Origin of the sequence: Planomonospora corallina, from assembly GCF_042650625.1 — a bacterium.
GTDB lineage: Bacteria > Actinomycetota > Actinomycetes > Streptosporangiales > Streptosporangiaceae > Planomonospora_B > Planomonospora_B corallina.
In genome coordinates this window covers 315,119-355,652 of the sequence record NZ_JBHSBM010000025.1, presented here as the reverse complement: position 1 = coordinate 355,652, position 40,534 = coordinate 315,119, and the positions used below count along the sequence as shown (strand labels likewise).

The 40,534-nt window shown below is 72.8% G+C and carries 36 protein-coding genes, 1 other RNA gene and 1 pseudogene; 19 read left to right on the top strand and 19 right to left on the bottom strand.

The window, feature by feature from the left end; translation table 11 throughout:
• Positions 1–250: 250 nt before the first annotated feature.
• On the bottom strand, positions 251–820 hold the full coding sequence (locus ACFOWE_RS23625; protein ID WP_377291335.1) for an ABATE domain-containing protein: 570 nt from the start codon (positions 818–820) through the stop codon (positions 251–253).
• A gap of 104 nt (positions 821–924) precedes the next feature.
• On the opposite strand from ACFOWE_RS23625, the gene ACFOWE_RS23620 reads away from it, so the two are divergent.
• Positions 925–1,218 carry a hypothetical protein gene (locus tag ACFOWE_RS23620; protein ID WP_377291333.1) on the top strand — a complete coding sequence of 98 codons (294 nt, stop codon included), beginning with the start codon at positions 925–927 and terminating at the stop codon, positions 1,216–1,218.
• 63 nt (positions 1,219–1,281) lie between these two features.
• Here the strand turns inward: ACFOWE_RS23620 and ACFOWE_RS23615 are convergent, their stop codons facing one another.
• A complete protein-coding gene (locus ACFOWE_RS23615; RefSeq protein WP_377291331.1) occupies positions 1,282–1,677 on the bottom strand; it encodes a nuclear transport factor 2 family protein in 396 nt (131 codons plus the stop codon).
• A gap of 148 nt (positions 1,678–1,825) precedes the next feature.
• Here ACFOWE_RS23615 and ACFOWE_RS23610 point away from each other — a divergent pair, with 148 nt between their 5' ends.
• Together ACFOWE_RS23610 and ACFOWE_RS23605 are read left to right on the top strand one after the other, a co-directional pair.
• Positions 1,826–3,763, top strand: a complete 1,938-nt coding sequence (locus ACFOWE_RS23610; RefSeq protein ID WP_377291329.1) for a cellulase family glycosylhydrolase — start codon at positions 1,826–1,828, stop codon at positions 3,761–3,763.
• A gap of 60 nt (positions 3,764–3,823) precedes the next feature.
• On the top strand, positions 3,824–4,291 hold the full coding sequence (locus ACFOWE_RS23605) for a flavodoxin family protein (RefSeq protein ID WP_377291327.1): 468 nt from the start codon (positions 3,824–3,826) through the stop codon (positions 4,289–4,291).
• A gap of 117 nt (positions 4,292–4,408) precedes the next feature.
• On the opposite strand, the gene ACFOWE_RS23600 is transcribed toward ACFOWE_RS23605, so the two are convergent.
• Positions 4,409–4,882 (bottom strand): MarR family winged helix-turn-helix transcriptional regulator, encoded by a 474-nt coding sequence (locus ACFOWE_RS23600; protein WP_377291325.1) that lies wholly within the window; start codon positions 4,880–4,882, stop codon positions 4,409–4,411.
• 112 nt (positions 4,883–4,994) lie between these two features.
• Between ACFOWE_RS23600 and ACFOWE_RS23595 the strand changes: the two genes are divergently transcribed.
• On the top strand, positions 4,995–6,077 hold the full coding sequence (locus ACFOWE_RS23595) for an epoxide hydrolase family protein (protein ID WP_377291323.1): 1,083 nt from the start codon (positions 4,995–4,997) through the stop codon (positions 6,075–6,077).
• A gap of 79 nt (positions 6,078–6,156) precedes the next feature.
• On the opposite strand, the gene ACFOWE_RS23590 is transcribed toward ACFOWE_RS23595, so the two are convergent.
• Positions 6,157–7,785 carry a DUF885 domain-containing protein gene (locus tag ACFOWE_RS23590; protein WP_377291321.1) on the bottom strand — a complete coding sequence of 543 codons (1,629 nt, stop codon included), beginning with the start codon at positions 7,783–7,785 and terminating at the stop codon, positions 6,157–6,159.
• A 462-nt stretch (positions 7,786–8,247) separates the two neighbouring features.
• Here ACFOWE_RS23590 and ACFOWE_RS23585 point away from each other — a divergent pair, with 462 nt between their 5' ends.
• The 6 genes from ACFOWE_RS23585 (at position 8,248) to ACFOWE_RS23560 (ending at position 12,995) form a co-directional block, all read left to right on the top strand.
• On the top strand, positions 8,248–8,655 hold the full coding sequence (locus ACFOWE_RS23585; protein ID WP_377291319.1) for a CBM20 domain-containing protein: 408 nt from the start codon (positions 8,248–8,250) through the stop codon (positions 8,653–8,655).
• A 137-nt stretch (positions 8,656–8,792) separates the two neighbouring features.
• A complete protein-coding gene (locus tag ACFOWE_RS23580) occupies positions 8,793–9,359 on the top strand; it encodes a hypothetical protein (protein ID WP_377291317.1) in 567 nt (188 codons plus the stop codon).
• Positions 9,360–9,486: 127 nt separating this feature from the next.
• Positions 9,487–9,894 carry a YciI family protein gene (locus tag ACFOWE_RS23575; protein ID WP_377291315.1) on the top strand — a complete coding sequence of 136 codons (408 nt, stop codon included), beginning with the start codon at positions 9,487–9,489 and terminating at the stop codon, positions 9,892–9,894.
• Between the two features lie 8 nt (positions 9,895–9,902).
• The gene (locus ACFOWE_RS23570; RefSeq protein WP_377291351.1) at positions 9,903–11,054 is read left to right on the top strand and encodes an RNA polymerase sigma factor; all 1,152 of its coding nucleotides are present in this window, start codon (positions 9,903–9,905) and stop codon (positions 11,052–11,054) included.
• Between the two features lie 262 nt (positions 11,055–11,316).
• On the top strand, positions 11,317–11,814 hold the full coding sequence (locus ACFOWE_RS23565; protein WP_377291313.1) for a hypothetical protein: 498 nt from the start codon (positions 11,317–11,319) through the stop codon (positions 11,812–11,814).
• Between the two features lie 455 nt (positions 11,815–12,269).
• Positions 12,270–12,995: a hypothetical protein gene (locus tag ACFOWE_RS23560; RefSeq protein ID WP_377291311.1), complete on the top strand. Its 726-nt coding sequence runs from the start codon at positions 12,270–12,272 to the stop codon at positions 12,993–12,995.
• Positions 12,996–13,249: 254 nt separating this feature from the next.
• On the opposite strand, the gene rnpB is transcribed toward ACFOWE_RS23560, so the two are convergent.
• The 4 genes from rnpB to ACFOWE_RS23540 all read right to left on the bottom strand — a co-directional run bounded on the left by rnpB (position 13,250) and on the right by ACFOWE_RS23540 (position 16,604).
• An RNA gene (gene rnpB / locus ACFOWE_RS23555) (RNase P RNA component class A) lies at positions 13,250–13,646 on the bottom strand.
• Between the two features lie 119 nt (positions 13,647–13,765).
• Positions 13,766–14,980, bottom strand: coding sequence for a bifunctional RNase H/acid phosphatase (locus ACFOWE_RS23550; protein ID WP_377291309.1), 1,215 nt, complete (start codon positions 14,978–14,980; stop codon positions 13,766–13,768).
• Positions 14,977–15,717: a zinc ribbon domain-containing protein gene (locus ACFOWE_RS23545; protein WP_377291307.1), complete on the bottom strand. Its 741-nt coding sequence runs from the start codon at positions 15,715–15,717 to the stop codon at positions 14,977–14,979. Before ACFOWE_RS23545 ends, ACFOWE_RS23550 begins: the two co-directional genes overlap by 4 nt.
• The gene (locus ACFOWE_RS23540) at positions 15,714–16,604 is read right to left on the bottom strand and encodes a Nif3-like dinuclear metal center hexameric protein (protein ID WP_377291305.1); all 891 of its coding nucleotides are present in this window, start codon (positions 16,602–16,604) and stop codon (positions 15,714–15,716) included. The genes ACFOWE_RS23545 and ACFOWE_RS23540 overlap by 4 nt, the downstream gene beginning before the upstream one ends.
• Positions 16,605–16,909: 305 nt before the next feature.
• On the opposite strand from ACFOWE_RS23540, the gene ACFOWE_RS23535 reads away from it, so the two are divergent.
• Entirely contained in the window at positions 16,910–17,977 is a 1,068-nt protein-coding gene (locus ACFOWE_RS23535) for a dipeptidase (protein WP_377291303.1), read from the top strand.
• Positions 17,978–18,085: 108 nt separating this feature from the next.
• On the opposite strand, the gene ACFOWE_RS23530 is transcribed toward ACFOWE_RS23535, so the two are convergent.
• From ACFOWE_RS23530 to ACFOWE_RS23515, 4 genes are all read right to left on the bottom strand, one after another.
• On the bottom strand, positions 18,086–18,910 hold the full coding sequence (locus ACFOWE_RS23530) for an NAD(P)H-binding protein (RefSeq protein WP_377291301.1): 825 nt from the start codon (positions 18,908–18,910) through the stop codon (positions 18,086–18,088).
• A 186-nt stretch (positions 18,911–19,096) separates the two neighbouring features.
• Complete coding sequence (locus ACFOWE_RS23525) at positions 19,097–20,557, bottom strand: AMP-binding protein (RefSeq protein ID WP_377291299.1); 1,461 nt, start codon at positions 20,555–20,557, stop codon at positions 19,097–19,099.
• 152 nt (positions 20,558–20,709) lie between these two features.
• A complete protein-coding gene (locus ACFOWE_RS23520) occupies positions 20,710–21,768 on the bottom strand; it encodes an acyl-CoA dehydrogenase family protein (RefSeq protein WP_377291297.1) in 1,059 nt (352 codons plus the stop codon).
• Positions 21,765–23,006 (bottom strand): acyl-CoA dehydrogenase family protein, encoded by a 1,242-nt coding sequence (locus tag ACFOWE_RS23515; RefSeq protein ID WP_377291295.1) that lies wholly within the window; start codon positions 23,004–23,006, stop codon positions 21,765–21,767. Before ACFOWE_RS23515 ends, ACFOWE_RS23520 begins: the two co-directional genes overlap by 4 nt.
• Before the next feature lie 170 nt (positions 23,007–23,176).
• Here ACFOWE_RS23515 and ACFOWE_RS23510 point away from each other — a divergent pair, with 170 nt between their 5' ends.
• Entirely contained in the window at positions 23,177–24,238 is a 1,062-nt protein-coding gene (locus ACFOWE_RS23510; RefSeq protein WP_377291293.1) for a sensor histidine kinase, read from the top strand.
• Positions 24,239–24,530: 292 nt separating this feature from the next.
• Here the strand turns inward: ACFOWE_RS23510 and ACFOWE_RS23505 are convergent.
• Positions 24,531–25,376, bottom strand: a pseudogene (locus tag ACFOWE_RS23505) (DMT family transporter); the annotation flags it as partial.
• A 223-nt stretch (positions 25,377–25,599) separates the two neighbouring features.
• On the opposite strand from ACFOWE_RS23505, the gene ACFOWE_RS23500 reads away from it, so the two are divergent.
• On the top strand, positions 25,600–26,586 hold the full coding sequence (locus tag ACFOWE_RS23500) for an AurF N-oxygenase family protein (RefSeq protein WP_377291291.1): 987 nt from the start codon (positions 25,600–25,602) through the stop codon (positions 26,584–26,586).
• 95 nt (positions 26,587–26,681) lie between these two features.
• Positions 26,682–27,461 (top strand): SDR family NAD(P)-dependent oxidoreductase, encoded by a 780-nt coding sequence (locus ACFOWE_RS23495; protein ID WP_377291289.1) that lies wholly within the window; start codon positions 26,682–26,684, stop codon positions 27,459–27,461.
• 127 nt (positions 27,462–27,588) lie between these two features.
• Here the strand turns inward: ACFOWE_RS23495 and ACFOWE_RS23490 are convergent, their stop codons facing one another.
• Together ACFOWE_RS23490 and ACFOWE_RS23485 are read right to left on the bottom strand one after the other, a co-directional pair.
• Positions 27,589–29,127: a glycoside hydrolase family 43 protein gene (locus tag ACFOWE_RS23490; RefSeq protein ID WP_377291287.1), complete on the bottom strand. Its 1,539-nt coding sequence runs from the start codon at positions 29,125–29,127 to the stop codon at positions 27,589–27,591.
• Positions 29,128–29,249: 122 nt separating this feature from the next.
• On the bottom strand, positions 29,250–30,626 hold the full coding sequence (locus ACFOWE_RS23485) for a glycoside hydrolase family 5 protein (RefSeq protein ID WP_377291285.1): 1,377 nt from the start codon (positions 30,624–30,626) through the stop codon (positions 29,250–29,252).
• Between the two features lie 183 nt (positions 30,627–30,809).
• Between ACFOWE_RS23485 and ACFOWE_RS23480 the strand changes: the two genes are divergently transcribed.
• Positions 30,810–31,820 carry a LacI family DNA-binding transcriptional regulator gene (locus tag ACFOWE_RS23480; protein WP_377291283.1) on the top strand — a complete coding sequence of 337 codons (1,011 nt, stop codon included), beginning with the start codon at positions 30,810–30,812 and terminating at the stop codon, positions 31,818–31,820.
• Between the two features lie 71 nt (positions 31,821–31,891).
• Here ACFOWE_RS23480 and ACFOWE_RS23475 read toward each other — a convergent pair whose 3' ends face one another.
• From ACFOWE_RS23475 to ACFOWE_RS23465, 3 genes are all read right to left on the bottom strand, one after another.
• A complete protein-coding gene (locus ACFOWE_RS23475; RefSeq protein ID WP_377291281.1) occupies positions 31,892–32,749 on the bottom strand; it encodes a carbohydrate ABC transporter permease in 858 nt (285 codons plus the stop codon).
• Complete coding sequence (locus tag ACFOWE_RS23470) at positions 32,746–33,747, bottom strand: carbohydrate ABC transporter permease (protein ID WP_377291279.1); 1,002 nt, start codon at positions 33,745–33,747, stop codon at positions 32,746–32,748. The genes ACFOWE_RS23475 and ACFOWE_RS23470 overlap by 4 nt, the downstream gene beginning before the upstream one ends.
• A 64-nt stretch (positions 33,748–33,811) precedes the next feature.
• Positions 33,812–35,104, bottom strand: coding sequence for an extracellular solute-binding protein (locus ACFOWE_RS23465; protein WP_377291277.1), 1,293 nt, complete (start codon positions 35,102–35,104; stop codon positions 33,812–33,814).
• A gap of 474 nt (positions 35,105–35,578) precedes the next feature.
• On the opposite strand from ACFOWE_RS23465, the gene ACFOWE_RS23460 reads away from it, so the two are divergent.
• Together ACFOWE_RS23460 and ACFOWE_RS23455 are read left to right on the top strand one after the other, a co-directional pair.
• A complete protein-coding gene (locus tag ACFOWE_RS23460; RefSeq protein ID WP_377291275.1) occupies positions 35,579–36,292 on the top strand; it encodes a copper resistance CopC family protein in 714 nt (237 codons plus the stop codon).
• Positions 36,289–37,323, top strand: coding sequence for a copper resistance D family protein (locus ACFOWE_RS23455; RefSeq protein WP_377291274.1), 1,035 nt, complete (start codon positions 36,289–36,291; stop codon positions 37,321–37,323). Before ACFOWE_RS23460 ends, ACFOWE_RS23455 begins: the two co-directional genes overlap by 4 nt.
• Here the strand turns inward: ACFOWE_RS23455 and ACFOWE_RS23450 are convergent.
• Complete coding sequence (locus ACFOWE_RS23450) at positions 37,281–38,456, bottom strand: hypothetical protein (protein ID WP_377291272.1); 1,176 nt, start codon at positions 38,454–38,456, stop codon at positions 37,281–37,283. The two genes, ACFOWE_RS23455 and ACFOWE_RS23450, sit on opposite strands and share 43 nt — an antisense overlap.
• Before the next feature lie 109 nt (positions 38,457–38,565).
• On the opposite strand from ACFOWE_RS23450, the gene ACFOWE_RS23445 reads away from it, so the two are divergent.
• Together ACFOWE_RS23445 and ACFOWE_RS23440 are read left to right on the top strand one after the other, a co-directional pair.
• On the top strand, positions 38,566–39,087 hold the full coding sequence (locus ACFOWE_RS23445; protein WP_377291270.1) for a GNAT family N-acetyltransferase: 522 nt from the start codon (positions 38,566–38,568) through the stop codon (positions 39,085–39,087).
• 211 nt (positions 39,088–39,298) lie between these two features.
• Positions 39,299–40,534, top strand: a 1,236-nt coding sequence (locus ACFOWE_RS23440; RefSeq protein WP_377291268.1) for an alpha/beta hydrolase, incomplete at its 3' end; no start/stop codon positions are given.

Sequence of the window (40,534 nt, the reverse complement as noted above, 5' to 3'; positions counted from 1 at the left end):
GCCCCGTGCCCGCCGACCGCGTCCCCGCCCTGCTGGCCACCACCCCCTGGCAGCACAACGCCGCCTGACACGGCGGTCAGACGGCGCAGGACCGGCGGGCGCACGCCCAGGACGCGGACCCGTCCGCGGCACCTGTCATGTGCCGGTTCCGGCTGAAGACCGGCCCCGTGCTCCCGCCGGCCGCGACGTGCCTTCCGGCGGGCCGCCGGCCCTCACACGCGGTGTGCTGCGAGGAGGCGCGAGCCCGGCGTCACGATCGCACTGCGGGCGTGTTCGTCTCGTCGGCTTCCCGCGACTGGCGCCGGGTGGAGCGCGCCCGGTTGCCGCAGCCGAGAGAGCACCATGCCTGATCACGGCGTCTGGCCAGGAAGAACATGCCGCAACTGGGGGCGGGACAGCGTCGTATCCGCTGCCGGTCCGGACCCGCTGCCAGGATGAGCGTGTCGCGGGCGATGCGGGCGCCGGCGCCGGCGTTCTGCTCCCGCTGTTCGAGCAGCCCGTCGTCGGTCACCTGGAAGATGACGGGAGCCGACGAGGCGAGTTCGTTCAGGCCGGCCCGCAGACCGTCGTTGAGCGGGTGCCGCCTGGCTACCGCGTCCAGTGCGTCGCGGACCAATCCGCGTAGTCGCCGCAGCTCTTCCATGGGGAGGGCGGCCAGTCCGGGATCGGTGCGAGCACGCCATCGCCTGGTGAGTTCTCGATCGGTGAAGAAGTCGACGTCACCGCGGGCCGGGCCTGCGCCGACGACGACCGTGTTGGCCAGATCGAGGACCGGATCCTCGCCGATCCATGGCATCTCCTGCAGATCCCGGATGGTCACCCCCCTCAATCTACCGGATTCGGCTCAGTGAATCCGTGATAGCTTCAACTCACGGATTCGCCTCATCAAATCCGTGACCAATGTGATCGACGAAGGATGACGCCATGAGCACGACCATCGAGTACATCAGGTTCGACACCGACGACCCCGCCGCCCTCACCGCCCATCGGGAACAGCTCATCGAGCTGCTCAAGGAGCGCTACGGCGACGGATTCCAGGGCGCCCACCTCGCCCGCTTCGACGACGGCACCGTCATGGACTTCATCATCTGGTCGTCCGCCGCCGTCGCCGAGCGCGCGGCCAGGGAGATGCCGGGCGATCCCCGCGCCCAGGGCTTCTTCGGCCGGATCGGCACCGTGCACGAGATGCGGCACGCCCAGGTCCTGCACACCGCATAGCCCTGCTCCCTGGGTGGCCCGGCCTCCGCCCCCGCCGGTGCGCCGGCACCGGCGGGGCCCGCCTCACCAGCCGAACGGGAAGGGCCGGTGGCCCGGCGTGACGTACGAGTAGTCCCGGGACTCGGCGACCAGGCCGTCCGCGTCGAACCGCAGCAGCGTGCATCCCGAGATGGTCAGCGGTCCGCTGTCGTAGCGGCACAGCGCCCAGTACTCCGCGGCGGCATGATCGCCCTGGACCACCGGCGCGGCGAAACGCGCCCGTGTCGGCTCGATCTCCGACGCGAACGCGCCCTGCAGGTACTCTCTGAGTCCGGCGCGCCCCCGATGCGGGGCGCCGAAGGGCGTCGACCAGTGGACGCCGTCCTCCGCCTGGCACCCGACGATGGCCTCGATGTCCTTGTCCGCCCACCCGCTGGTCCACACCCGTGTCCAGCGCAGCGCGGCCTCGTGAACGTCCACGGCGATCCTCCATGGCCGATGATCGTTGTCCGCTTCGAGGCGGACGCTACAACGCGCCCCGGACATTTCCCGCAGGACGCGGGAAAGGGAGACGAGTATGGCGGACCGTCTACTGGCAAGAACATGAGTAGGGCTCTACTCTCCGGTCATGCGAGCAGCATCGTCCCGCATGACACGGCTGGCCGTCGTCCCCACCCTGGCCGCCGCCCTGACGTTCGCCCCCGCCGCCACCGGTGACACCCGCGCCCCCGCGGCCGCGGCCCCGACCACGGCCCGGACCTCGCCGGCCACCGCGGCCCCGACCGCGCTGACCGTCACCGCCAAGCAGCAGCGGAGCTGGGTCTTCCGCGACGGCCACGGCCGGGAGGTGACGCTGCGCGGGTTCAACGTGTCCGGCAGCACCAAGCTGTACGAGAACTCGCTGCTGCCGTTCCGCAGCACCGCCGACGCCGCGCGCTCGGCGCAGGCGATGCGCGACCTCACCGGCGCGAACGCGATCCGCTTCCTCATCAGCTGGGAGGGCGTGCAGCCGTCCCCCTCCGTCATCGACCACGCCTACCTCGACCGGGCGGTCGAGCAGATCCGCGCGTTCACCGGCCGGGGGATCCGCGTCCTGGTCGACTACCACCAGGACCTGTACTCCTCGCACCTGTTCCACGCGGACAGCTGGTACACCGGCGACGGCGCGCCGGAGTGGGTGGTCAGGGCCGGGAACTACCCCAGGGAGTCCTGCGGCATCTGCCTGCTGTGGGGGCAGAACATGCAGACCAACGAGGCGGTCCGCCGGGCCGCCCACGACTTCTGGCGGAACCGGCGCGTCAGCACGGAGGCGGGCGAGATCGGCGTCCAGGACGCCTTCCTGCGGCAGGCGACGGCCGCCATGACCCACATCAGGCAGCGGCTGCCCGAGCAGGACTTCGCCTCCGTCATCGGGATCGACCCCTTCAACGAGCCCTACGACGGCGGACTGTCCGGGAAGAGCGGCCTGGAGTGGGAGAAGACCTACCTGATGCCCTTCTACCAGCGCTTCCGCGCGGCCATGGACACCGCCGGGTGGGCGGGCAAGCCCGCCTTCGTCGAACCCCTGGTCTTCTGGAACACCGGTTTCTTCGAGGAGGGCGGGCTCACCACGGCCGGCGCCCTCGGCACCCGGTACGTCTTCAACAGCCACTTCTACGACGGCGCCCGCATGACGATCGACCTGTCGCCGGCCTCCGACGGCACGTACGGCGCCGCGATGAACGAGATCCGCGACCGAGCCCGCGCGCTGGCCACCGCGCCCTTCGTCTCGGAGTTCGGCCACAAGATGTCGGGCAACGGCAGCGACCGCACCCCGTGGATGGTGCGGGCCATGTACCAGGCCATGGACTCCGGCGTCCCCGGGAGGAACTGGTGGCGGGACGCCGCCGCCGGAGGGGACGTGCTCTCCTCCACCCAGTGGCACTGGGACCTCTACAGCGGCCGGCACCACGAGCTGATGAACCGCAACCCCGCCAAGGTGCGGACCGAGGGCGACGCCTGGAACGACGAGGACTTCTCCGTGGTCGCCGCCGACGCCTCGGGCGCCCTGGCCACCCGGCTGGACCGGGCGGTGCTGGACCGCCTCCACCCCTCCGCGGTCGCCGGTGACGTGCTGGCCTTCGCCTACGAGGACCTCGCCCGGTCCGGCTACGGCGGCGCCGGGCGGCAGCAGGCCTGGCTGGCCGTACCGTCCTCCATGCCGAACGTCTCCGCGCTGGTCAGGGACCGGCGCTTCGGCGTCCTGGTCTGGCGCGAACCCGCCGCCGCCCCGGGCGCCCCGACCGAGCTGCACCTGCCGGCCTCCTTCACCGCCGGGACCACCGTCGTGGTCGGCGACGTGGCCACCCGCGCGGGCCTGCCCGCCTCCGGACCGGCGGCGATCGTGACGGAGACCGGCTCGTCCACCGCCCATCGCCTGCTGCTGAGGCCGTCCGGCGCGGCGCCTGGCACCGTGCACGCCGTCCTGGTGGTCGGCGCGGACACCGGCCCCGCCGTCACCCCCGCCCAGCTGACGGCCGCCGCCGCCGAACTGGCCGCATGGAGGGACCAGCGCTTCCCCGGTTGAGCCGCGGTCCGCGCCTCGAGCGCCTGATCCACGAGGGGCGGACATGAGAGGATCGGCGTCGTGTCGCGAGATCTCCGCCGTCTGCTGATCGTGCACCACACCGCCTCGCCCACGCTGCGGGAGCTCTTCGAGGCGGTACGGCGGGGCGCCGCCGCCGACGAGGTCGAAGGGGTGGAGGTGGTCGCCCGCGCGGCGCTGCGCGCCACCGCCGTCGACGTGTTCGAGGCCGATGGCGTCGTCCTGGGCACTCCGGTCAACATCGGCTACATGAGCGGGGCGCTCAAACACTTCTTCGACACCGTCTACTACCCCTGCCTGGAGGAGACCCGGCGGCTGCCGTACGCCCTGTACGTGCACGGCAACGACAACACGGCCGGCGCCGTCCGCGCCGTGGAGTCGATCGCCTCCGGGCTCGGCTGGGAGCGGGTCCACCGGCCGGTGACGGTGACGGGCGCGCCGGGCAAGGACGACCTGGCGGCCTGCTGGGAGCTCGGCGCCACGGTCGCCGCGACGATCAGCCCCGCGTGACGGCGGGGTCCAGGCCCGGGTGACGGCGGGGTCGGCCTCGTACGACGGCGGGATCGGCTCCGCATGACGGCGGGATCCGGGCCCGGCCGCGCTCGCGGCCGGGCCGCGCGTCCCCGGTCAGCGCCCCGGCTCTCCGGGGGCGCCGGCCCGCCGGTCGTGGTGGTCCAGCAGCCTGGACAGCAGCTCGGTCAGCCGCTGCCGGTCCTCGGGTGACAGCGGAGCCAGCAGTTCGTCCTGGCATTCGGCCAGCCGCTCCTCCAGCCGCCGCAGCTGCCGGCTGCCCGCCGGGGTCAGTGAGATGACGTTGCGCCGCCGGTCGGAGGGGTCCGGGGCGCGCTCGACCAGTCCGCGATCGGCGAGTTCGCTGACCGTCGCCACCATGTCGCTGAGGTGGATGCCGCTGCGGCGGCCCAGCACGGCCTGGCTGGCCGGACCGGAGTCCTCCAGCGTCGCCAGCAGGCGGTAGTGGTAGCCGCGGGCCCCGGCGGAGGAGAACCCGTCACCCACCAGGCGGTGCGCGTGGTGGGCGGTCTGGGTGAGCAGCCAGCTGGGCAGGCCCTGCCACCGGGCGGGCGTCTCCTCACTCTGCATGCGGCAAGTCTAGCGATTCGTTCGGCGCACCAATGATCGTGTTATCGTTCGTGGAATAAACGTTAGTAGAACAAACATTTATCCGACGAACGGATTACCCGGAGCTGAGACCATGATCAAGCCGTTCCGCATCGACGTCCCCCAGGCCGACCTCGACGACCTGGCCGACCGGCTCGCCCGCACCCGCTGGCCCAACGAGGTCGCCGGCGCCGGGTGGGACTACGGATTCCCGCTGGCGCGGCTCAAGGAGCTCGCCGAGCACTGGCGGACCGGATACGACTGGCGCGAGCACGAGGCCGAGCTCAACGAACTCCCGCACTTCACCACCGAGATCGAAGGTCAGAACATCCACTTCGTCCACGTCCGGTCCGCGAAGCCGGACGCGCTCGCGCTGATCCTCACCCACGGCTGGCCCGGCTCGTTCCTGGAGTTCCTCGACGTCATCGAGCCGCTGTCACGCGACTTCCACCTGGTGATCCCGTCCATCCCGGGGTACGGCTTCTCCGGGCCGACCCACGAGCGCGGCTGGGACGTCGTCCGGGTCGCGCGGGCCTGGGCCGAGCTGATGCGCCGCCTCGGGTACGGGCGCTACGGCGCGCAGGGCGGCGACTTCGGCGCGGGCATCTCCCTGGCGCTCGGCGCGGTGGCACCCGAGCGGGTCGTCGGGGTGCACGTCAACTACCTGCCGACCCGGCCGGACCCGGACGCCGGCGTCGAGCTGTCCGAAACGGACGAGGCCCGGCTGGACAAGATCAGGCAGCTGATGGCGAACCGCCCGCCGTACCAGGCCCTGCAGGCCCTCACCCCGCAGACCGTCGGCTACGCGCTGACCGACTCACCGGTCGGCCAGCTGGTCTGGATCGCCGAGCGCTTCGCGCAGTGGACCGACCCCCGCTCGCACATCAGCGACGACCGGCTGCTCACCGACGTCTCGCTGTACTGGCTGACCGCCACCGCGGCCTCCTCGGCGAGGCTGCACCGCGACACCCCGCGGGGCGCCGGGCCGTGCCCGGCGCCGGTCGGCGTGGCGGTGTTCGCGCACGACATCACGCAGTCGGTGCGGCCGCTGGCCGAACGGCTGTACGACATCAGGCACTGGTCGGAGTTCGAGCGCGGCGGCCACTTCGCCGCGATGGAGGTGCCGGAACTGCTGGCCGAGGACGTCCGGGACTTCTTCCTCACCCTCATCGGGTAGGACCGCCGGGCCGTCGGCGGGGCCACCGAGCCGTCACCCGCCGGAAGACCCGGTGACCCCGAGCGGCGCCGGCCGGAGTTCAGCCGGCGCGGCGCAGGGCGTCGGCGAGACCCGCCAGGCCGACCGGGCCGAGGTCGAGGGCGGCGGTGTGCCAGCGGCGCAGGTCGAAGGCGGCGCCCTGGCGCCGCCTGGCCTCCTCGCGGGCGGCCAGCCAGGCCCGCTCGCCGAGCTTGTAGGACGGCGCCTGCCCCGGCCAGCCGAAGTAGCGGACCACCTCGGCGCGGACCCGGTGCGGCTCGCAGCGGCCGCGGTCCCGCAGCACCTCGCACGCCCGCTCGAAGGTCCACTTCGAGCCGTCGGGGAGCGGCAGGTCCAGGTGCACGCCGATGTCGATGACCACCCGGGCGGCGCGCATCGCCGACCCGCCGAGCATGCCCAGGCGGGTGCCCGGCTCGGTGAACCAGCCCAGCTCGTCGGCGAGCCGCTCGGCGTACAGCGCCCAGCCCTCGCCGTGCCCGCTCACCCAGGAGTTCCTGCCGAACCGGGACAGGCTCTCCCCGGCCACCCGGGTCTGGCCGAGCTGCAGGTGGTGGCCGGGCACGCCCTCGTGGAAGACCGTGGTCAGCTCGTTCCAGACGGTGAACCGCCGCTCGGAGCCCACCGGCCACCAGGTACGGCCCGGCCGGGACAGGTCCTCGCTCGGCGAGGTGTAGTAGGCCGCGCCCGAGGTCGAGTCGAGGGCCAGGGTCACGTCCACCCGGCGGAGCGGCTCGGCGATGTCGAAGTGGGTGCCGTGCAGCCGCTCGACCGCCTCGTCGTGGCGGTCCTGCAGCCAGCCCCGGTAGGCGTCGAGGCCCTCGACGAACTGCGTCTCGCCGAGGATCGCGGCCGCCTCCTCCACCGACGCGCCGGGCCGTACCCGGTCCGCCTCGGCGGCCAGCTCCGCCTCGATCCCGGCCAGCTCCTCCCAGCCCCAGCGGTAGGCGTCCACCAGGTCGATGTCGGCGCCCAGGCTCAGCCGCGCGTTCACCGCGTAGCGCTCCGCCCCGACCGCGTCCGCCTCGGCCGCCCTGGGGGCGTACTCCTCACGCAGGTAGCGGGCCATCCCGTCGTAGGCGGCGTACGCGGCGGCCGCCCCCTCCTCCAGCGCGGCCCGCGCGGGGCCGTCGCCGTAGGCCTCGACGAGGCCCTTGTGGGTGGCGCCGGAGGCGAAGATCTCCAGCTGGACCGCCAGTTCCAGCGCCTGTCGGCGGGCCGCGGCCAGGCCGCGCGCGAGGCCCTCCTCCATGCTCGCCCGCCAGCCGTCCAGCATCCGCGGCATGCCCGCCAGCCGGGCCGCCACGTTCCGCCAGTCGTCCTCGCTCTCGTGGGGCAGCAGGTCGACGCCGTCGCGCAGGTCGGTCATGGGCCCGAACGGCGCCCGTACGGCCCGCAGCGGCTCGCCGATCTCGTGCCAGGCGAGCTCAGCCTCCAGCCGCTCCCGCAGGTGCGCCGCGGCCCGCACGTCCGCCTCGCCCTCCGGTTCCAGGGCGGCCAGCCTGCCGAGGGTCTCGCCGATCAGCGCGGCGCGGGCCGCGTGCCCGTCGGGGCCGTAGTCGGAGGTGGCGGCGAACTCGACGTCGATCCCGTCCGCCGCGGCGCCGACGGGGTCGAGCGCCGCGGAGCGGGTCACGTACTCGTCGCAGAGGTTGAAGATCGGGCTCGTCATCCCGGCACGATAACCCGCCGCGAACCGGCGGGCGGTCGGCGATCCGGCAGGTCGTCCGGTGAACCGCGCCGACGCTCCTTCCACGGCGGACACACCGGCCCGGCGAGGAATCCGGGCGGAGAACCTCGTCGGAGAACTCCTATGAAGCGGTACGGATACGGGTGTCCGTGAAAGAAGTCATGACCGCCCGAAAATCGCGCTGTGAGCCTTATCACAGCGCGCGGCCCGGTCCGGTCTTTCTCCCGGAGAAGAACGCCAGCCAGGATTCACCACTCTCCGCCATGCCTTTGTCACAATCAATTTATTGCAAGATTTCAGAAATATTCCACAAGGTCTTGCATAGCGGAGGAGGCGTGAGAAGAATCCAGGGTCGCAAGGAGCTCCGCGCACTCCGGGGACGCCGACGCCGCGGCAACGGCGTCCCCGGCCGTTCTCATCCGTCAAGAACAAGGAGAAACCGCGGTGTCACCACACCCGATCGAAAATCCCCTGGTCAGACACGCCCGGCAGGTGCTCCTGCTGGTGGCGGCCTTCGCCGCCGCACTGGTGGCCACGGCGGTTCCGGCCGGCGCCGCCGGCACGGTCACGGTCACCTTCACCGCCGAAGCGGCCACCTACCTGGGCCAGAACGTCTACGTCGTCGGCAGCGCCCCTGAGCTCGGAGCGTGGGACCCCGCCCGCGCCGTGACGCTGAGCCCGGCCGACTACCCCCGCTGGCGGGCCGCCGTCGCCCTGCCGGGCGACACGGTCATGCAGTACAAGTACATCAAGAAGAACCCTTCCGGCGCCGTGACGTGGAAGTCCACCCCCGACCGCGCCTTCGTCACGCCTCCGACCGGCACCGCGAGCAGGAACGACTCCTGGCGGTAGCGGCGGGCTGACCGGCCGGTCGCGCCCCTCATGACGTGAGGCCTCGCGCCGCACCTCTTCCGAAAGATTTTGCAAGGAATTTCGCAAACCATGCGGGCTCTGTTCACCACGAGCCCCGGCTCACGATGGAGAAGCACATGAGATTCCGGTTCACCGCGGTGTCGGCCGCCCTCGGCTTCGCCGCCGCCGCCCTCCTGGGCATCACCGGTCCCGCCGCCGCCCGTGCGGCCTCCCCGGCGGCCGTTCCCCCCTGCCTGACCTACGGCCAGGACTGGCGCTACACCATGGCCACCAACAACTGCGCCGACGGCCTGACCTTCAGGCCCGTCTACCAGGACGGACACGAGGGGAGTTGCGTCTTCCTCGCGCCGGGGCGGACCACCACCGTCGGCTCCGGGCACGTCGGCCCCCATGGCAGGCTCGACCGCCTCGACCTGTGCACCGGCGACAGCACCGTGTTCGTCCGCCATGACGCCGGATACGGCAACACGGTCACCATCCGCGGCGACGTGCCGCCGCTGAGCTGGCACTCCGGTCGGCCGTGCGCCAACAGGGCCGCCGACCTGTGGGAGTGCACCGTCACCGGCATACCCGAGGGGCAGCGTTTCGAGTACAAGGTGCTGGTCAACGACGACATCTGGTCCACCGGACCCAACCACGCCGGCGTCGGTGGCCGGACCCACCACGTCCGTCCCGCCTTCTGATCGTTCCGGAGGTTCGTCTGCGGAACCCGGGAAGAATCCGGGCGGCGATGTCGAGAATCCGTGCCGGGCTCCGTCCCCGGGGTGAACGCGACCAGAATGGGTCGCACGAGCACCGAGGAGAAACACGATGGCCAAGTACCTGCTGCTCAAGCACTACCGGGGCGCCCCGGCCGCGGTCAACGACGTGCCCATGGACCAGTGGACTCCGGAGGAGATCTCGGCCCACATGCAGTACATGCACGACTTCGCGGCCCGGCTCGAGAAGAGCGGCGAGTTCGTCGGCGGTCAGGCGCTCGCCCCCGAGGGGGTGTTCGTCCGGTACGACGGCGAGGGCCGCCCGCCGGTCACCGACGGCCCGTTCGCCGAGACCAAGGACCTCATCGCCGGCTGGATGGTGATCGACGTCGACAGCTACGAGCGCGCCATCGAGCTGGCCGGGGAGCTGTCGGCCGCCCCCGGGGCGGGCGGGAAGCCCATCCACGAGTGGCTCGAGGTGCGCCCGTTCCTCACCGCGCCGCCCACCATCACGGAGTGACCTCTCCGATGGACGAGCTCCTGCTTCGGAGCCTCACCCCGAAGGTGCTCGGAATCCTCGTCCGCCGCGGAGCCGACTTCGCGGCGGCCGAGGACGCCGTGCAGGACGCGCTCGTCGAGGCGGTCCGCGCCTGGCCGGCCGACCCGCCGCACGACCCGAAGGGCTGGCTGGTCACCGTGGCCTGGCGCAAGTTCCTCGACGCGACCCGCGCGGACACCGCCCGCCGCCAGCGTGAGGACCTCGTCAACGAGGAACCCGCGCCCGGGCCCGCGCCCGCGGTGGACGACACGCTCCGGCTCTACTTCCTGTGCGCCCACCCGTCGCTGACGCCGTCGTCCGCGGTCGCGCTCACGCTGCGCGCCGTCGGCGGGCTGACCACCCGCCAGATCGCCCAGGCCTACCTGGTGCCCGAGGCGACCATGGCGCAGCGCATCAGCCGGGCCAAGCGCACCGTCTCCGGCGTGCGGTTCGACCAGCCCGGCGACGTCGCCACCGTGCTGCGCGTCCTCTACCTGGTCTTCAACGAGGGCTACTCCGGCGACGTCGACCTCGCCGCCGAGGCCATCCGGCTCACCCGGCAGCTCGCGGCCGTGATCGACCATCCCGAGGTGGCGGGACTGCTCGCCCTGATGCTGCTGCACCACGCCCGGCGCGCCGCCCGGACCGCGCCGGACGGCGGACTGGTGCCGCTCGCCGAACAGGACCGCCACCGGTGGGACACCACATTGATCGCCGAGGGCGTCGAGATCCTGCAGGCGGCCCTCGCCCGTGACCGGCTGGGCGGGTTCCAGGCCCAGGCCGCCATCGCGGCGCTCCACGCCGACGCGCCCACCGCCGGGGAGACCGACTGGGTGCAGATCGTCGAGTGGTACGACGAGCTCGTGCGCCTGACCGACAGCCCGGTCGTCCGGCTCAACCGCGCGGTGGCCGTGGGCGAGGCCGACGGACCGCGCGCCGGCCTGGCGGCGCTCGCGGCGCTGGACGACTCACTGCCCCGCCACACGGCGGTGGCGGCGTACCTCCACGAGCGCGACGGCGACCTGGCGACGGCGGCACGGCTGTACGCCGAGGCGGCCCGGAAGGCGCCCAACCTCGCCGAGCGCGACCACCTGACACGCCAGGCCGCCCGGCTCAACGCCCGGCTCAACACCCACCGGTGACGCCGCCGGTCACTGCCTGCGGACGCGGTGCGCCCCGATGCGTGCCCCCGATGCGCCCTCAGCCGGATCTCTTGGGAAGCGGACGGCCGTGTACGGACGAGGCACGCTCGACCGGCCGCGCGAACGCCACCGCCCTGACCAGTCCCTACCTACGACGCGCTTGGTCAGAGCATGTTTCCACCTCTGCTACCGTGACCGGCCCGTATTCCCGAGGAGGGGCGGCTCCGTGCCCGGACGACCGACGGCATCGCGGCGACGCAGCATGCGCTGGTGGCTCGGCGCGTTCGGGATGAGCGTCCTGACGCCGATCCTGTGCTTCGTGCTGCGAGAGACGGTCACCCACCGCTTCGTCGGCTGTATGGTCCTCCTCGACAGCGAGGAGCGGTCCCGGCCGTCCGAGTCGGTGTCCGCGGTCCTGCAATGGTGGAGAGAGCTGAACGTCCTCGGCGGCGTCCCTGCGGAGATCATGTGGTTCCCACCCGTACTCATGGCCGTCGGAGGACTCACCGTCGTTCTGGCCGGCCGCGCTCCGGGTGCCGTCATCGGCGGCATCATGACCGTGCCGGTCGGCCTTCTGGCCGCCTGCTTCCTGGTGGAGAGCCTTTCCCGGTTGGAGACGTCCGCCGCCGTATGCGGCACATGGACCGCGATCAGGGAGGTGTCCGTCGCCCTGGCACTCGCCCTCGGTTACGGGATCACAGCAGGCATGGCCGTACGAGGGACGGCCGCACGCCGGACAGCAGATCGGCGACCTCGCTAGCGCCTTCACCCTCGATCTCGGCGAGACCGATCTGATGGACGGGCGGGCGCCTTTACGAAGTCCCGTTCATACGGAGCTAACAGCTCTCGGAAGGGACGACCGTCCACTTTTTCAGGCGGATCAGTCACCCTGATGGGTCTATGAACGCCGTGGCCAGAGCAGCAGGCGGCGGCCGAGGGAAACCCGCGTGCGCGAACGTCGCCGTCACCGCCCCACTGGGCTCTGAGGCCGTCCGCTACTGTCGCCCGAGCCGGTCCACCGGCGAGCGGCGGGAACGGAGAGGGCACATGACTCAGTCGGCACACGCCGGGACACGCATTCCCGCGGGAGCGCTCCGTGCCGGGGCGGTCCTGGCGGCGTCCGGTCCCGTCATCGCGAGAGCGTTCAAGATCGGTCCGGCGGACATGAACCCGGTGATCTGCTGGGGGAAAGCGGACTCCGGCCCATTCTTCCCCATGCGGGGCCCGGGGTGGGAGGTGCTGTCGTGGGCCGAGGTCCTGCTGCCGGTGGTCCTGACCGCGCTCCTGCTGCGGGCTCCACGCCGGACCACGTCCCTGGGAATCGCCGCCGTCTGCGTCGTCATCGCGTACCGGATGCTGGTGGTGATCCTCCCGCCCGGCACCGATCCCGTCACCGGCCGGCCCCTCAACGTGGACAGCCCGTGGCCGTCGATCGCCTGCTACGCGCTGGCCGTCGTCGCTCTGCTCCTCGCGGCCCGCTCCCCTTCGTCTCCGGCGCGGAGAGGAACCCTGCTCTGGGCAGCGGCCACCGTCGCGGCGGCCTGGACGATCGGCAGGCTCTCCCTCCCCGGTGAGAGATCCTCGTCCTTCGGATGGATCGCCTCCGCACCTGCGGAACTGCTGTGGAAGCGGCCGGGGGGATGGTCCTGCAAAGCCGACGCGGACGGCCTGCTGATCGTGCTTCTCGCGCTGACCGCGGCGGCGGGCACCGTCATGGCGGTCCGGTCACGTCGCCGCGTCGCACTGGGAATCGCGGTGCTTCTTGTCCTGGCCGCCTTCGAGGGGTTCGTCTGGATTCTTCTCATCGGCGGTGGGCGGTACCTCGCGGACGCGACCATGATGATCCGATGGCACCTCCTCCTCGCCGCGGTGCTCCTCACCGCAAGCGCCCTCCGGGATCGGGCGACGTCAGCCGACACGGAAGATACTCATCAGCCGTAAGACGGGCCTCGGAGCGGTGAAGGGCGCCTATCTACGAGGAAAGGGCGGAAACCGTGTCAACGGTCCCCTGTCCTGGTGAAGCAGTGGATGCGGGCCGGTGCGGTCCCGTGAGGCAGCGTTGCTGTACACCACTTCCATGGGCGTGACCCGCCGGTGATGCCGCAAGTGACTTCTCACCCCCCTCGCCGCCGTAGACGTCCCCCCGGGCATTCTCCCCGGGTCAGGGTCCCGTCACGGGTCAGGGGCGGAGAGGGCGGACGAGTCGGCCTGTAGGCCGGGTTCTGTCCTTCACTGACGTGAAGGGGCGACCATCCATCTAGGACCGGCGTTGCCGCCGGCCTCGAGCGGTCTACCCGCGCGGCTCGGGCGGGCAGCCCTCGAACGCCGTGCGCGGGACGCTCCGAGGAGCGTCCCTTCTTGACCTTGCTCCGGGTGGGGTTTACCGAGCCGCCCACGTCACCGTGGGCGCTGGTGGTCTCTTACACCACCGTTTCACCCTTACCCCCCTCTCTCGAGGGAGGCGGTCTGTTTTCTGTGGCACTGTCCCGCGGGTCACCCCGGGTCGGCGTTACCGACCACCCTGCCCTGTGGAGCCCGGACCTTCCTCGGCGGGCCCCGGAAGGGACCCGACGCGGCCGCCCGGCCGGCTCGTCCGCCGTGCCGTACAGCTTATCCGCTCCCGGGCGATCTCCGTCCGGCTGCGGGCCCGCCCTCGGCGCGGGCCGGAGCAGGCCGGAAGACAGCCGGGCGGGGTCGCCCGAGGGACGGAGTCAGCGCAGGTGCGCGGTGTCGTTGAACGCCTTCACCACGGCCGGCCCGTCGGCGTAGTACTCGATCAGCGAGACGCAGGCCAGGTCGAGGTGCATGCGGTACAGCGCGGTGGCGGGGGCCGTCAGCGCGAGCCGGAGCAGCGTCTTGATCGGCGTCACGTGGGAGACGGCGAGGACCGTCCGGCCCTCGTACCGCTCGACGAGCCTGTCCCTCGCCGCCTCGACCCGCCGCGCCGCCGCCTCGAAGCTCTCCCCGCCCGGGGGCGCGACGGACGGGTCCGCCAGCCACGCGGCCAGCTCGTCCGGCCAGTGGCGCTGGATCTCGGTGAACGTGCGGCCCTCCCACTCGCCGAAGTCGACCTCGCGCAGGTCGTCGTCGACGGTCACCTCCAGGCCGGTCCGTGCGGCGACGGCCTCGGCGGTGGCCCGGGCCCGCCTCAGCGGGGAGCTGACGATCGCCTGGATCCCGTACGGCTCGCGCGCCAGCCGGTCCGCGGCGGCCGCCGCCTGGGCGAGGCCCTCGGCGGTGAGCTCGGGGTCGCCGAGGCCGGAGAAGCGGCGCTCGACGGAGAGGGGGGTCTGGCCGTGGCGGAGCAGGACGAGGGTGGTGGCCGCGGACGTGGGGGGCCGCCAGCCGGTGCCGGCCGCGGCGCGTCCCCGCGCCTCGGCCGGGGCCTCGGAGACGTCCGTCGAGTCGAACAGGGAGCCCTGCGCGGGGGAGCCGGTGGCCGCCGCCCGGACGGTGGCGTGGTCCCCGGCGGCGGAGGCGGTCGCCCGCCAGGGCAGGCCCTTGGCGGCGGCGTCCATGGCCTCGTTGGCCAGGCGGTCGGCGTCGGTGTTCTTCTCGCGCGGGATCCACGTCCAGGCGGTGACCCTCAGGCGGCGGGCCAGCTGCCCCGCCTCCAGCGCGAGCGGCCGCAGCCCCTCGTTCTTGATCTTCCATCGGCCGGCCATCTGCTCGACGACCAGCTTGGAGTCCATCCGCACCTCGACCGTCGCACCGTCCCCGGCCAGGTCGAGCAGGGCCCGCAGGCCCGCGATCAGCCCGCGGTACTCGGCGACGTTGTTGGTCGCGGTGCCGATCGCCGCGGCGTCCTCGGCGAGGATCAGGCCGTCGGCGGCGTCCTTGACCACGGCGCCGTACCCGGCGGGCCCGGGGTTGCCCCGGGACCCGCCGTCGGCCTCGACGACGTACGAGGTCACCGGGGACGTCACAGCCCGGACTCGGGCGTGCGGACCAGGATGCGGCGGCACTCCTCGCAGCGGATCACCTCGTCGTGCGGGGCGGCCTTGATGCGGTTGACGTCGGCGATGGACAGGCTCGTGCGGCAGCCCAGGCAGCGGCCGCCCTGGAGCATCGCGGCGCCGATGCCGAACTGCTCGCGGAGCTTCTCGTAGAGGCCGAGCAGGTCGGCGGGGAGCTCACCGGCGACGGCGGAGCGCTTGGTCCTGACCTCGGCGAGCTCCTTGTCGATCTCGGCGAAGGCGGCGTCCCTGCGGTCCGCGGCGGCGTCCCGGGCGGCGGCGAGCTCGTCGCGCTCGGCGGCCAGCTTGACCACCTGGGCGTCGGCCGCCTCCCGCCGCTCCATGATCTCCAGCACGACCTCCTCCAGGTCGCCCTGGCGGCGGGTCAGCGAGACGATCTCCGACTGGAGGTTGGCCAGGTCCTTGGGAGAGGACACCTGCCCGGAGTCGAGGCGCTTCTGGTCGCGGTCGACGCGGACGCGGACGGCGTCGACGTCGGACTCGGCCTTGGTCTGCTCCCTGGCGAGGTCTCCCGCCTCGGTCTCGGCCGCGATCACCTGCGTCGCCAGCCGGGCCACGCGGGCGGCGAGGTCGTCGATCTCGGCCAGCTCCGGCAGGGTGCGGCGGCGGTGGGTCAGCCGGTCGATGGTGGAGTCGATCTCGGCCAGGTCGAGCAGGCGCTTCTGGTCCGCCGGGGCTGCTTTCACGATGATTCCTCGCACTCTGCTGTTGTGATCCATGCGTCCGTGACAGTCTCGGAGACACGCGCCTCAACATTAATCCCCTTCGCCGCCAGACCGGAGGTCAGCAGCCGGGCCGCGTCGGCCAGCCAGGGCCACTCGGTGGCCCAGTGGGCGGCGTCGACCAGGGCGGGCCCGCCGGGGTCTCCGCCGTCGCGGGGGGCGTCCGGGAAGCGGGAGGTCTCCGGGAAGCGGGATGCCTCGGCGAACTCGCTCGCCGGGTGGTGGCGGAGGTCGGCGGTGAGGAAGACGTCGACTCCGGCGGCGCGGGCCGTGCCCAGCAGGGAGTCGCCCGCTCCCCCGCTCACCGCGACCCGCCGCACCTCGCGGTCGAGGTCTCCGGCGACGCGCAGGCCGCCGGCCGTGCGGGGCAGGCCGCGGGCCGCCTGCCGTACGAAGTCGCGCAGGGGCATCGGCTCGGGCAGTGAGCCGACGCGGCCGAGGCCGCGGCGGGGGTCGGCGGCGGCGGGGCTGAGCGGGACCAGCGGCCCGGTCAGACCGACCGCGCGGGCCAGGGCGTCGGAGACGCCGGGGTCGGCGACGTCGGCGTTGGTGTGCGCGGTGTAGAGCGCGATGTCGTTCTTGATCAGGGTGTGCACGAGGCGGCCCTTGAACGTGGTGGCCGCGACGCTCGTGGTGCCGCGCAGGTAGAGCGGGTGGTGCGTCACGATCAGGTCGGCGCCCCAGGCCAGGGCCTCGTCGGCGACGGCGGTGACCGGGTCCACCGCGAACAGGATCCTGCGGACCGGCTGGGCGGGGTCGCCGCAGACGAGCCCGACCGCGTCCCAGGACTCCGCCCACGCGGGGTCGTAGCGGGATTCGATCTCGGTGATGATGTCGGCGAGCGTGGACACGTGCGCAGACTACCGGCCCGCCGGGGAACGGGAGGAACTCCGCCTCCCCGCCACGGGGGCACGGCGGCCGTCGAGCCCGCCGGGTCCGCCAGGCTCGTCCCGCCTCCTCGGCGGGGCACGGCACGCCCCGGCCCCTCCGCGCCGTCCCGCCCCCGCTCTCCGCCGTCCGGTCCACCGGCGGCGGGGCTGCCGCGCCGTCCCGCCCCGGCTCTCCGCCGTCCGGTTCACCGGCGGCGGGGCTGCCGCCGGTGCCGTGGTGCCGATAGCGTCGGGACCGCAACCCGCTCGCAAGGAGGTACCCGCCCGTGTCCGCCGACCTCCCCGGCCCGAACATCGATCCGCGAGGGGGCCTGCACCACGACGCCGTGGTCGCCGACGCCCACAACGACCTGCTGATGGCCGTGACGGCCCGGCCGCCGGAGCGGTGGGCGTCCTTCTTCCGCGAGCGCTGGCTGCCCCAGCTCCGCGAGGGCGGGGTGGACCTGCAGGTGCTGCCGGTCTTCGTCGACGAGCAGTACCGGCCCGAGGGCGCGCTCCGGCAGACCCTGCGCATGATCGAGTGCGCGCACGTGCTCGCCGAGGGCAACGCCGACGCCGTACGGCTCTGCACGGACGGCGCCCAGATCGACGAGGCCCTCGCCGGGGGCAGGATCGCCCTGGTCCTGGCGCTGGAGAGCATGCCGGGCCTGGACGCGAGCGTCGAGCTGCTGCCCACGCTGCACCGGCTGGGCGTGCGGGTCGCCTCGATCGCCCACTGGGGCCGTACGGCGCTGGCCGACGGCAGCGGCGAGGACGCGACCGGGAGCAGGCTGACGGCGGCGGGTGTCGAGGCCGTCCGGGAGATGGAGCGCCTCGGCATGGTCTTCGACGTCTCGCACCTGGGCGCCTCCGGTGTCGAGCACGTGCTGGAGCTGGCGACCCGGCCGGTGATGGCGACCCACTCGTCGGCCCGCGCGCTCCGCGACCACCACCGCAACCTCACCGACGGGCAGATCCGCGGCGTCGCCGCGACCGGCGGCGTGGTGTGCGTGAACTTCCTGCCGGCGTTCCTGTCGGAGGACCCCGCCGAGTACACCGTGGACCGCCTGGTGGACCACATCGCGCACGTCGCGGGCGTCGCCGGGATCGACCACGTGGGACTGGGCCCGGACTTCATCCGCGAGGTGCTGTACGACACCACGCCGCCGTGCTGCGAGCCCGACTTCGGCGGGCTCGACGTGATGGCGGCCGTGCCGGGCCTGGACGGGCCCGCCGGCCTGCCGCTGGTGACCGAGGCGCTGGACAAGCACGGCTTCGCCGAGGAGGAGATCGTCAAGATCCTCGGGGAGAACGTCCTGCGCCTGTTCCGCGCGGAGCTGGGCCGCCCTGCCTGAGCGCCGGGGGACGGCCGCGCGTCCTTCCGGCCGGGCGGGGGCGCTCCCGGCGGCCCGTGCCCGGGCCGGGCATGATCGCCCTCCGGCCGGGCCGGCCGGAGGGTCGTCTCACCCGTTCCAGACGCCGGTGGCCGCGGCGGCCTTCACGTAGTCGGCGAAGTCGCGGGGCGGGCGGCCCAGGGCGCGCTGGACGCCGTCCCCCAGCCAGGCGTTGCGGCCGTCCAGGATCTCCGCGAACATCCCGGCCAGCACCTCCGCCTCCCCGGCCGGCACGCCGTACTCCACCAGCACGGCCGCGTACCCGTCGGCGGAGACGGGCGCGTAGCGGACCTCCCGTCCGGCGGCCCGGGAGATCTCCGCGACCGTCTCGGCGAAGGTCAGCAGCCGGGGGCCGGTCACCTCGTAGACTTCGCCCGCGTGCCCGGGCCCGGTGAGGGCGGCGACCGCGACGTCCGCGATGTCGCCGGCGTCGACGAACGGCTCGGCGACGTCCCCGGCCGGGAGCGCGACCGTGCCGCCGAGCACCGGCTCCAGCAGGTGGCCCTCGTCGAAGTTCTGGCAGAACCAGCTCGCGCGCACGATCGTCCATTCGGCGCCGGAGTCCCGCACCGCGTCCTCGCTGCGCCGGGCCTCCTCCTCGCCCCTGCCGGACAGCAGGACCAGGCGGCGGACGCCGGCGGACGCGGCCAGCGCGGCCAGCCCGCCGACGGCCTCGGCGGCTCCGGGGACCGCCAGGTCGGGATGGTAGGTGATGTAGACGGCCTCCGCGTCCCGCAGCGCGGGCTCCCAGGTCTCCTGGTCGGCCCAGTCGAACGGCGGGTCCTCCTTCCGGGAGCCGATCCGCACCGGCAGGCCGCGCTCCCGGAGTCCCGCGGCCACCCGCCTGCCGGTCTTGCCCGTGCCGCCCACCACCAACGTCGTCTTCTCGATCATGGGGCAAGTCAACCCGGTGCGCCGGGCCCCGGCCATGGCCGGGAGTCTCGCCTCCATACGCGTGCGTCCACCCCGGCGCGCACCGGCCTGCACCGGGACGGACCGGACGGCGCCGGGACGGGCCGGACGGCGCCGGGACGGGCCGGACGGCGCCCGGGGAGGATCCGCGGGCCGGTCGGTCCCGCGTCACCCGGTGCCCAGATACTCCTCCCTGACCTTGGAGCGGGAGAGCTTCCCGGTGGGCGTGCGGGGCAGCTCGTCGCGGAACTCGATCACCCGGGGGTGCTTGAACCGGGCCAGGCGCGGGCCGAGGTGCTCCAGCAGCTCCTCGGCGCTCGGCCGGGGGCCGGGCATCGGCTGGACGAGCGCGACCACGCGGTGGCCCCACTCCTCGTCCGGCACGCCGATCACCGCGACGTCGGCGACCGCCGGGTGCTCCAGGAACGCCGCCTCGACCTCGGCGGGGTAGATGTTCACCCCGCCGGAGACGATCAGGTCGGTACGGCGGTCGCACAGGAACAGGAAGCCCTCGGCGTCCATGAAGCCGATGTCGCCGGGCGCGTACCAGTCGTCCCGCATGCTGGCCGCGGTCTTGGCGGGGTCCTTGCGGTACTCGAACCGGTTCGTGGCCGACCTGACGTAGATGAGCCCGGGCTCGCCGGGCGGCAGCTCCTCGCCGTTCTCGTCGAGGATCCTCGCCTCGAACGTGGGGGCCGGACGGCCGACCGTGCCGGGGTGGGCCAGCCAGTCGTGCGGTTTGACGGCGAAGGCGATGGTGGACTCGGTGGAGCCGTAGTACTCGTACAGGACCGGGCCCCACCACTCCATGATCTGCTTCTTGTCCGCGACCGGGCAGGCGGCGCCGGTGTGGATCACCTGCTGGAGCGAGGAGACGTCGTACTGCTCGCGGACCTCGGCCGGCAGGCGGAGCATCCGGTGGAACATCGTGGGCACCATCATCGCGTTGGTGACCCGGTACCGCTCGATCAGCTCCAGGACGGTCACCGGCTCGAACCTCGGCGCGATCACCAGGGTGTGCCCCAGGTGCAGGGCGAACATGGTGTGCGCGCACGGGGAGGAGTGGTACATCGGCGAGGTGACCAGGTGGACGGCGTCGCCCGGCCGCAGGTCGCACACCTCGCCGAGGAACCAGGTGTAGAGGGCGACGGTCTGCTCCGGCTCGGCGTCGGCCAGCGGCCGCTGCACCCCCTTGGGGAAGCCGGTGGTGCCGGAGGTGTACCACATGACCGAGCCGACCGTCCGGTCGGCGGGCTCGCTCTCCGGTCGCCCCTCCGCCAGCGCGGCGGCCCCGCCGGTCTGCGGGGTCACCACGACCCTGGCCTCGCTGTCGGCCAGGATGTAGTCGATCTCGCTGCCGGTCAGGTGCCAGTTGATCGGGACGTAGTACATCCCGATCTGGCCGGTGGCCATGAGCATGACCACCTGGTCGATCCCGTTGGGCAGCACGCCGGCGACCACGTCGCCCCGGCCGAGGCCGCGTGCCCGCAGCCCGTGCGAGACCCGGTGGACCCGGGCGAGGAGCTCGCCGTAGGTCGTCCCGGTGCCGTCGGTGTCGATCACCGCCCTCCGGCCCGGGTCGGCCTGGGCGATGCGGTAGAAGCCCGGCAGGGCGCTGATGTCGGCCATGGGTCCCTTCCTCTGCGGCGTGGCTCGGCGGGGCGGCGGACGCCGCGGCTCCGGTCCGCGGACTCTGCGGTCCCGCTCCGCGGGCGCCGTGCCTCCGGTCGTCAGGACGGTTCCGGCCCGCGGGCCCCGGCGGCCCGCGGGTGTCACGGGCGCTACAGCTCCAGCAGCTCGGCGAGGCGGGCGCGGTGGACCCGCGGCGGGCCGAGGAGCACCTCGTCCGCCTTGGCGCGCTTGAGGTACAGGTGCGCGTCGTGCTCCCAGGTGAAGCCGATGCCGCCGTGCAGCAGGAGGCTGCCGGAGGCGACCTCGTAGCAGGCGCGGCCCAGGTAGGCCTGGGCGAGGGCGGCGGCCCCGGGCAGCTCGTCCGGGGCCTCGTCGGCGGCCCAGGCCGCGTAGCGGACGATCGACTCGGCCTGCTCCAGGGTGCAGTGCATGTCGGCGAGCTTGTGCTTGACCCCCTGGTAGGAGCCGATGAGCCGGTTGAAGGCGACCCGGAGCTTGCTGTAGGCGACGATCGCCTCCAGCGAGGCCCGCAGCACGCCGAGCTGCTCGGCGGCGACCGCCACCGCGAACAGGTCGCGGGCCCGGGCGACGCCCTCGGCCGAGACCGCCACGACCTCGCCGCCCGGTTCCACCAGGGCCTGCCTGCGGGTGGGGTCGAGGGTCCGCAGCGGCCGGCGGCCTCCGCCGGTGCGGGCGAGCACCCTGCCCCCGCCGCCCCCGCCGCCCCCGCCGTCTCCGCCGTCTCCGCCGTCTCCGCCGTCTCCGTCGTCTCCGTCGTCTCCGTCGTCTCCGTCGATGGTCAGCACCACGTCGACCTCGGCCCCGCAGAGCGCCCGGTTCCCGTCGAGGGCGACGGTGGCGGTGGTCGTCCCGGCGGCGATGCCGGCCAGCAGGTCCTTCTCTCCGGTCTCGGCCAGCAGGATCGCGGCCAGCGTGGTGGCCAGGAACGGCCCCGGCAGCAGCGCCGCGCCGGTCTCCTCCAGGACGACCGCCAGCTCGGCGTATCCGGCGCCGGTCCCGCCGTGCTCCTCGGGCACGATCAGGCCGGTGAGGCCGAGCTCGCCGGTCAGGCGCCGGTAGACGGCCGGGTCGTAGCCGGACTCCGACTCCATCGCCTGCCGTACGGCGGGCAGCGGCGAGGCGGAGGCGAGGAAGGAGCGCACGGCGTCGCGCAGCTCCCGCTGCTCGGAGGTGAGCACGAGCTTCATCGGGCGGCCTCTCCACTCGTCCTGAGGTCCTTGAACGGCACGTTCTTGTCCGTCCGCGGTTCCGGGGGCAGGTTCAGCACGCGCTCACCGACGATGTTGCGCATGATCTCGTTGGTGCCGCCGCCGAGGGCCATGGCGGGGGCGAGGGACAGGGCGTGGGCCAGCCGTCCACCGGCGTCGTCGTCCTCGTCCCAGGCGACGGCCCCGGGGCCGGCCAGCGAGGTGGCGAGGTCGGCCTGGAACATGGTCAGCTCGGCCAGCAGCAGCTTGGCCGCGCTGCCCCGGGCGCCGGGGAAGACGCCCGCCCTGGTCTCCTGGGCGAGCCGCTGGTTGAACAGGGCCAGGGCGCGGGAGCGGATGTGGAGCTCGACGAGCCGGTCGCGGACCACCGGGTCGGCGGTGTCGGCGCTGCGGCGCAGCGCCTCGAAGGCGACGGGGTTGTCCTTCTGGCCGCCCATGCCGACGCCGCTGGAGATCGACAGGCGCTCGTGGAGCAGGGTGGTGACGGCGCAGCTCCAGCCGTCGCCGACCCTGCCGACGACGTTCTCGGCGGGGATGTGCACGCCGTCGAAGAAGATCTCGTTGAAGTGGGCGCGGCCGGTCATGTCGCGCAGCGGCCGGACCGTCACGCCGGGGGCGTGCATGTCCACGATGAGCATCGTCAGGCCCTTGTGCTTGGGCACGTCCACGTCGGTGCGGGCCAGCAGCAGGCCCCAGTCGGCGTGCTGGGCGACGGAGGTCCAGACCTTCTGCCCGTCGACCACCCAGCCGCCGTCGGTGGCGGTGGCCCGGGTCTGCAGAGCGGCGACGTCGCTGCCGGCGGCGGGCTCGGAGAAGAGCTGGCACCAGATCTCCTCACCGCGCAGCAGCGGCCGGATGAAGCGGCGGCGCTGGGAGTCGGTGCCGAGGTCGACGAGGGTGGGCCCGCACATGCCCAGGCCGATGGAGAAGACGTAGGTCGGCAGGGTGTGGGCGGCGGCCTCGGCGGCGAAGGCGCGCTCCTCCGCCTGGGTGAGCCCCTGGCCGCCCCACTCCTTCGGCCAGGTGATGCCCGAGTAGCCCGCGTCGTACAGCCTCGCCATGAACTCCCTGGCGACGGCGACCCCGCCGCCGGGGTCGGAGCCGGCCCCGCCCTCGAGATCCTGCGGGGCGTCCTGCGAGGCGTCCTGCGGCGTGTCCCGCGGGGCGTTGGCCGCCAGCCACTCCCTGGCCTGCCGGCGGTACTCCTCAAGATCCATGAACACTCCAATCAGCGTTCACTTACTTTAACCACCGGCACCTCGGGCGTACAGAGCATTGCTCTGCAATCGGAACAGAAAGTGATCTTTAACCCTGCTTGGCCGTGTAGTTCCAGGTAACGGCAATTAATCCGCCTAGTGCGATCGTCTGGTCTGGGGGGAAGGTTGGTGTGATCACACGGCACTCGTGGTCCGTCCGCACCCGGCTGACACTGATCGCCGTCGTCACGGCCGTGCTGTCCGACGTCATCATCACGGCGACCGTCATGATCTTCGTTCGCGGGCTGGTGCAGGCCCACCGGCCCGGCGCCGCGATCCCCTGGTACGTCCACCCGGGGCTGTTCGTCTTCCTCGTCGTCACCTCGCTGCTGACCGCGGCGCTGTCGGGGATCGGCGCCTACCACACCGTGACCGAGGCGCTGACCCCGGTGAACGCGATCACGGGCAAGCTGGCGGAGATCACCGCGACCGACGTGGGCCGCCGGGTCCCGGTGCCGCGGGCCCGGGACGAGATCAGACAGCTGGCCGAGACCATCAACGAGACCCTGGACCGGCTGGAGGAGGCCGTCGAGCAGCAGCGCAGGTTCGCCGCCGACGCCTCCCACGACCTGCGCAGCCCGCTGACCGCGATGCGCACCCAGGTGGAGGAGGCGCTGCAGTATCCCGAGGACGTCGACTGGGTCCCCAAGGCCCAGGCGATGCTGGCCAGCCTGGACCGGCTCCAGTCGATCGTCTCCGACCTGCTGATGCTCGCCAGGCTCGACTCCGGCACGCCCGCCTCCAAGGAGATCGTCGACCTGGGCGAGCTGACCGCCGGCGAGCTGGACCGCCGGCCGCGCCGGGTCGAGCTGATCCGGAAGCTGGAGCCGGGCGTGACGGTGGTCGGCGACCCGCTCCGGCTCGCCCGGCTGCTGACCAACCTGGTGGACAACGCCGAGCGGCACGCCGTCTCCACCGTGACCGTGACCGTGGCCGCGCACGGGGGTCCCGGCACGGGCGCGGCGGTGCTGGAGGTGCTCGACGACGGCGCCGGGATCGCCCCGGAGCAGCGCGAGGTGGTCTTCCGCAGGTTCACCCGGCTGGACGCCGCCCGCAGCAGGGACGCCGGGGGCACCGGTCTCGGCCTGTCCATCGCCAGAGAGATCGCCGAGGGTCACGGGGGCACCCTCCGGATCGAGGACAGTCCGAAGGGCGCGCGCTTCGTGCTGCGCATCCCGCTGGCCCGCCCGTGACGGGCCCGTCACCCGCCGCATCGCGACCCGCGGGCCCCTGGTCCGCGAGGCCGCAGCCCGCCGCCCCCCGGTCCGCGAGGCCGCACCCTGCCTGCCTCCGGTCCGCGAGATCGCAACCGGCCGGCCCCCGGCCGCCCCTCGTGCCGCCCCTCGCGCGGGCCGGCGCCGCGCCCGGGCCCCGGCGGCGGGCCGCCTGACCGCCCGCGCCCCGCCCGTGGCCCCTGGTCCGGTCGCAGCCGGCGGCCTGGCCGCAGCCCCCGTCCGGCCGCCGGGAGGGGAGCACGACCAGGAGCATCGCCGCGGCGATCAGCCCGCCTCCCACCAGCACGCTCCCGGTGAGCGCCTCGCCGTACACGACGGCGGCCAGGGCGGTCACCCAGAGCGGCTGCGACGACAGGATCACCGCGGCGGGCACCGGCGGGACGTGGGCCTGGCCGAAGGAGCGGGCCAGGAAGCCGAGCGCGCAGGCCACGACCGACAGGTGGCCGAGGATCGCCCAGTCGGCGGGGGCGGCCGGCAGGGCCAGCCCGTCCGGTGCGGCGAGCACGCCCGTCATGACCGCGATGACGCCGAGCTGGATCACCGTGACCGCGTAGGCGTCGTGCCGGGCCCGGCCGGAGGCGCCGAGCACCAGCGTGTGGGCGGAGTACAGCACGGCGGAGAGCAGGGTGATCGCCAGCGCGAGCGGGCAGACGCCTCCCTCGGCGCCGCGCAGGAGGGTGAAGGAGACCAGCGCGCCCGCCGCCAGGGCCACCGCCGCCCAGGTCCGCCCCGTCAGCCGGGTGCCCAGCACCGCCAGCCCGAGCAGCGGGGTGATCACCACGTAGGAGCCGACCGTGAACCCCGAGACCGACGAGGGCAGGTCCTGCAGCGCCACCGCCTGGGCGGTCTGCCCCACCCCGAACAGCAGGCCGAGCAGGATGCCGGTGGGCCAGGTGCCCTCCTTCAGCCCGCGCAGGCAGCGGGGGCGGAGCGCGAGCAGGACCAGCGTGGCGACGCCGTACCGCTCCGCCAGCAGGTCCGCCACCGGGACGCGGTCGATGAGGTCCTTCATCAGCGGGAAGGCCGACCCCCAGGCCGCGCTGACGAACAGCAGGAGCAACGCGCCCAGGAGGGGCCGGGACGCGGACGGTGCCATACGGGAAGGGTGGCATCACTCCGAGCGACGGTGAGATGACGGTGACGCGAGAAGTGTGGGCGGAGTACACCCCGGGGTGGAAGGACGCCCCTCCCCGGACGACAGAGCCCACTCCGGAGTGATGCCGCGGCCGCCCGATTCTGAAAGACCTCAGTTTTCCGGTCTTCCCGCGTTATTGGATTCTCCGTACAATTAGAGCGCAGGAGATCCGAGAGGAGCGCGCATGACACCGACTCCGAGCGCCACCGCGGGCCGGGAGCGCGACAACGAGGTCACGGAGAGGCGGGCCTACGAGGCCGTCATCGAGCGGCTCTCCAAGGCCTCCGTCGACAAGCACTGGGAGCCCTACGTCGACATCCCCTGGGACGACGAGGACTTCCTCGTCCGCCAGGACGACCCCCGCTGGGAGCTGCCGGCGGTCGACCGGCTGGGCGCCCACCCGTGGTACCGGGCGCAGCCGCCCGAGGTCCGGGCGAGGATCGGGCTGTGGCGGGTGGCGACCGCCATGAAGATCGGCCTGCAGTTCGAGAACCTCCTCAAACGCGGCCTGCTCAACTACGCCTACCGGCTGCCGAACGGCTCCCCCGAGTTCCGCTACGTCTACCACGAGACGATCGAAGAGGGGCATCATGGGATGATGTTCCAGGAGTTCGTCAACCGCACGAAGCTCCCGATCAGGGGGATGCCCGGCCCGTTGAGCCTGATCGCCCAGGTCGCCCCGTGGATCCCGCTGATCTCCACCGAGCTGTTCTTCGTCTTCGTGCTCGGCGGCGAGGACCCGATCGACCACGTGCAGCGCAAGGCGCTGAAGGAGGGCCAGATCAGGCATCCGCTGGAGGAGACCATCATGCGGATCCACATCGCGGAGGAGGCCAGGCACATCTCCTTCGCCCGGCACTACCTGCGCCGCCGGGTCCCGCGGATGCCGCGCCACCGCCGCCTCCTGCTCGGCCTCGTCTCCCCCGTCGTCCTCGGCCTCATGGCGCGGATCATGCTCTCTCCGCCAGGCCCGATGATCAGGGCCTTCCGCATCCCCGGCGACGTCGTCAGGGAGGTCTACACCGGCAACGCCGGGCACGCCCGGGAGATCCGCGACTCGGTGGGCAGGACCCGCGAGCTCTGCGCCGAGCTGGGCATGATGAACCGGGCCCAGCGCGCGGTCTGGAAGGCGATGGGCATCTACGACGAACCCCGGAAGGCGGTCAGGTGAGCGAGCAGGCCGGAAGCCACGACAGGACGAGATCCGGCGGGGAGCCCGCGGGACGCGCCGTTCCCCGGCCGGCCCCCGGGCGCAGGACCGCGATCGTGACGGGAGGCGCCTCCGGCATCGGCCGCGCCGTCTGCCGGGAGCTGTCCCGGCGCGGCGCGTACGTCGTGGCCGCCGACGTCGACGGGGCCGGCGCGGAACGCACGGCCAAGGAGTTCGGCTGCGCGAGCGCCGAGCTGGACGTCACCGACGCGCGGGCCGTGCGGGACCTCGTCACGCGGGTGCGGGGCGAGCACGGCCGCCTCGACTTCATGTTCAACAACGCGGGCATCGCGGTCGGCGGCACCACCGACGAGCTCACCCTGGAGCACTGGGACCGCACGATCGACGTGAACCTGCGCGGCGTGGTCCACGGCGTGCACGCCGCCTACCCGGTCATGGTGGAGCAGGGCTTCGGGCACATCGTGAACACCGCCTCCCTGGCGGGCCTGACCCCCGCCCCCCTGATGCTGCCGTACACGGCGACCAAGCACGCCGTGGTGGGCCTGTCGCTGGCGCTGCGGGCCGAGGCCCGGGCGCACGGCGTGCGGGTGAGCGTGGTCTGCCCGGGCTTCACCGACACCCCGCTGCTCGACCACGCCAACCCCGGCCTGCCGGGGACCGCCGTCTCCGAGGGCGCCCGGCAGGCGGCGATCGGCATCCAGCGGCGGCTCTACTCCGTCGACGCCCTGGCAGGCGACATCATCCGGGGCGTGGCCCGCGACCGGGCTCTCATCGTCGCGCCCGCCTCCGGCCGGCTGGCCTGGCGCGGGGCGCGGCTCGCGCCGTCGGCGGCGGTCCGGGTGGCCGCCCTCGCCGTCCGCCGCCTGCGCCGCTGAGAGGATCCCCCGCCCGCGCGGCCGAGAGGATCCGCCGCCCGCGCGGCCGAGAAGAGCGGTGCTCCGGGGGCATGGCGCTCCCAGGGCGCCCCCGGAGCACCGCGGCCGCTCCCTGGCCGTTGACCCGTCAGGGAGCGAGTCCGAGATACTCGAACCAGTCGAAGTCGGCCGTGTTCCAAGCGTGCCCGGCCTGTCCGGCCTGCCCGCCCGCGGCGTACACGCCGACGTAGGCCCCGGTGAAGCCGCCCGCCACGGTCGAGCTGAGCAGGCGCCCGTCCAGCGGCTCCCCCGCCTGTCGCCACTCGCCCGGCGCCGTGGCGTACCGCAGGCGGTACTCCTGGCCCCGGGCCTCGACGCCGAGGAGGATCCGGCCGCCGGGCGCCGGTACGCGGGACGTCACCGTCTCCTCCCCCGCCCGACGCAGGACCGTCTCCAGCCCCCGCTCGGTGAGCACGTGGCGGATGTGGAAGTCGTCGTTCTGCACCAGCACCAGGCCCGCGCACTCGCCGGGCCCCGGGGTGAAGTCGAGCGCGGCGTGCACGGCGAAGTCCCGGTGCTGCTGGCGGCGCGCCACCAGGCTGGGGTTCCCCCGCCCGGTGAGCGTCTCCGGCCGGACCCGCAGCCGCAGGTGGCCCGGGCGCTCGGTCAGGCTCCAGTACGGCTCGCGCGGCGTGCGCAGGTGGTTCCAGCACGGCGCCAGGACCGGCGCGTCGAAGTGGTCGCAGGCGGGCTCGGCCGGCCAGCGGTGCTCGGGCAGCGCGGGCGCCCGGCACTCCGGTCCGACCCGGGAGGCCAGCGGCCAGCCGTCCTCCCAGCGCACCGGCGTCAGGAAGGTCTCCCGGCCGAGGTTGTAGTGGTAGCCCCCGTAGGGGCGCATGGCCAGCAGGACCATCCACCACTCCCCGCCCGGCGTGCGGACCAGGTCGCCGTGGCCGGTCCCCGTGATCGGGTGATCGCGGCCCAGGTCCCGGTGGGTGAGGATCGGGTTGCGCGGGTTGCCGCGGTACGGCCCGGTCACCTGTTCGGCGCGGGCGACCGTGATCGCGTGGTCGATGTCCGTGCCGCCCTCGGCGATCAGCAGGTAGTAGTGCCCGTCCACCTTGTACAGGTGGGAGGCCTCCGGCCAGACCGCGTCGTGCAGCGCGCCGGTCCAGAGCACGTGCTCGGGCCCGGTCAGGGTCATCGAGGCGAGGTCCAGCCGGCGCAGGAAGACCTCGCCCCGGCCGTCGTCGCCGACCGGCCGGTTGGCGGTGACCCACGCGCTCCCGTCGTCGTCGAAGAAGAGCGACGGGTCGTAGGCCCCCGGTAGGTCCAGCGGGTGCGGCTCGCTCCACGGCCCCGCCGGGTCGGCCGCGGTGACCACGAAGTTGACGCTCCCGGCGGGCCCGTCGACCAGCGTGGTGATCACGTAGAACAGGCCGCCGTGGTGGCGGATCGTGGGGGCGTAGATCCCGCCGCTCGGCCGGACCCCGTCCAGCGGCAGCTGGGACGGGCGGTCGAGGACGTGCCCGAGCTGCCGCCAGTGCACCAGGTCGCGGCTGTGGAAGACCGGCACCCCGGGATACCACTCGAAGCTGGAGGTGACCAGGTAGTAGTCGTCCCCCACCCGGCAGACCGACGGGTCGGGGTGGCAGCCCGCAAGGACCGGGTTGGCGAAGGTCCTCATCCGTGGTTCCTCATCTGTGGTTCCTCACCCGTGGTTCCTCGTCCGTGCGTCTCCGCGGGTCCGCCCCCGGCGGGCGGCGGCCCGCCGGGGGGTCGGCGGTGAGCTCACCGTCGCGCTCCCCGTCAGCGGGAGAGGTTCTCGGTGAGCAGCTCGATGAGCGGCTCACGGCGGACGCAGGCCGGCAGCGCGAACGAGTCGGCCAGGGCGAGCAGCTCGTCGTCGGAGAGCCCCGCCAGCCGGGCCGCGTACTCCGGCAGCAGCGCCTGGGCGATGAGGATGTGCCGGATCAGGTCGTCGGTCTGGTAGCGGGCGCCCCACGGGTAGGGGTCCCAGTCGGGGAACTCGGTGGCCAGCAGCTCGTGCAGCGGCGCCAGCGCCTCGGCGGTCTCCTCCATCGTGGAGCCCCACCGGTCTGCGCCCAGGCGCGTCTTCTTGGCGATGAACTCCCCGAACCGCGTCATGTACGGCCCGGCCGGGTCGGTCGTCACCAGGCCCTGCAGGCCGACGTCCTTGTAGGTCCACAGCGACCAGCCCGCCCCGTGGGCGTCGAAGATCTCCAGCTGGTCGGTGAGGATCTGGTAGCGCTGCGCGTCGATCGCGGGGTCGCCGGTGTAGACGGGGCCGAACTCGCCCACCCAGATCGGCGTGCCCGTCTGCCGCTGGAAGACGGTGCGCCGCTCGAAGGTCCGCTCCAGCTGCTCCCGGTCCACCCACTCGCCCCGGGTGTAGCCGGGGTACGGCCCGCCGTGCGCGAAGCCGGCCAGGGCGTAGTCGTGGCAGACGAAGACGGTGTTCTCGTAGACCTCGCGGAAGATCGAGAAGTCGGTGGAGTAGGTGTTGCCGTCGAGGAAGAGCACGTGGCCGGGGTCCACCGCGCGCAGCGCCTTGACCAGCCGGTCGTAGAAGGGGCCGACCACCTTGCCGGTGGGGTCGCCGGGCTCGTTGACGGGGTTGTACCCGGCGACGTAGGGCTGGTCGCGGTAGCGGTCGGCGATCGCCTCCCACAGGTGCACCACGCGGTCCTGGAAGTGCCGGTGCTGCCAGAACGCGGCGACGTGGGTGGGGTTGTCGGAGTGCCAGTGCTGGTTCTGCGACCCGGGAACCGCGTGCAGGTCGAGCACGCTGTAGATGCCGCGCTCGGCGAGGAGGGCGACGACCCGGTCGAGGTGCCGGAAGCCGTGCTCGTCGATCTCGAACGGCCGCTCGTCGGACTCCAGGTGCCGGTAGTTGAACGGGATCCGCACGCAGTTGACGCCCATGGAGGCCAGCAGGTCGGCGTCCTCGGGCCCGAAGAAGGAGGTCAGCAGCCGGTCGAAGAACAGCTCGGCCCTCTCCTCCCCGATCGCCTGGCGGACCGCCTGGCGCATCCCCTCCTCGTTGGCCGGGTACCCGGTGATGAAGTTCTCCATGTTGAGCCAGCCCCCGAGGCCGACCCCACGCAGCCTCACCGGAGTGCCAGCCGAGTCGACGAGTTGGGATCCGGAGACACGCAGAGTCATCAAATCTCCTTTGTCACGGAGAAGCAAAGATCTTTTGAAACTTTCAGTCAAATCCCGAATGTTTCACTCTCGGGCGAGAATAGGTAATCGCTCGTCATGCGTCAACACGGCGATGGAAGCGCTCCCAAACACGGTCGACAGCATGGGAGGAGAAGCCGAAAGTTTTCGGGTACACTTCTCCGCATGCCAACGAAGAAGCGGGTGACGATCGCCCTGATCGCCGAGGAGGCCGGCGTCTCGGTCCCCACGGTCTCCAAGGTCATCAACGGCCGTCCCGAAGTCGCCCCCGAGACCCGCCAGCGGGTGGAGCGCCTGCTGCACGTGCACGGCTACCAGCGCCGCGTCGGCCAGGCCGAGGGCCCGGTGGGCCTCGTCGACCTGGTCTTCTCGGAGATCGAGAGCCCGTGGGCCATGGAGATCGTCCGCGGCGCCGAGACCGCCGCCCGGGACGCCGGGGCCAGCGTCGTGATCTCCGTGCTGCACTCCCACGCCGGCCCCGGCCGCGACTGGCTGGAGCGCATCGCCTCGCGGCGCACCGACGGCGTGGTGATCGTCGCCTCCCGGCTCTCCGCCGGGCTCCAGCGGCAGCTCAGCGCCCGGTCGATGCCGTTCGTGGTCGTCGACCCCGAGGGCGAGCCGCCGGCCGGCATCGCCTCGGTGGGCGCCACCAACTGGAACGGCGGCCTGGCCGCCACCCGGCACCTGCTGGAGCTCGGGCACCGCCGGATCGGCATCATCAGCGGCCCGGACGACATGCTGTGCAGCCGGGCCCGGATCGACGGCTACCGGGCCGCGCTGGAGACCGCGGGCGTGCCCGTGGTCCCCGAGCTGATCCGCCCCGGCGACTTCCTGGTCGACTCCGGCCGCGTCCAGGGCGACGAGCTGCTCTCCCTGGACGAGCCGCCCACGGCCGTCTTCGCCGGCAGCGACCTGCAGGCGTTCGGCGTGCTGGAGGCCGCCCGCCGGCGGGGCCTGCGCGTCCCGGAGGACCTGTCCGTGGTCGGCTTCGACGACCTGCCGCTGGCCAGATCGGCCTGGCCGCCCCTGACGACCGTCCGCCAGCCGCTGCAGGAGATGGCCGCCCTGGCCACCCGCATGGTGCTGGCCTCCGGAGCGTCCGCCCCGGAGGCCAGGCGCGTGGAGCTGGCGACCGAGCTCATCGTCCGGGAGAGCACGGCGCCGACCCGCTCCTGAGCGGTCGCGCGGGTCCCGCCGCCGGCCGGGCGCCCGGCGGCGGGACCCGCGCCGCGCGACCCCGGCCCGGCTCATCCCTTCGTCGCCCCCGCCGTCAGACCGCTGATGAGCTGGCGCTCGGCGACGGAGTAGAACGCCAGCGCCGGGATCATCGCCACGATGACGTAGGCCAGGACCCGGGCGGTGTCGGAGGAGTACTGGCCGCTGAACTGCTGCACGCCCACCGGGATGGTCCACCACTCGGGGCTGTTGAAGACCACCAGCGGCAGGAAGAAGTTGTTCCAGCTGCTGACGATCGCCAGCACCGAGACCGTGGCGATGGCCGGCCGGGCCATCGGCAGCAGGATCCGCCAGAAGAACCCGAACGCCGAGCAGCCGTCGAGCGTGGCGGCCTCCTCGATCTCCCCCGGGATGCTCCGGAAGAAGCCCCGCAGGATGATGATCGTCATCGGCAGTCCGAAGGCCGCCTGGGGCAGGATCACCCCGAGCGGGTTGTCCAGCAGCCCCAGGCCGCGCAGGAGCACGAACAGCGGCAGGATCGCCACCGCGAACGGGAACATCAGCCCCATCGTGAACAGGGTGAACATCGTCTCCCTGCCCCGGAAGGCGAACCGGGCGAAGACGAACCCCGCCATCGCCGAGGCGCCGACCACGAGGACGGCCGTCGCCACCGCGATGAACGTGCTGTTGCCGACCTGGCGCCAGAAGTCCGGCGAGAGGAGCACGTCGGTGTAGTTCGACGCCACCCACGGCGAGGGCAGCCCGAACGGGTTGCTCGACAGCTGCTGGTTGCTCTTGAAGCCGCTCAGCACGCCGTACAGGATCGGCACGACGATGAACGAGCCGACCGCGATGACGATGACGTGCAGCCCCAGGTGCCGGACCCTGCGCCGTGTTCTCACCCGCTCGCGGGTGCTGACGTGGCTCATCGCAGGTCTCGCATTCCGGTGATCGCCCCTTCGGTGTCGCGGCGCATGACGAATCGCTGGTAGCCGAGCGCGAAGACCAGGCTGATCAGGAACATCACGACGCTGATGGCGCTGGCGTAGCCGACCTGGTAGCGCCGGAAGCCGTAGTCGAACATCGTGACCGCCATCGTCTCCGACGAGTGGATGGGCCCGCCCTCGGTGAGCACCCAGACCAGGTCGAACAGCTGGATGGCGCCGATGACGGACAGGAAGATGCTGATGCGGATCGTCGGCCCCAGCAGCGGGAGCGTCACGTGGCGGAAGACCTTCCAGCCGCTCGCGCCGTCCAGTTGGGCGGCCTCGATCAGCTCCTGGGGGATGCCCTGCCGCCCGGCCAGGTACAGGATCATGTGGAGGCCGAAGTACTTCCACGTCATGACGAGGAAGAGCGAGTACATGACCGTCGAGGGATCCGACAGCCAGGTCGAGGCCAGGCCCTCCAGCCCGACCAGGCCCAGCAGGTGGTTGGCCATGCCGCGCTCGGGCGAGAGGAACATCGCGAACAGCACGCCGGTGATGACCTCGGACAGCACGTACGGCGCGAAGAACAGCAGCCGGTAGAAGGCCCGGCCGCGCAGCGGCTGGTTGAGCAGGAGCGCCAGCCCCAGGGCGAGCGGCAGCTGGACCACCAGCGAGAGCACGATCAGCAGCAGCCCGCGCTTGAGGTCGCCGAGGAAGATGGGGTCGCCGAACATCCGGGTGAAGTTGTCCAGCCCGATGAAGTTCGCCGGCAGGAAGCCGAACCCGTTCCACTTGAAGAAGCTGGAGTAGCCGGCGAGCATGATCGGCACCAGCACCAGCAGCACGAACAGCACCAGCGCGGGGAGCAGGAACAGCCCGACCGTCACCAGGCCGCGGAGCCGGCCGCCGCGCCGGGCGGCCATCTCCTCCCGCGCGGTCCGCGTCCCGCGCGGGCCTGGCCGGGCCGGTCGCTCGTCCGCCAGGGTCTGGGGTTTCATCGCCTCTCCCCGATCGGGGGCCGGGCCCCGAGGCCCGGCCCCTTCCGTCGTCTTCACTCGGTCGTCACTCCGCCTGCGCCGCCGCCGTGATGTCGGCGACGACCTGCTCCGGCGTCTTCGACCCGGCGATGAGCTCGGCCACGCTGTCGTTGACCTGCTGGCCGACGGCCGGCGGGTAGGCCTGGTCGAGGTAGAGCTGGAACCCGGTCGACTTGCCGAGGACCTCGGTCACCAGCTTGGCGTGCTTGTCCTTGACCGCGTCCTCGGTGCCCTTGACCGCCGGGAAGATCGCGCCCGTCTCGACGCCCTTGCGGTGGTTCTCCGGCTGGGAGATGAACTTGAGGAAGTCGACGGCCTCCGGGGGCGCGTCCGCGGCGACGGCGTTGCCGCCACCGCCGCCGAAGGAGTCGGTGGCCGCCCCCTTGCCGCCCTCGACCGCCGGGAACGGGAAGAAGCCGAGGTCGTCGCCGAGGTCCTTGGAGGTGTCGCGCTGCACGCTGGGCGCCCACTGGCCCATCAGCTCCATCGCGGCCTTGCCGTTGCCCATCGTGGCCGCCTGGCCGTCGGGCTTGTCGTAGTCGGCGCCGAGGAAGCCCTCCTGGAACGGCTTGAGGTCGACCAGTTCCTTGAGCTTCTGCCCCGCGGTCACGAAGTCGGGGTTGTCGAACGACTTGGTCTCGGCCGCCTTCTTCAGCGCGTCCAGGCCCGCCACCCGCATGGACAGGTAGGCCCAGTAGTAGTGGCCGGGCCACTTGGCCTTGCCCGCCAGCGAGATCGGGGTGATCCCGGCCGCCTTGAGCTTCTTGACCGCGTCGAGGAAGCCGCTCCAGGTGGTCGGCGGCTCCTCGATGCCGGCCTGGGCGAAGAGCTTCTTGTTGTACCAGAAGCCCACCATGCCGATGTCGTGCGGCACGCCGTACGTCTTGCCGTCGATCTGGTAGGACTGCAGGGCCACCGGGGAGAGCGTGTCCGACCAGGAGGCGATGTCGCCGGTCAGGTCCTTGACCAGGCCCGCCTCGACCTGCTGGGCCAGCACGCCGCCGCCCCAGGTGTGGAAGATGTCGGGGGCGTCACCCGACTGGGTGACGGTGGTGAGCTTGGACTTGAAGTTCTCGACCTGCAGCGGGGTCACCTTGATGGTGACGTTCGGATGCTTCGCCTGGTACTCCTTGACCAGATCCGCCCACACCGGCAGCATCGGTTCGATGTTGTGGATGTGCCACCACTCGATGGTGACCTTTCCGTTCCCCGCGGCGTTCCCGCCCGGCTGATCGCCGTCGCCGCCTCCGCCGCACCCCGCGAGGAGTAGCGCGGCCGCCGCCATCGTCACCACACTTCGCCGACTGAAGGACCTCACAGTGGCCTTCCTTCCTCTGCCGTCGCTACCGCAGATGTGATCCGCTGAGGCGGATGTGATCTCTGAAAGTTTCACCGGCTTGCCGATAGTTTCTGGAGATGGCGCTGAGGTTACATGGGCTTTTCCGCCGTATCAACGGCCGTCTTCACACCGTTATCAAGCGGTTCGGAGATCGATGCTCGCGGAGATACCCGCACGGGAGAGCCCTCCGCGCAGAAGCCCGGGAGAGGGCGCGGCACCCTTTGAAAGTTTCGGAAACCGGATGGCACAGGTCACGCCCTCTCCGGCGCCACCGGGCGGGCCCGCCGCGGCCGCTCCCCCGGAGCCCTCCCGGGGCTTCCTCCGGCCCGCACGCGCCGTCCCGCCGCGACCGGCCGGAGAGAAGGGCCCCGCGGGCCGGTCGATTCCCCCGGCAAGCGTGCGAAGTGCGAATATGTTCGGGTTATGGAACACCCCGATGGAAGGTCATGATCTGTGAGGCGGTTACTCACGGTCCTGCTGCTCGCCTGCGCCGCGCTGCTCGGCGCGGTGGCCCCGGCTCAGGCCCACAACGTGCTGATCGGCAGTGATCCGGAGGATGGAGCCGAGCTCGCCACCGCTCCGGAGAAGATCACGCTCACCTTCGACCAGCCGGCCCGGCAGGGGTTCGCGCAGATCAGCCTGACCGGCCCGGACGGCGCCCGCTGGGAGGACGGCAAGGCCTCCGTCAACGGCGCGAAGGTCGGCGTCCGGGTGCGCCCCCTCGGTCCGGCCGGGAAGTACGTGGTGGGCTACCGCGTCCTCTCCTCCGACGGCCACCCGATCTCCGGCAAGGTGACCTTCACCCTGACCGCCCCGGGGCCGGGCGCCGCCACGCCGTTCCCGGTGTCGTCCTCCTCGGCGTCTCCCTCGGCGGGCACCGGCGAGGGCGCCACCGAGGGCACCGGCGAGGGCACCGGCGAGGGCACCGGCGAGGGCTCCGGCGAGGGCTCCGCCGCCCCCGCGGCCTCCGGCCCCTCCTCCGCTCCGGGCGCCGCCGCGCCCGTCGGCCAGGAGCAGGCCCCCGACCTGAGCGCCCAGGCGGCCGAGGCCGCGCAGAACGGCGGCGCCGGGATGGCCGTCGTCTGGATCACCGCGGCCCTGGTCGTGGTGGGCGGCGCCACCGTCGTGGCGATGCGCCGCACCCGCGGGCAGGCGGACGCGTCATGACCGCGATCGCGCAGGGCCGTGCCGCCGGGTCGGGCACGGTCAGGAAGCTGCTCGCCGGCGGCCTCGTCTCCGGCGCGCTGGTCGCCGTCCTCGTCGCGACGGCGCTCGGCGCGGAGGAGGCGGTGCCCGGCATCGCGCTCCCCGGGCCGGCGGTGGTCTACGGCCTGCCGGTGCTGCGGGTGCTGCTGGACCTGGCCGCGGTCGCGGTGGTCGGGCTGAGCGTGCTGCCGAAGCTGCTCGGCTTCGACGACCCCGAGCGCACCGAGCCGGTGATGCGCCGGGCCCGGCCGCTGGCCGTCTCGTTCGCCTGGGCCTGGGCGCTGCTGGCGCTGGTCGTCATCGTCTTCCAGGCCGCCGAGCTGAACCCCGGGACGGTCCCCGGCCCCGCCGCGATCGCGGAGTACGTCGACAACGTCGGCGCGGGCCAGGGCATGCTGTTCAGCGCCGCCTGCGCGCTCGTCTGCGCCGGGATCGGGCTGCTGGCCGTGCGGTTCGGGGAGAAGGTCCCGGCCGAGCTGCGGATCGTGGTGGCCTTCTTCGGCCTGCTGCCGATCCCGGTCACCGGCCACGCGGTGGACTCGGTCTGGCACGACCCGATCATGATCTCGATGGAGCTGCACGTGATGGGCTCGGCCGCGTGGACCGGCGGGCTGCTCACGGTGATGCTGTTCGTCGCCCGGGACCGGGGGCTGCTGGCCCGGGTGCTGCCGAAGTTCTCGAAGCTGGCGACCGCCGCCCTCGTCCTGGTCAACCTCTCCGGAGTGGTCACCGGCCTGTCCACGATCGCCCTCACCCCCGGCACCGAGCTGCCCGCCTCACTGGTGACCAGCGAGTACGGCCTGCTCCTGGTGGCCAAGACGGCGATCGTGGCGCTGCTGATCCCCATCGCCGCCCACATCCGCTTCCGCCTCCTGCCGCGCATCGAGCGGCAGGAGGCGACGGCGGTGGTCGCGTGGGCGGCGGCCGAGCTGACCGTGCTGGGGCTGGCCTACGGCGTCGCGGTGGCCCTGACCACGGCGACCATCGCCTGAGGCTCCCCCTCCTCGATCGCGCGGAGGCGGAACCGGCCGAGGAACCACTCGCCGCCCAGCCAGAGGGCGGCGAGTGCGGCCCCGCCGATCGCCATGGTCACCGGGGAGATCACCGGCGGGGACTCCAGCCACAGGTGCTGCGAGCGCAGCGCCAGGTCGACGGCGAGGGTGGCGACGAGCGAGCCGGCCAGCGCCCGCACGACCGGGATCCGGACCAGGAAGGCCAGGTCGATCGCGAGCGCCCCGGCGACCAGGAAGAACGGCACCGCCGAGCGCGGGAAGTCCGCGACCGCCAGCAGCGGCCAGATCAGCGAGCGGTAGGCGACGTAGGCGCCGACCACGGCGGTGGCGGCGAAGGCGCGGCCGATCATCGCGCGGGCGAAGACCAGCACGATCATCGCGGCGACCACGCCGTAGAGGGGGTAGACCTCGTCGGGCACGGGGAGCGCGAAGTTGACGACCATCCCGCGGTCCACCTCGCGGCCCATCTGGTCGGCGGCGAACTGCAGCAGGATCGGCTCGGCCTCCGGCCTGCCCGCGTCCCACGCCTTGATCCCGAAGACGCCGTACTCCTGGTGCTGCGCGGGGAACCAGACGTTCTCGAAGGCGAAGACGAACAGCCCGCCGAGGACGAGCGTGCGCATCCGGCCGGGGGGAGCGCCGAGGAACCAGCCCCGGACCACCCCGCAGATCATGAAGAACGTGCCGATGTACAGCAGCATGTGCGACGGGCTCCACGAGGTGATGTCGAGCCCGTTGACGCGGTGGTTGATCAGGTCCAGCGGCACGGCGATCAGGAAGGTGCCGGTGCCCCACTGGATGAGGCGCTGTGCCGTGCGGTCCACGCCGTACCCGGTGTAGACGTGCACGATCGTCAGGGCGACGACGACGACCGTGCCGACGCTGTTGAGGAGGTGCGGCGGGGCCAGGTCGTCCCGGAGCCACTTGAAGTGCCACGAGACGTCCCAGGACGCCCCCAGCACCTTGAGGACGAAGGCGGCCAGCCACCCGAGGTAGAGCACCCGGAAGAGATCCGGCGGCGTCTCGCGTCCGGCCTCCCCCCGCGTCCAGTACGGCAGAGCCCACTCGGCGAGCGATGTGGCTCTTCTTCTCAAGGATGCTGCAGGTTTCACGCGTCGAAATGATGCCCGGCGTTTATGAAGACCGCAATCGGGCAGCGGGCGGGGTTCGCCCGGAATAATCACTGTGCGGGGGCGGAATCCGCCGGGATAATCCCTGTGCATGGGAGTCCAGGTACGGGCCGGGGGCCCGGATGACGTCGAAGCCGTGCTGCACGTGAAGAACGCGAGCTGGCGCTCCGCCTACCGCGGGCTGGTCCCGCAGGATGTCCTCGACGGGCTGGCCGTCACCTCCCGGGCGGTGCAGGCCTGGCGCGAGCTGATCGGCTCGGGCGAGCGGCACCTGGTGGTGGGCGAGGACGGCGGCCGGATCACCGGTTTCAGCGTGTACGGCCCGGCGGAGGACGCCGGGATCGGCGGCGGTGAGGTCTACGCCATCTACGTGCTCGCCGAGCACTGGTCCACCGGGCTGGGCCTGGCCCTGATGACGCGCTCGGTCGACCACCTGCGGGAGCTGGGCCACGACCGGGCCGGTCTGTGGGTGCTGGAGGGCAACACCCGGGCCCGCCGGTTCTACGAGCGCTTCGGCTTCGCCCCCACCGGCCGGGTCGAGGACGTGCCCGGCCTGCCGGCCGGGATCCCGGAGCTGCACTACGGCATGACACTCGGACCGCTGCCCGGCTGACCTCGCGGGCCCGCCCGGCCGTCTCCGCGGGAGCGCGGCCGTTCCGGTGTCCGCGCCGAGACCTCCGTGTCGGCGGCCGCGCGGGCGCGGCCGTTCCCGGAGAATAGGGATCTTCTTCTCCCCGGAGCGTCACGACCGATATTCCGCCGATGTGCCGTATGACTGAGACGCCTCTCAGGAAGCACCAGGTTTCGGACAGTAGGCTCCACGCATGAAGCTCAGGGGACTCAGGGGAAGAGCCGCCGCCTGGACCGCGGTGGCCGCCGTGCTCCTCCTCGCCGCCGCCACCTGGCTGGTGTGGCCGTCCGGGACGCGGGTCCGGGTGCTGGACCAGGCGATCACGGTGGTCGACGGGCCCGCCGACGACCAGCGGGTGACGCTCGACACGAGCTTCTTCCCGCCGGCCGGCGGAGGGAAGGGCCCCGCGGTGCTGCTCGCGCACGGTTTCGGCGGCAGCAAGCGGAACGTGCGGGACGCCGCCGAGCGGCTGGCGCAGGAGGGCTACGCCGTGCTGACCTGGTCGGCGCGCGGGTTCGGCCGCTCGACCGGGCAGATCGCGCTCAACTCCCCCGACTACGAGGTCAAGGACGTCCGGCAGCTGGTGGACTGGCTGGCGAAGCGGCCGGAGGTCCTGCTGGACCGCGGCGGCGACCCGCGCGTGGGCGTCGCGGGCGGCTCGTACGGCGGCGCCATCGCGCTGATGGCCGCCGCCCACGACGAGCGGATCGACGCGATCGTCCCCCAGATCACCTGGTACGACCTGGCCGACGCGCTCTTCCCCGACGCCGGGGGCAAGGGCCCGGTCCACGGGGTGTTCAAGCGCATGTGGGCCGGGCTGTTCTTCAGCCGGGGCGGCGCGCCGGCCGCGGGCGGCCTGGCCGCGCTGACCGGGGCCGGGAGCCCGGCCGAGCCCGGCGCCGGCGACGACACCACTGACGGGGCCGCCGACGGGGCCGCCGACGGGGCCGGAGGCGCTCCCGGAGACGGCGCGGGGAACGGCGCCGGAGACGGCCGGGACGGCGGGGGCACGCCGGGCGTGCCCGCCGGGCAGGACGGCCGGGCCCAGGCCCGGACGCCGACGGCCGAGGAGGTCCGGTGCGGCCGCTTCCTCCCCGAGATCTGCGCGATGTACCAGGAGGTCGCCGAGACCGGCCGGGCGACCGAGTCGGCCGTGGAGACCCTGCGCAGGTCCAGCCCGGTCTCGGTGCAGGGCAGGATCCGGATCCCGACCCTGCTCATCCAGGGGCAGCGCGACTCGCTCTTCCCGCTGCACCACGCCGACGCCAACGCGCGGGCCATCGCCGCCACCGGCGCCCCGGTCCGCGTCGCCTGGTTCGACGGCGGCCACGACGGCGGCGACGGCGAGACCGACTGGATCCACGAGCAGACGCTCGGCTGGTTCGACCACTACCTGAAGAACCCCGAGGGCACGGCGGCCGCCCCGGCG

Coding starts and splice junctions, on each gene's coding strand:
- ACFOWE_RS23620 (WP_377291333.1), top strand. CDS start 925: ATGAGCACGACCATCGAGTACATCAGGTTCGACACCGACGACCCCGCC.
- ACFOWE_RS23610 (WP_377291329.1), top strand. CDS start 1,826: ATGCGAGCAGCATCGTCCCGCATGACACGGCTGGCCGTCGTCCCCACC.
- ACFOWE_RS23600 (WP_377291325.1), bottom strand. CDS start 4,882: ATGCAGAGTGAGGAGACGCCCGCCCGGTGGCAGGGCCTGCCCAGCTGG.
- ACFOWE_RS23595 (WP_377291323.1), top strand. CDS start 4,995: ATGATCAAGCCGTTCCGCATCGACGTCCCCCAGGCCGACCTCGACGAC.
- ACFOWE_RS23590 (WP_377291321.1), bottom strand. CDS start 7,785: ATGACGAGCCCGATCTTCAACCTCTGCGACGAGTACGTGACCCGCTCC.
- ACFOWE_RS23580 (WP_377291317.1), top strand. CDS start 8,793: ATGAGATTCCGGTTCACCGCGGTGTCGGCCGCCCTCGGCTTCGCCGCC.
- ACFOWE_RS23575 (WP_377291315.1), top strand. CDS start 9,487: ATGGCCAAGTACCTGCTGCTCAAGCACTACCGGGGCGCCCCGGCCGCG.
- ACFOWE_RS23570 (WP_377291351.1), top strand. CDS start 9,903: ATGGACGAGCTCCTGCTTCGGAGCCTCACCCCGAAGGTGCTCGGAATC.
- ACFOWE_RS23565 (WP_377291313.1), top strand. CDS start 11,317: ATGCGCTGGTGGCTCGGCGCGTTCGGGATGAGCGTCCTGACGCCGATC.
- ACFOWE_RS23560 (WP_377291311.1), top strand. CDS start 12,270: ATGCGGGGCCCGGGGTGGGAGGTGCTGTCGTGGGCCGAGGTCCTGCTG.
- ACFOWE_RS23530 (WP_377291301.1), bottom strand. CDS start 18,910: ATGATCGAGAAGACGACGTTGGTGGTGGGCGGCACGGGCAAGACCGGC.
- ACFOWE_RS23525 (WP_377291299.1), bottom strand. CDS start 20,557: ATGGCCGACATCAGCGCCCTGCCGGGCTTCTACCGCATCGCCCAGGCC.
- ACFOWE_RS23520 (WP_377291297.1), bottom strand. CDS start 21,768: ATGAAGCTCGTGCTCACCTCCGAGCAGCGGGAGCTGCGCGACGCCGTG.
- ACFOWE_RS23515 (WP_377291295.1), bottom strand. CDS start 23,006: ATGGATCTTGAGGAGTACCGCCGGCAGGCCAGGGAGTGGCTGGCGGCC.
- ACFOWE_RS23500 (WP_377291291.1), top strand. CDS start 25,600: ATGACACCGACTCCGAGCGCCACCGCGGGCCGGGAGCGCGACAACGAG.
- ACFOWE_RS23490 (WP_377291287.1), bottom strand. CDS start 29,127: ATGAGGACCTTCGCCAACCCGGTCCTTGCGGGCTGCCACCCCGACCCG.
- ACFOWE_RS23485 (WP_377291285.1), bottom strand. CDS start 30,626: ATGACTCTGCGTGTCTCCGGATCCCAACTCGTCGACTCGGCTGGCACT.
- ACFOWE_RS23480 (WP_377291283.1), top strand. CDS start 30,810: ATGCCAACGAAGAAGCGGGTGACGATCGCCCTGATCGCCGAGGAGGCC.
- ACFOWE_RS23475 (WP_377291281.1), bottom strand. CDS start 32,749: ATGAGCCACGTCAGCACCCGCGAGCGGGTGAGAACACGGCGCAGGGTC.
- ACFOWE_RS23470 (WP_377291279.1), bottom strand. CDS start 33,747: ATGAAACCCCAGACCCTGGCGGACGAGCGACCGGCCCGGCCAGGCCCG.
- ACFOWE_RS23455 (WP_377291274.1), top strand. CDS start 36,289: ATGACCGCGATCGCGCAGGGCCGTGCCGCCGGGTCGGGCACGGTCAGG.
- ACFOWE_RS23445 (WP_377291270.1), top strand. CDS start 38,566: ATGGGAGTCCAGGTACGGGCCGGGGGCCCGGATGACGTCGAAGCCGTG.